This window comes from Kordiimonas lipolytica (assembly GCF_001550065.1).
The window spans coordinates 1-57,671 of record NZ_LRUB01000033.1 but is presented as its reverse complement, the minus strand read 5'-3'; the positions used below and the strand labels follow the sequence as shown (position 1 = coordinate 57,671).

51 protein-coding genes and 1 pseudogene are annotated in these 57,671 nt (G+C 54.8%); 27 read left to right on the top strand and 25 right to left on the bottom strand.

Annotated features, from left to right (window positions below; genetic code table 11):
• Positions 1–122 precede the first annotated feature (122 nt).
• Together KORM41_RS17475 and KORM41_RS17470 are read left to right on the top strand one after the other, a co-directional pair.
• Positions 123–605, top strand: coding sequence for a hypothetical protein (locus KORM41_RS17475; protein WP_068151303.1), 483 nt, complete (start codon positions 123–125; stop codon positions 603–605).
• Between the two features lie 109 nt (positions 606–714).
• A complete protein-coding gene (locus KORM41_RS17470) occupies positions 715–3,423 on the top strand; it encodes an MASE3 domain-containing protein (protein WP_068151301.1) in 2,709 nt (902 codons plus the stop codon).
• A gap of 74 nt (positions 3,424–3,497) precedes the next feature.
• Here KORM41_RS17470 and KORM41_RS17465 read toward each other — a convergent pair whose 3' ends face one another.
• The 5 genes from KORM41_RS17465 to KORM41_RS17445 all read right to left on the bottom strand — a co-directional run bounded on the left by KORM41_RS17465 (position 3,498) and on the right by KORM41_RS17445 (position 7,634).
• Positions 3,498–4,058, bottom strand: a complete 561-nt coding sequence (locus tag KORM41_RS17465) for a hypothetical protein (RefSeq protein WP_068151297.1) — start codon at positions 4,056–4,058, stop codon at positions 3,498–3,500.
• A gap of 14 nt (positions 4,059–4,072) precedes the next feature.
• Positions 4,073–5,206 carry a hypothetical protein gene (locus KORM41_RS17460; RefSeq protein ID WP_068151293.1) on the bottom strand — a complete coding sequence of 378 codons (1,134 nt, stop codon included), beginning with the start codon at positions 5,204–5,206 and terminating at the stop codon, positions 4,073–4,075.
• Entirely contained in the window at positions 5,196–6,206 is a 1,011-nt protein-coding gene (locus KORM41_RS17455; protein WP_068151290.1) for a hypothetical protein, read from the bottom strand. The genes KORM41_RS17460 and KORM41_RS17455 overlap by 11 nt, the downstream gene beginning before the upstream one ends.
• 5 nt (positions 6,207–6,211) lie before the next feature.
• Positions 6,212–6,910 carry a hypothetical protein gene (locus KORM41_RS17450; RefSeq protein ID WP_068151287.1) on the bottom strand — a complete coding sequence of 233 codons (699 nt, stop codon included), beginning with the start codon at positions 6,908–6,910 and terminating at the stop codon, positions 6,212–6,214.
• Between the two features lie 130 nt (positions 6,911–7,040).
• Complete coding sequence (locus KORM41_RS17445; RefSeq protein ID WP_068151283.1) at positions 7,041–7,634, bottom strand: TetR/AcrR family transcriptional regulator; 594 nt, start codon at positions 7,632–7,634, stop codon at positions 7,041–7,043.
• Between the two features lie 215 nt (positions 7,635–7,849).
• On the opposite strand from KORM41_RS17445, the gene KORM41_RS17440 reads away from it, so the two are divergent.
• The 4 genes from KORM41_RS17440 (at position 7,850) to KORM41_RS17425 (ending at position 11,048) form a co-directional block, all read left to right on the top strand.
• Positions 7,850–9,286 carry an alpha/beta hydrolase family protein gene (locus tag KORM41_RS17440; protein ID WP_068151280.1) on the top strand — a complete coding sequence of 479 codons (1,437 nt, stop codon included), beginning with the start codon at positions 7,850–7,852 and terminating at the stop codon, positions 9,284–9,286.
• A gap of 73 nt (positions 9,287–9,359) precedes the next feature.
• Positions 9,360–9,962, top strand: coding sequence for a class I SAM-dependent methyltransferase (locus tag KORM41_RS17435; RefSeq protein WP_068151277.1), 603 nt, complete (start codon positions 9,360–9,362; stop codon positions 9,960–9,962).
• On the top strand, positions 9,959–10,387 hold the full coding sequence (locus KORM41_RS17430; protein WP_068151275.1) for a nuclear transport factor 2 family protein: 429 nt from the start codon (positions 9,959–9,961) through the stop codon (positions 10,385–10,387). The genes KORM41_RS17435 and KORM41_RS17430 overlap by 4 nt, the downstream gene beginning before the upstream one ends.
• A gap of 52 nt (positions 10,388–10,439) precedes the next feature.
• The gene (locus KORM41_RS17425) at positions 10,440–11,048 is read left to right on the top strand and encodes a hypothetical protein (RefSeq protein ID WP_068151273.1); all 609 of its coding nucleotides are present in this window, start codon (positions 10,440–10,442) and stop codon (positions 11,046–11,048) included.
• Between the two features lie 29 nt (positions 11,049–11,077).
• Here the strand turns inward: KORM41_RS17425 and KORM41_RS17420 are convergent, their stop codons facing one another.
• The 17 genes from KORM41_RS17420 to KORM41_RS17340 all read right to left on the bottom strand — a co-directional run bounded on the left by KORM41_RS17420 (position 11,078) and on the right by KORM41_RS17340 (position 29,875).
• Positions 11,078–11,974 (bottom strand): amidohydrolase family protein, encoded by an 897-nt coding sequence (locus tag KORM41_RS17420; protein ID WP_068151270.1) that lies wholly within the window; start codon positions 11,972–11,974, stop codon positions 11,078–11,080.
• 2 nt (positions 11,975–11,976) lie between these two features.
• Entirely contained in the window at positions 11,977–12,999 is a 1,023-nt protein-coding gene (locus tag KORM41_RS17415; protein ID WP_068151267.1) for an amidohydrolase family protein, read from the bottom strand.
• A complete protein-coding gene (locus tag KORM41_RS17410) occupies positions 12,996–13,874 on the bottom strand; it encodes an NAD(P)-dependent oxidoreductase (protein ID WP_068151265.1) in 879 nt (292 codons plus the stop codon). Before KORM41_RS17410 ends, KORM41_RS17415 begins: the two co-directional genes overlap by 4 nt.
• A complete protein-coding gene (locus KORM41_RS17405) occupies positions 13,871–14,962 on the bottom strand; it encodes a 4-oxalomesaconate tautomerase (protein WP_068151262.1) in 1,092 nt (363 codons plus the stop codon). The genes KORM41_RS17410 and KORM41_RS17405 overlap by 4 nt, the downstream gene beginning before the upstream one ends.
• Positions 14,962–15,660 carry a 4-carboxy-4-hydroxy-2-oxoadipate aldolase/oxaloacetate decarboxylase gene (locus KORM41_RS17400; RefSeq protein ID WP_068151259.1) on the bottom strand — a complete coding sequence of 233 codons (699 nt, stop codon included), beginning with the start codon at positions 15,658–15,660 and terminating at the stop codon, positions 14,962–14,964. Before KORM41_RS17400 ends, KORM41_RS17405 begins: the two co-directional genes overlap by 1 nt.
• 37 nt (positions 15,661–15,697) lie before the next feature.
• Entirely contained in the window at positions 15,698–16,690 is a 993-nt protein-coding gene (locus KORM41_RS17395; RefSeq protein ID WP_068151257.1) for an aldo/keto reductase, read from the bottom strand.
• Positions 16,687–17,631 (bottom strand): Gfo/Idh/MocA family oxidoreductase, encoded by a 945-nt coding sequence (locus KORM41_RS17390; RefSeq protein ID WP_068151253.1) that lies wholly within the window; start codon positions 17,629–17,631, stop codon positions 16,687–16,689. The genes KORM41_RS17395 and KORM41_RS17390 overlap by 4 nt, the downstream gene beginning before the upstream one ends.
• On the bottom strand, positions 17,631–18,470 hold the full coding sequence (locus KORM41_RS17385) for a class III extradiol dioxygenase subunit beta (protein WP_068151251.1): 840 nt from the start codon (positions 18,468–18,470) through the stop codon (positions 17,631–17,633). The genes KORM41_RS17390 and KORM41_RS17385 overlap by 1 nt, the downstream gene beginning before the upstream one ends.
• The gene (gene ligA / locus KORM41_RS17380; protein ID WP_068151249.1) at positions 18,470–18,871 is read right to left on the bottom strand and encodes a protocatechuate 4,5-dioxygenase subunit alpha; all 402 of its coding nucleotides are present in this window, start codon (positions 18,869–18,871) and stop codon (positions 18,470–18,472) included. Before ligA ends, KORM41_RS17385 begins: the two co-directional genes overlap by 1 nt.
• Before the next feature lie 181 nt (positions 18,872–19,052).
• Complete coding sequence (locus KORM41_RS17375) at positions 19,053–20,198, bottom strand: LysR substrate-binding domain-containing protein (protein WP_082720030.1); 1,146 nt, start codon at positions 20,196–20,198, stop codon at positions 19,053–19,055.
• Positions 20,199–20,229: 31 nt separating this feature from the next.
• Positions 20,230–21,102, bottom strand: coding sequence for an amidohydrolase family protein (locus KORM41_RS17370; protein ID WP_068151422.1), 873 nt, complete (start codon positions 21,100–21,102; stop codon positions 20,230–20,232).
• Positions 21,103–21,127: 25 nt separating this feature from the next.
• Positions 21,128–22,591 (bottom strand): AMP-binding protein, encoded by a 1,464-nt coding sequence (locus KORM41_RS17365; RefSeq protein WP_068151242.1) that lies wholly within the window; start codon positions 22,589–22,591, stop codon positions 21,128–21,130.
• A gap of 12 nt (positions 22,592–22,603) precedes the next feature.
• Positions 22,604–23,443 (bottom strand): p-hydroxycinnamoyl CoA hydratase/lyase, encoded by an 840-nt coding sequence (locus KORM41_RS17360; protein WP_068151240.1) that lies wholly within the window; start codon positions 23,441–23,443, stop codon positions 22,604–22,606.
• Positions 23,444–23,491: 48 nt separating this feature from the next.
• A complete protein-coding gene (locus tag KORM41_RS17355; RefSeq protein WP_068151237.1) occupies positions 23,492–24,889 on the bottom strand; it encodes an aldehyde dehydrogenase in 1,398 nt (465 codons plus the stop codon).
• Positions 24,890–25,007: 118 nt separating this feature from the next.
• A complete protein-coding gene (locus KORM41_RS17350) occupies positions 25,008–27,335 on the bottom strand; it encodes a TonB-dependent receptor (RefSeq protein WP_068151233.1) in 2,328 nt (775 codons plus the stop codon).
• A gap of 160 nt (positions 27,336–27,495) precedes the next feature.
• Positions 27,496–28,518 carry an AraC family transcriptional regulator gene (locus KORM41_RS17345; protein ID WP_068151230.1) on the bottom strand — a complete coding sequence of 341 codons (1,023 nt, stop codon included), beginning with the start codon at positions 28,516–28,518 and terminating at the stop codon, positions 27,496–27,498.
• Between the two features lie 22 nt (positions 28,519–28,540).
• Entirely contained in the window at positions 28,541–29,875 is a 1,335-nt protein-coding gene (locus KORM41_RS17340) for an MFS transporter (protein WP_068151227.1), read from the bottom strand.
• Between the two features lie 185 nt (positions 29,876–30,060).
• On the opposite strand from KORM41_RS17340, the gene KORM41_RS17335 reads away from it, so the two are divergent.
• On the top strand, positions 30,061–30,483 hold the full coding sequence (locus KORM41_RS17335) for a MarR family winged helix-turn-helix transcriptional regulator (RefSeq protein WP_197421245.1): 423 nt from the start codon (positions 30,061–30,063) through the stop codon (positions 30,481–30,483).
• Positions 30,484–30,517: 34 nt separating this feature from the next.
• On the opposite strand, the gene KORM41_RS17330 is transcribed toward KORM41_RS17335, so the two are convergent.
• Together KORM41_RS17330 and ligM are read right to left on the bottom strand one after the other, a co-directional pair.
• Positions 30,518–31,384 (bottom strand): methylenetetrahydrofolate reductase, encoded by an 867-nt coding sequence (locus KORM41_RS17330; protein ID WP_068151222.1) that lies wholly within the window; start codon positions 31,382–31,384, stop codon positions 30,518–30,520.
• A gap of 25 nt (positions 31,385–31,409) precedes the next feature.
• Complete coding sequence (gene ligM / locus KORM41_RS17325; protein ID WP_068151219.1) at positions 31,410–32,807, bottom strand: vanillate/3-O-methylgallate O-demethylase; 1,398 nt, start codon at positions 32,805–32,807, stop codon at positions 31,410–31,412.
• Between the two features lie 226 nt (positions 32,808–33,033).
• Here ligM and purU point away from each other — a divergent pair, with 226 nt between their 5' ends.
• Positions 33,034–33,897 carry a formyltetrahydrofolate deformylase gene (gene purU / locus KORM41_RS17320; RefSeq protein ID WP_068151217.1) on the top strand — a complete coding sequence of 288 codons (864 nt, stop codon included), beginning with the start codon at positions 33,034–33,036 and terminating at the stop codon, positions 33,895–33,897.
• 29 nt (positions 33,898–33,926) lie between these two features.
• On the opposite strand, the gene KORM41_RS17315 is transcribed toward purU, so the two are convergent.
• On the bottom strand, positions 33,927–34,667 hold the full coding sequence (locus KORM41_RS17315; RefSeq protein WP_068151214.1) for a GntR family transcriptional regulator: 741 nt from the start codon (positions 34,665–34,667) through the stop codon (positions 33,927–33,929).
• Positions 34,668–34,807: 140 nt separating this feature from the next.
• Here KORM41_RS17315 and KORM41_RS17310 point away from each other — a divergent pair, with 140 nt between their 5' ends.
• From KORM41_RS17310 to KORM41_RS17215, 19 genes and pseudogenes are all read left to right on the top strand, one after another.
• The gene (locus KORM41_RS17310; protein ID WP_231727316.1) at positions 34,808–35,710 is read left to right on the top strand and encodes a helix-turn-helix domain-containing protein; all 903 of its coding nucleotides are present in this window, start codon (positions 34,808–34,810) and stop codon (positions 35,708–35,710) included.
• A 152-nt stretch (positions 35,711–35,862) separates the two neighbouring features.
• Positions 35,863–36,264: a protocatechuate 3,4-dioxygenase gene (locus KORM41_RS17305; protein WP_068151208.1), complete on the top strand. Its 402-nt coding sequence runs from the start codon at positions 35,863–35,865 to the stop codon at positions 36,262–36,264.
• Positions 36,257–37,105 (top strand): class III extradiol dioxygenase family protein, encoded by an 849-nt coding sequence (locus tag KORM41_RS17300; RefSeq protein ID WP_068151203.1) that lies wholly within the window; start codon positions 36,257–36,259, stop codon positions 37,103–37,105. Before KORM41_RS17305 ends, KORM41_RS17300 begins: the two co-directional genes overlap by 8 nt.
• Positions 37,106–37,157: 52 nt before the next feature.
• Complete coding sequence (gene pobA / locus KORM41_RS17295; RefSeq protein WP_068151199.1) at positions 37,158–38,327, top strand: 4-hydroxybenzoate 3-monooxygenase; 1,170 nt, start codon at positions 37,158–37,160, stop codon at positions 38,325–38,327.
• Between the two features lie 300 nt (positions 38,328–38,627).
• Positions 38,628–39,979 (top strand): IS3 family transposase gene (locus KORM41_RS17285; RefSeq protein WP_156432039.1). Its coding sequence is split into 2 segments (ribosomal slippage): positions 38,628–38,964 and positions 38,964–39,979, totalling 1,353 coding nucleotides; the frame shifts between segments, so codons are not numbered across the junction.
• 336 nt (positions 39,980–40,315) lie between these two features.
• Complete coding sequence (locus KORM41_RS17280; protein WP_068151193.1) at positions 40,316–40,789, top strand: hypothetical protein; 474 nt, start codon at positions 40,316–40,318, stop codon at positions 40,787–40,789.
• 19 nt (positions 40,790–40,808) lie between these two features.
• On the top strand, positions 40,809–43,571 hold the full coding sequence (gene mobF, locus KORM41_RS17275) for a MobF family relaxase (RefSeq protein ID WP_197421243.1): 2,763 nt from the start codon (positions 40,809–40,811) through the stop codon (positions 43,569–43,571).
• A 145-nt stretch (positions 43,572–43,716) separates the two neighbouring features.
• Positions 43,717–44,010: a hypothetical protein gene (locus KORM41_RS17270; RefSeq protein ID WP_068151186.1), complete on the top strand. Its 294-nt coding sequence runs from the start codon at positions 43,717–43,719 to the stop codon at positions 44,008–44,010.
• A gap of 146 nt (positions 44,011–44,156) precedes the next feature.
• Positions 44,157–45,425, top strand: coding sequence for a DNA (cytosine-5-)-methyltransferase (dcm, locus tag KORM41_RS17265; RefSeq protein ID WP_068151184.1), 1,269 nt, complete (start codon positions 44,157–44,159; stop codon positions 45,423–45,425).
• Positions 45,426–45,433: 8 nt separating this feature from the next.
• Positions 45,434–45,922 carry a very short patch repair endonuclease gene (locus KORM41_RS17260; RefSeq protein ID WP_068151181.1) on the top strand — a complete coding sequence of 163 codons (489 nt, stop codon included), beginning with the start codon at positions 45,434–45,436 and terminating at the stop codon, positions 45,920–45,922.
• Positions 45,903–47,231, top strand: coding sequence for an MvaI/BcnI family restriction endonuclease (locus KORM41_RS17255; protein WP_197421241.1), 1,329 nt, complete (start codon positions 45,903–45,905; stop codon positions 47,229–47,231). The genes KORM41_RS17260 and KORM41_RS17255 overlap by 20 nt, the downstream gene beginning before the upstream one ends.
• 173 nt (positions 47,232–47,404) lie before the next feature.
• On the top strand, positions 47,405–48,877 hold the full coding sequence (locus tag KORM41_RS17250; protein WP_068151175.1) for an ATP-binding protein: 1,473 nt from the start codon (positions 47,405–47,407) through the stop codon (positions 48,875–48,877).
• Complete coding sequence (locus tag KORM41_RS17245) at positions 48,870–51,611, top strand: Z1 domain-containing protein (RefSeq protein WP_068151172.1); 2,742 nt, start codon at positions 48,870–48,872, stop codon at positions 51,609–51,611. The genes KORM41_RS17250 and KORM41_RS17245 overlap by 8 nt, the downstream gene beginning before the upstream one ends.
• Complete coding sequence (locus KORM41_RS17240; protein ID WP_068151169.1) at positions 51,611–52,597, top strand: PD-(D/E)XK motif protein; 987 nt, start codon at positions 51,611–51,613, stop codon at positions 52,595–52,597. The genes KORM41_RS17245 and KORM41_RS17240 overlap by 1 nt, the downstream gene beginning before the upstream one ends.
• The gene (locus KORM41_RS17235) at positions 52,581–54,668 is read left to right on the top strand and encodes an AIPR family protein (protein ID WP_068151166.1); all 2,088 of its coding nucleotides are present in this window, start codon (positions 52,581–52,583) and stop codon (positions 54,666–54,668) included. The genes KORM41_RS17240 and KORM41_RS17235 overlap by 17 nt, the downstream gene beginning before the upstream one ends.
• Positions 54,669–54,825: 157 nt before the next feature.
• On the top strand, positions 54,826–55,230 hold the full coding sequence (gene tnpA / locus KORM41_RS17230; RefSeq protein WP_197421011.1) for an IS66-like element accessory protein TnpA: 405 nt from the start codon (positions 54,826–54,828) through the stop codon (positions 55,228–55,230).
• Positions 55,227–55,574: an IS66 family insertion sequence element accessory protein TnpB gene (gene tnpB / locus KORM41_RS17225; protein ID WP_068146674.1), complete on the top strand. Its 348-nt coding sequence runs from the start codon at positions 55,227–55,229 to the stop codon at positions 55,572–55,574. Before tnpA ends, tnpB begins: the two co-directional genes overlap by 4 nt.
• Positions 55,575–55,658: 84 nt before the next feature.
• Positions 55,659–57,244, top strand: a pseudogene (gene tnpC / locus KORM41_RS17220) (IS66 family transposase).
• Complete coding sequence (locus KORM41_RS17215; RefSeq protein WP_068146672.1) at positions 57,241–57,603, top strand: DUF3024 domain-containing protein; 363 nt, start codon at positions 57,241–57,243, stop codon at positions 57,601–57,603. Before tnpC ends, KORM41_RS17215 begins: the two are co-directional and overlap by 4 nt.
• The last annotated feature ends 68 nt before the right edge of the window (positions 57,604–57,671 follow it).

The window sequence follows — 57,671 nt, the reverse complement described above, 5'->3', positions numbered from 1 at the left end:
ATTTCGACACGAACTCCCCGAATTCCGCCATTTGTCCCTTTGGCACACTTCCTGCTGATAGGCGGGGCATAAGCACAAAAATGCCTGACAATGGGCACCTGGCCGGGCACAGGAGAGACACAATGAACATGCTGGCAAAATTCACCCTTGCGGATGAGGTGATGGAAACCCTTCTCAAGGACAGGCTGACGACAAGCGGGGAAAAGATTCTGGTGAAGCTGACCTACAGAAGCGGGGCCGAACAGGGCGAGACCGGCTATCTGGGATACCGCCCCAATTCGCGCCGCCTGTTCTGTTTCGTGCCGCACAAGGAACAGGCCACCAGCTTCCGCCGCCTTAGTTTCGACGGCGACACCGACTATCTGGAATGCGAGATAGCGGGCCAGCCGCACTATCTGGATTACCAGGCCGAAGGCGGTTCCATTTTCGCCAACCCCAACCGCTTGTGGTCTGTGGGCTGGCGGGTGGAAGACGACGCCCTTGTGGTCGCAAGCCCGGACAGCCAGCCCTTCGCCCTGTGCCCGGATTATGAGCCGGTGATGATGCCGGTTCTGTATGCGTCGCTTCGGCTGACGCCCTTCCGGGTATCGGTGGTGAAGCAGTGAGGCGCGGCGCCCCTCGATACCACTGGACGGTAAGCACGCTCAACGATAAGGTGAATGTTATTGTTCGGCGTATGATATAACCGTCAAATAAAGGTGGGGTATTTTCTTCGTGCTTTCATGGGCCGATTTTTACACAAATCTTCGCCATACCAAATTATGGCTGCCCCCTGTTGTTGCCGGTATTATATTAATACTGATCGCCCAGCACGATTACCTGACATTCCATACCGTTGCGGAACTGGGCGCCATCTTTGTGGCATTGGCGATCTGCGTGCTGTCCTGGGAAACCCAGTGGGTGGAAAGGAACCGGTTCCTGGCGCTCCTGGCTGCTGGCTATTTTTGGGTCGCCTTCCTCGATACCAACCACGCCTTCACCTTTGAAGGCATGAACCTTTATTTGACCGGCTCGGTCAATCTGTCGGTACAGTTCTGGCTGCTCGCGCGGTTTCTCGAAACCTTGATCCTGATCGTCACCCCGCACCTGATCGGCAGCAGCGTGCGCTCAAAAAGGCTCTTTTTCGGGTATGGCGCCATCGCCGCCCTTGGCACGGCGCTTATTCTTCTGGGCATCTTTCCCACCGGATATATCGACGGCCAGGGGCTGACCGCCTTCAAGGTCAACGCCGAATATATCATCATCGCGGGGCTGATTTTTGCCTCAGCCCAGCTGCATCTGGCTTCCTTCCGAATCCCGAAGGAAGAAGAGGTCCTGCTTGGCACCGCCATTTTCATGACCATCGCCGCCGAGCTTGCCTTCACGCTCTATGAGGGGCCGGACGACACGGCGAACCTCCTTGGGCATGTCTTCAAGATCTTCTCCTTCTGGCTGATCTTTCGGGCGGTTGTCATCCCGAACCTGCAGAAGCCCTATTTCCAGTTGGACCGGCAGCGTAAACGGGCGAATGAGCTTTTCGACAATGCCGAAATCTCGCTTTGGGACGAAGACCTCTCAGCCGTGCAGGCGGAACTGAAGCGCCTGCGCGAAAGTGGCGTGCGCGACCTGCGCTGCTATTTGCGCAAGAACCCGGAAAAAATCACGGAACTTGCGGGCATGGTCCGCGTGCTGCGCGTCAACAGGGCGACACTCCAGATGTTTGAAGCGGAAGACCAACGGCAGTTCATCAGCCGTGTCGACAAGGCATTCGGGCCGAACGCCATGGATGTTTTTGTGGATGAACTTGCCGCCATCTGGAAAAAGAAACCCTATTTCCGCGGCCAGGTGGACTATGTCACGGCAAAAGGCAAGGCGCTGACCTGCCTGATCTCCTTCCGAATTCCCCGCCGCGATGCAGCTTTCGCATCTGTCCCCGTCAGTATCATCGACATCACGGAAAAGCAGGCGCTGCAGCATCAGGTTGAGAACTTCTTCGACACCCCGATGCACATGAATGTCATTGCGTCTACAGTTGACGGCACCATCCTGAAAGTGAATGCGGCAGCCCAACGCATCCTGGGCTATGCGCCAAAGGAACTTGAAGGCAAGACATTCCTTGAACTGGTACATCCCGACGACATTGAGAAGACGCTGGCCGAGATGGATAGCCTCAACGAAAAAGGCGCGACGCTCAGCTTCGAGAACCGATATCGCCGCAAAACCGGCGAATACAGGCTGATCTCATGGTCCTCTGTTGCGCGCAACGAAGTCGCCTATGCCATCGCAACCGATGTCACAGAGCGCAAGCACGCAGAGGTGATCAATACTCAACTCGCGAGCATCCGGAACACCATCATGCGCTGCCAGGCCATCATGATGAAAAGCCAAGAACCCTCAGCAATGCTGCAGGATGTGGCGCGTGAGTTGGTCAGCGCGCTCGGATACCGCCTTGTGTGGTTCGCGAAGCCGCAGGACAGTGCAACCGCAAGCCCCCTTGAAATCACGACCTACGCCAGCGAAAACAACAGTATAGGGGAAAAAGACCTCACCCGCCTCGCCGCCGCGCGCACCAGCCCGGCGCAGACCGCGCTCAAGTCCGGCACCAAGGTTTTCACCAACAGCCATTCAGACGACCTATATTACCGGCAATGGCAGGAACTGGCGGGCTCGCTTGATCTTGAAAAAACTGTCTCCCTCCCGATTATGGAGGGTGGCAACCCGGTCGCGACGATGACCATTCATGCCAACCGCGATACCTTCCCGAACCCGCAGGAAATTGACCTGATGCAGGAACTGGCGACCAACATCGCGCTGGCGCTGAAGGCGGGCCGCATGACGCGAGAGATTGTGTCCGCCCACGAAGCACTCGGCAATGCAGCATTGGGCGCGATCAACGCCCTGGCCACCACGCTTGAAAAGCGCGACCCCTATACATCAGGCCACCAGGGCCGCGTGGCTCAGCTGGCGGAAGCCATCGGCCGCAAGCTGGGCTGGAATGAATTCAAACTGGAGGGCATGCGCCTTGGGGCCACTGTCCATGACATCGGCAAAATCTATGTACCGGCGGAAATATTGAACCGCCCCGGCAAGCTGACATCCGCCGAGTTCGGCATCATCAAATCCCACCCGGAGGTGGGCCACGACATCCTGAAGGACGTCGCTTTCCCTTGGCCTATCGCCGACATGGTCGTCCAGCACCATGAGCGGATCGACGGCACAGGCTACCCCAAAGGCCTCAAGGGTGATGAGATCATCCCGGAAGCCCAGGTGATCGCGGTGGCCGACGTGGTTGAGGCCATCACCGCACACCGGCCCTACCGCCCTGCCTTGGGCATCGAAGAAGGCCTGAAGGAGCTAAGGCGCGGGCGCGGCACTGCCTATGCACCAGAGGTGGTGGACGCCTGCATCGAAGTGATTGAAGAAGATCACTTCAACTGGAGCTGACGCCAAACGCCTGCCATTGCAACCTTATTCGGGAATGCGGCAAGCAGTCAGAAATTCGCGATCAAGCTCAGCCTCTAATTCCGCCAGCTGCTGACGTCCACGTTGAGCTTATGCTGGAAATAGGAATTGATCTGCGGATCCGGGCACTGGCCCGAATTATGCTCCATCACAGCATGTAGGAAACCAAAATGAAAGTTGGCCGAAAGCGCATCCGGGCTTGGCGCCGGCATCCGCAGCTTGAAGTTCTTTCGCTGGTTCGGGGCCAGTTTTGCATCCTGCCCATCATTCAGGATCAGGGTTGCTCCCTTGTATTCATTACCGAAATCATCATCCAGATGAACAGTGTCTTTGTCACCATTTACAAAAAAGCAGGTGTAGCGATCGGACTGGTTATGAACAACGAAGATCACCTCCAGCTGATCGCGCCGGATGGTCGCCCGACGTGCCGAAATGCTGCCGGGAAATTTCTCCGGGTCGCTAATCGTTCGGAGTTCATAAAACGCGCCACTGCTATCGTATTCAGCCCAACGAACGGGCAGCTCCCATTCCCAGCTGAGATCAATTCGTTTGTCCTGTGCCAATGCTGTTGAACTGGTGACCAGCAGGCCAATAACTGCGAGACCCTTAAGCAACATAACTCCCCCTATAGCTATTTTTCATAAACCATTACTGGCATTTTTACCCGAAGCTCACATTGCCTGCAAGTTTCGCCACGTGGTGTTTCAATATGGAAGGACACGCGAACGGCGCTGACATCCTGACCGTTCAGGGCCCCGGCCACCTGATCCAGCCTGATCCTTGTTTCGCCAAACCGCCAGTTCAGCTGATGACTGTTGTCGGCCTTGGGTGCATAATAGCTGTCGGCTGAAGCATACAGCCGTTTTATCAGCTTCCCACCTTCAGTCAGCAAATCGAACGTGTATCCGGCAAACTCCAGGTCACTGAAATAGGCCTCACCGCTCAGGTCGAAGCTGATGACCAGCCCTGAAAGCGTCGGCACTGCCACTGTCTGCGATATCTGTACATTCGCCTGCCCGTCACCACGGCCTGTAAACCGCAGCTTCAGGTGGTCAGCATCCCTGACAGCATCCCCCTTCCGCGAGGATGGCGTCGCAACAAGCCACCCATTCTCCCGCCCGATTTCATCAAACAGCAGATTGTTGGAGCCGCTGTCATTCCGGCCGGAAGAGCCATAGCCAAACCGTGTGGACAACATGGCATCGATATAGTCCTGGCGCAGCACTGCACCGGTGCCGTCTTCAAAGTCTATGTGCAGCAGCATCCCCGCAAGGTGATCGCCAACAACGAGACTGCTGCCACTAAGCCCCTGGAACAGTTCATCGCCGCCACTGGAGGGGCGCACGTAAATCCAGCGGTCATTGAATTCGATGATATTCATGAAGCGTCGGCGCAAGCCGCCGTCATTATTGCGGGAAAGCAATATGCCTTCTGACATTTTAGGCAGAAGTGGCGGCAGATACCGGCTGTCCGGCCAGTTTTCCGAACAGCGCGACGCCTTGCTGTCAATCATCGCCAGGCCAATGTCAGGCTCATACGTGGCCTGCAGAACTGCGGTCTGTTCCATTCGGCGCTGGTCCAAAACGCGCAACTGGGGCGCAAACCCAGCGACATGCTGAGGCGTGATCAGATAGCATTCCGCATTATAGCCACGCAAAACGCCCTGCCCCTGGCCATCACCCTCAACGGCCACAATCTGTTGCGCCTGCACCGCTATGCCGACCATGGACAACAACACAGCGAATATTAGAAAGCTAAGTCTCATCCGGCTCTGCCTGCTCCTTGATCGCTTCTGGTTTAGCCTTCGCCTCTTCTATGCGTTTGGGGCGCGGAGCCGACCGCGACGCAATTTTTGTTCGAGACCAATAAATCAGCAAACTGAGGAATATCGGCACCAATCCGGAATAGATTAAGGCAGATTTCTGGAAAAACTGGTCTTTCGAGACCCGGTCCCACAGCGTCGGTTGAATTTTATATCCGTCGGACCCCAGGCGGTCCACTTTAACCCACGCTGCATTGCCAAGGATTTGGGCAAGCATTGAACTGCCGTGACGAAATTCCAGAAAACCGATACTGGTGGCTGGATCATCTACGGCGTTCCAGAAAGAAATCACGTCGCCCGGATCTACTTCGGCCTCCACAGCGACGAAACGACCATCTGAAACGGCCTCCTCGGCCACCCCTTCAACACTTCCTTCCTGCAGAATATATTGATCCGCAGCCCCTTGAAGGTGAACGATATCTCCGACGGTCAGGACACCACCGATCGGCAGAAGCACCTTTGAGCCATCCGATTTAACGGAAAGCCTGAGCGAAAACCCATCCCTGATAAATTCAGACGTTCCTGTCTCGCCATCGCGGAAGGTTGCAATGGACGTGTCGGGTTCAGTGTTCGACGAACTCACGTCAATATAGACGAAGTCGCGCCCTGCATATTCAACCCGGACATAGGCGCCGCGCCCGATTGCCAGGGTACCGCTGAGCTGCCGAATATCGGGAGCCATTCCCCCATCCACCGAAGGATCGATTGTATATTCCTCAAGGCGCGCGTCTTTTATCGTCCATTCGGGCAAGGCTTCACCGGCAGCATCAATCGTGATTACTTCGGTTCTTGCCGTGACCGAAAAGCTGATATCCCACCCGATAGACAGGATAGCCAGTGAAATAATCACCGGTAGCGCGATCAAGACAAGCGGCAAAAGGAGCCGCTGAAATTTATTCTTTACGATGCGCTCTACATCGTCGCCAGAAAGCTCAAGCACCATACGCCCTATTCCTTCTGAATTTCTGAGGGAACATAAGGCAGACTCAAGCTGATCGGGGGCAGGAACTGTCCCCTCTTTCGTCGCAGGATCGTTGCATTTAACGGTTCCGCATGACCCAACGAAACCTGACACATACTATCAAACGCGAAATTCCTGGTTCCCTTGATGGGCACACAGTTGGTAACCGTGGGTTTCTCCCCATCAGCCCGAAGGAAAGTGGGGTACCTGCCTGAATTGACATACAGCCTGTATGCCGCAGCATCGCTTACAACTGCCCCCCAGCGGGACCAGAAATAGGACACTGCGTTCAGACAGCTATTGTCGCTGGGTGTGTAAACCCTGACGACCAATTGGCCGCCCGCATAGCCTTCCAACGAGGCCTTATGCTTGTCGCTGGTGGGCAGCTGGTACCACCCCTGCCGGTCGGTCGTGACAGAGTATTTTATGGAGGCGGTGTAGCGTCCCTCAAAAGACGTAATTTTCGCGCATACCAGGCCGTCCATTTTCGGCAAATAGGCAAACAGCATGTCGGTATCCAGAACGGAAGCCGACGTCTCCAGCATGGCTCCCGTTATGACCTCCCCGGCAACAGGAACTTCGTCGCGCAATCTTTCTGTCAGGTCCAGCACAGTCACACTTTCGGCTCGCGCACCGAAGCTTGCGACCAGTATCAACAGAAATGCTTTAAATGAATGCTGCTTCATCAAATGGTGACACGCCGTTTTCCCCGAATATCAACTCTAGGGGTAGTATCTTCCCGCATCAAGTCTATAAAGCCGTTACCGGTGTTGACCGTTCTCCCACACCTGAAGCCCAGGTACTCGCCGTGAAGCCTTACCCCCTTAACGTTTGGGCCAGTTCGTTAATCGCAACCGGTGCCTTCAGGAACGGCGTGAGGGCCATCAAGGCAGTCGCAGCGAAGTGCGACGCTTCCGCGTCAGACCAACCGCCCATGAGGACACGCCGGTTTATGTGCGCATTGATCGTAACGAAAAGCTCCGCCACATGATCCGCCCGTGCGCCAGAGACGACGAGCGGTTCGAGCCCTGCCGCCAGCACAGGCAACAGGTCTTCTGAAAACGCCTGGTCCAGAGCCGATAGATACGCCCTTTTCTCCTCCGTCGTCTTGAAGGCAGCCAACAGCCCTTCTTGCGCCCCCAAGTGAACCGACCCGTTGCGCAACAAGGCCACCAGAGGGTCTGCCTCGCCTTCGATGCTGCTGACAAGGTCTGAAACCTCTGCCTTCACCACAGCATCCAGTATGGCCGACTTGTTGGCGAAATGATGATAAAGCCCGCCGCGGGAGATACCGCAGGCGCTGCGGATATCCTCCATTTCGGTCTGGCCATAACCAAGGGTTTGGAAGAGGCTTTTTGCCTCCACCACGATGTTTGCTTTTCTGTCTTCCTTGGCGAGTCGAGTCCGCATAAGACGGTTATAACCGCCATGTGTCGGTTACTGCAAGCACAAAGCGGCGCCACCTAATACAATGAAAAATATTGCTTTTTTCAGGCATTCGGTGCTCCGCAACAAGCGGTGTGGCAAACGATTTGACATTACCGACATATGTCGGTAATGATGCGGCAAACAATAAATGGGAAGCAAAAATGCTCCCTCTACACACGACAGGAATGAGGAAACATATGTATAAAATGATGATGAACGCTGTAGCCGCGGTTCTTCTGCTATGGGCGGTAGTTCCGGCTGCGGCAATGCAGACGATGGATGACATTACCGGGGCCTGGCAGGGCGACATGCAGGTTCCTGATGGGCCGACATTCCGCATCGGGCTTGAAGTCTTCCGTAAAGCTGATGGCCAGATGGGCGCGAATGTCGCCAGCCTTGATCAAGGCGTGCGCTATATGTCTGTAAGCAGGCTGACATACCTGAACGGCAGGATCACTGTTGTCCTGGCTTCCGCAGACGTTTCAATATCTGGACTGCTTGAGGAAGACGGAAAATCCATTGCCGCTGTTTTCAATCAGGGAAATAGCCGCTTCGACCTCAGGCTGCGAAAAGTGGCGGCCCTGCAGGAAGCGCTCCGCCCCCAAACGCCCACCGCAGAAGTTGGCTATGCGTCTTCCGAGGTGCGCGTTGAAAACCAGGCCGACAATGTGTGGCTTGCTGGCACAGTGACAGTCCCAGCCAAAGCCGGACGCCATCCTGCTGTGCTGCTGATTTCTGGCTCCGGCCCCAATCAGCGCGATTCATATTTCTTTGGTCACCGCCCCTTCCTGGTGCTGGCGGACTATCTGTCCCGGCGCGGGTTCGTTGTTTTGCGCATGGATAAAAGGGGCGTGTTGAAATCTTCCGGCGATTACCAGAAGGCGGGCATTGACAATTTTCACCGGGATACGGCAGCCGCATTGGGTTTCCTGATGAACCAGCCATATGTGGCCAGGGAAAATATCCATCTCATCGGCCACAGCGAAGGCAGCATGGTTGCAGCCATGGTAGGCCGCACTTCACCGATTAAGTCCATCGTTTCGTTAGCCGGCCCCGGCTTGCCTGTGCGCGAGGTTCTGATCCAGCAAGACCAGAAAGTGGCGGCAATGAAGGGCGCGACGGAAGAGGAACTGGCTATCCTGCGCGACTTCAGCGAGCGGTTCTATGACACCGTCCTGGCGGTCAATGGTGCTGGCGCCAGGGCCACAGCCCTGCAAGCCCTGTATGAAAGCCTGTCTGCGCGAGCCGCTGAAACGGTCACCAAATGGGGCGGCAGCAAAGGCACGTTGAATGTGGGGTTTGCCTCAAACGATACATTCAGGGCTTTGTTGGAAACGAACCCGTTGGATTACTGGGCGGACGTGCGCGCCCCTGTACTGGTTCTGGGTGGCGGCAAGGATACACTGGTTCCTGCGAAACAGAACGTCATGGGCATAGCAAACGCCCTGAGGTCTCACTCTGTCGCCGTGGAGACAGCAATTTTTGCAGACGCGAACCACATGTTCCAGTCAGCAAACACAGGCCTGACAGAAGAATATGCTGCCCTGGATGAGACCATAAGGCCCGATGTGCTGTCGCGCATAGCCGAGTGGCTTTGCGAAAAGTCACCCTGCGGCGGGATGATAACGGAATAACCTTGTGGTTCTTGGCCCTATCGGACGAAAACTTTTCCCCCTGCTGCAGGATCACTCAGCAGACAGCCCCGCGATGGCTGCGGCCAGAAAGGAAAGCCTGCAACATGTGCATGGCGAGGTTCTGGAAATTGGTTTCGGCTGTGGACACAGTTTGGCGTATTACCCCGGTACCATCCGGAGCCTGACTGCGGTCGACAAAAGCGGTGAAATGCTGAAGAGGGCATCAAGGCGCATCACCGGAGCGGATATCAATGTCACGGTTTACTTTGCTGACGCGGCGCACATGCCCTTTGCGGACCAGAGTTACGACTGCGTTGTCTCCCATATGACGCTTTGTTCCCTCGCGGACATTGAGGGCGCGCTGCTGGAAGTACGGCGGGTTTTGAAGCTCGGTGGCACTTTTACGTTTCTGGAACACGGGCTGAGCCCGGAAAGCAGCATCCGCAAGTGGCAGAACAGGTGGAACCCCATTCAGAAGTTTATCAGCGACGGGTGCCACTGCAATCGAAGGATAGATGACCTGATCACCGCCGCAGGCATGCAGATTGAAACGTTGAAAACCTATCATATGGGGGATGCGCCAAGGGTGCTGGACTATATGTATCAAGGCACAGCCATTAAGGGAGCGGACACCATGGAACACCACACACAGACGGCCGAAAGGAAAGAAAAATGAGGGCATACGCAATACTTATCGCCATCGCTATGACGCACTTGGCTGGATGGAGCCCTGTTTGGGCAACCTCCGGCGATGAGGCCACGTTGAGACATTTAAAGACGGTACTTTGGCCTCAAGCCTACCGCACACAGGATACGGATCTGCTCGGCCAAATCCTTCATCCAACGTTTGAAATGATTGATAACGAGGGGCGGCGTTCTGACAGAAAAAGTGAAATTGAGTTCGTGTCAAAGCACGCTTGGACGCCAAGCAATTTCAGCTACACCATTGAGCGCCTGGAAATTTATGACGGCAAGTTTGCTGTGGTTGATGGGACAGGGGCCACCGACACCTACAAATATAAATCCAGCAACTATCTCATAAAGGAAAATGGGCACTGGAGAGCAATCGGGTCACATGTATCAGGGTACAAGGAAAAATGATGTCCTCACGTCAACGGGGCGTGGTTGCCCGAACAGCAAATAGGAAAAGCGTATGATCGGGAAAAAATTGAACGGTTCAGCCTTTGGCAGGGGGCGGTTGCGGGATATTGCCTTGCGTTATGTTTTCATGTTGTGCATCTCGGCTTACTTTGCCTCAGGTGCTGCGGTGGCGGGCGAGGAGAGCCCTGCCCCCTCATCAACTGACATCAAGGCAATTCTCGCCAGCATGGAAGGCACATGGCTTGGCACCGAACTTCTGAAAAACCCAGAGACGGGCGCATGGCGCATCGGCAACCCGATCAATCTGACCATCACGCGGGTCGGGGCGCTTTCAGACCATCATGATTACGGCGGCTTTGCTTTCACCCGGCATTATCAGGCGCCCTTCTGGGTGTTCATGATGAAGGACGAAAACGGCAAGGAAGTTGTTGGCACCAAAGAGGCGATCAACGAATTCTCTCCGCCGGACGCAAAAGGGCACTGGCGGTATGTGACCACCTATGTTTCCACGCCCCTTGAAGGCAAGGTGATGGAAAAGAAGGAAGTCGTGGAATTTTCCTTCGGCACATACCGAAAGCGCTACTTTTCAAGGCCGGTAGGGTCAACTGGCCCCTATGAACTGTATGGCGAGTTCATGGGCCGCCTGGTGGGCGGCGAATAACTCTCTGCGGTCCTTTTAAGGCTGGCCAGTCAGGCAGTGCCCCAGTAAAGCCGCATGGGGTTATCAACCAAAAGCTTATGGCGCTTTTCCTCGGTGTCCGCGATGTGGGGGATGATGTCGACCAAATGGCCGTCATCGACCATATGGGACTTGAGGTTCGGGTGCGGCCAGTCCGTGCCCCACAGAACCCTGTCCGGGAACAGGTCCACCACCTTTTTGGAGAAGGGGATCACGTCTGCGTATAGCGGCGGGCCACTTGCGAGCGTCAGCCGCTCGGGGCATGTCACTTTGCACCAGAAGTTCCCGTTATCACGCATCAGCTTCAGGAACAGCGCGAAATCAGGGCCGTCCACCGGCTTGGCTACATCCGGGCGGCCCATATGGTCCACCACCACATCGGTGGGCAGGGACGAGAAGAAATCATAATATTCTTCAAGGTCTGCGGCCTCGAAATAGATCACGATATGCCAGCCAAGGCGCTTGATGCGGTGCGCGATTTCCATGAGCGGCCCTGTGGGCGGCGTGTCCACCAGGCGTTTGACGAAATTGAACCGCACCCCGCGCACGCCTGCGGCGTGAAGCGCGCCCAGCTCCGCGTCTGTCACGTCCGGGCGCACTGTCGCCACACCACGCGCCATGCCGCCGGAATGCTCCAGCGCGTCCACAAGCGCGCGGTTGTCGGCACCGTGGCAGGTGGCCTGCACGATCACGTTGCGGGAAAACCCGAGAAAATCGCGAAGGTGCCAAAGCTGGTCCTTGGAGGCATCGCAGGGCGTATATTTGCGTTCCGGCGCGAAGGGAAACTGGTCGCCGGGGCCGAAGACATGGCAATGCGCGTCAACGGCGCCCGCCGGCGGCTGGTACGTGGGCTTGGTGGGGTTTGGGTGCCAATCCAGCCAGCCTTCGGTTTTGGTGTAGCCTGCCATGCTTATTTCCCGACAGACTTGAGGTAGGCATCCAGCCGCGGGTACACCCGGCGGGCATTGCCTTCAAACACCTTGTATTTGTCTGCGTCCGAAAGATCGAGCGCATCCACATAGCTGCGCGTGTCATCGAAATAGCGACCGGTTTGCGGGTCAATCCCCCTCACAGCACCAACCATTTCGGAACCGAAAAGAATATTGTCGATATCGATCACATCAAACAAAAGGTCGATGCCCGGCTGGTGATAAACGCATGTATCGAAATAGATGTTCTTCATCACATGGGTGTCCAGCGACGGCTTCTTCAGCATGTCCGCCAACCCACGATAGCGGCCCCAATGGTACGGCACCGCGCCGCCGCCGTGAGGGATGATGAACTTCAGCTCAGGGAAATCCTTGAACAGGTCTCCTTCCAGGAACTGCATGAAGGCGTTGGTATCTGCCGCGATATAGTATGACCCCGTGGCGTGGAAGGTGGGATTGCAGGACCCCGACACATGGATCATCGCGGGTACTTCCAGCTCCACCATCTTTTCATAGAAGGGGTACCAATAACGGTCCGTCAGTGGCGGGCTGTTCCAGTGCCCGCCGGAGGGGTCGGGGTTCAGGTTGCAGCCCACGAAACCAAGCTCGGTCACGCAGCGCTCAAGCTCCTTGATAGAATTATCCATGGTGCCGCCCGGCGTCTGCGGCAGCTGGCACACGCCGATGAAGGTATCAGGGTACAGGTCCATCACCCGTTTGATCAGGTTGTTGCACGCGACCGACCAGTCAAGGGACGTGTCGGCGTCCCCCACATGCGGTTCCATCCGCGATGCGCGCGGCGAAAAGATCGTCATATCGTGGCCGCGCTCGCGCAAAAGCCGCAACTGGTTGGCCTCGATGCCTTCGCGGATCTCATCGTCGCTCATCTCGGGCGCCGCGGGCTTCGCCAGGCTTGGGTCCTTCAACCGGGCCTTCTGCTGCTCCCGGTAATCCAGATGCGGCTGTGGGACAATGGTTTGATGGCCATGACAATCAATAATCATGAGACACCTTCTTTCTTGGATGAGATGGTTTCGAGGAGTTCGGCAAGCGCCATATCGGACGGGTCAACCTGAAGCGCTGCTGACCAGTCCTGCCGCTTCGCGATCGCGTCGCTCAGCAGCGGTTCCATGCCGGCGTCCGCCACGGTTTTGGCAACCTCGCGCATTTCTTCCGCCCGGCGTTTGCCGTGGATCAGAGCCCGCGACATCATGTAGCTGGAAAGCTGAGGCCAATCGAGGCCCGGGAACAGGTCGCCGAGCGACTTTATCACCGTGTCCTCCACGCCGTAATGATGCGCCGAGGCCAGTGCTTCTGTGACCAGGGCTTCAACGCCCTTCACGATCACGCTGCGGCACATCTTGGCCGCCGAAGCCTGGCCGTATGTGGCAGAGAAAAAGGTAATACCGGTGAAGCCAAGGCTGTGCGCCACGTCGGTGAACGCCAGCGCGTGATCGCCGCTCACCAGCATCGGTGCCTTTATGCGCTTTGGCCCGATGGGGGACATGATCGATGTCTCGACATAGCGCCCGCCTGCGTCGTTGACCGCCATGGCGGCCTCGACCTTGGTCTTGGGCGATGCGCTGTTCACATCCATGAACCAGGCGCCCTGCTTCATATACCCCACACAGCTGGCCGCGGCCTCGCCGGTCCGTTCCGCGGTTACGGCACTTATGACCAGATCAGCGTCCGCGACAGCGTCTGCAGCCGACCTGCAGCCAGTCACCGCCGGGTGGTCTGGCATGGCCTTGCTGGGTTTGCTGGCAGCATCCGGGAACTGGATATCATAGGTCGTGAGCGCCTTGTGGCCGAGCCCGACAAGGTCTTCAGCCAGTGTCTGGCCTACTTCCCCAAAACCGATCAGCGCGATCCTTGTCATGCCGCCCCTCCGAACAAGCTTGCGGGCACGAACACGTCCCCCTGCATCAGCTTCATGGCCGTGCGGATCAGCGCGGACTTGCGGGCTTCATAGCCGTCAGCAGTGGGTTCAACCACAACATCGACCGAGAAAAAGCCGGTCGGGTGCTCGATATCAAGCTGGCCGGAACCCGCTTTTGACTGATCGGCCAAGCCGTAAGCCACCGATCCTTCGATCATGGCGGCGGAGGCTACGCTGACGGCGCCCAGCACCCCGATGGCCTCATGAACCCGGTGCGGAATGAAAGTGCGGCTGTTCAGATACCCACCGGACGTGGGCACGGCCACCAACGACATTTTGGGCACAGTCTTCTGGGCCACATCGCCCAAATTCATATCCCGCCCCGCCTGCAGGCGTATGGCCTCAATCCGTTCCTTCAGGGCTGTATTGCCTTCAAGTTCCGCCGGGCTTTCATTGCCGGTCAGGCCGAAGTCTTCGGCGCGGAGCACAACAACCGGCATGCCGTTATCGACGCAGGTCACATCCACACCGTCATAGGTGTCAGTGACATTCCCGGTCGGCAAAAGCGCACCGCATGAAGACCCGGCAACATCCCTAAAATCAAGCGGAATGGGGGCCGCGGGTGTAGGCACGCCAGATATATAGCAATCGCCTTCATAGACTACCTGCCCATCGCGCGTCGGCACATAGGCCACTGCGATCGCGCCTGTGTTGGCCATTTTGATGGTGACCTTGGTCTCGCCCTCTTGCGCTGCAACAAGGCCATGTTCGATCGCCCAGGGGCCAACGCCCGCCAGCATATTCCCGCAGGTCTGGCTGTCGGACACTTCAGCCTTATCCACCACCACCTGCAGGAACAGATAGTCCACATCAATGCCGTCTTCGCTCGACGGACCAATGACGGCAACCTTGCTCGTAAGCGGGTGCGCCCCGCCAACACCATTGATCTGGCGTGGGTCCGGCGACCCCATGGCCGCCAGCAAGACCTGATCGCGCTGCGCAGAATCCGAAGGCAGCTCATCCCGGTGGATGAACAGTCCTTTCGAGGTCCCGCCCCGCATCAGTGTGGCCTTGAAGGATCGCAGCATCAGCCCTTCCAGCCTGCCTGATCAACGTAAACCAGGCCTTTTTCGGCCAGCCGCTCGCGCATGCTGTAGATATCCAGGCCCAGTTCACCCGCTGCCAGGCGTTTGCGCTTGGCTTCTTCATTGGCGATCCGGGCCTTGGCTTTTTCAAGAACAGCTTCGGCTTCATGGCGCGCGACAACGACAACGCCGTCATCATCGGCAATGACCAGATCGCCCGGGTTCACCAGTTGCCCGGCACACACCACCGGCACATTCACGCTGCCCAAAGTTTCCTTGACCGTGCCTTGTGAGAACACGCAGTTTGACCAAACGGGGAAGCCCATCTGGCGCAGGTCGCGTGTGTCGCGCACACCCGCGTCAATCACCAGGCCGCGCACGCCGCGCGCCATCAGCGACGTGGCCAACAGGTCACCAAAATAGCCAGCGTCAGACGGCGACGTTGGCGCCAGCACCAGGATATCGCCCGGCTGGCACTGCTCCACCGCCACATGGATCATCCAGTTGTCGCACGGTGGCGCGCTGATGGTCACCGCATTACCCGCGATGAAGCTGCCCGTCTGGATCGGGTTGATATTTGCGGCCAAAAGCCCCTTCCGGCCCTGCGCTTCATGCACGGTGGCGACGCCCAGGTCACTGTCCAGATACTGCTGGATGATGGCGTCTTCCACGCGTTTGATGTTCGTAACCACAACACTCATAGTCAGTCTCCTGAAGCCCCTGATCAGAAATCCCCTGTCAGAAATCTTCTGTATCGATGGTTGGCCGGATACCTTCCGGGTATCTGTGCCCTGCCACTGTTTCCTGATTGATCAATTGGTCGATCTGCTCGGCCACGGCAGCCGGAATTTGCCATTCCCACCGGGCGATGTTTTCTTTCATGTGGTTGATATTGGCCGTACCCGGGATCACATGCACATGCGACCCGCGCGACAGCACCCACGCCAGACAAAGCTGGGCTGATGTCACGCCCTGCTCTTCAGCGATCGCGTCAAAAGCCTTCGCCAGCTTGGCGTTCACCGGCCAGTTTTCCGCATTGAAGCGCGGCATGGATATCCGGATATCCTTGTCCGCAAACTTAGTTGGGTCATCAACACCGCCCGCCAGCACGCCGCGCGCAACCGGCGAATAGGCCACCAGCGCAACACCCAGCTTTTCGCAGGCCTTCAAGACACCCAGTTCCACATTCCGCGTCCAGGGGGAATATTCATTCTGAAGCGCCAGCATCGGGTGTTCTGCATGCGCCTTCGTCAGCGTGTCTACCGACACTTCACTGAGGCCATATCCGCCAATTTTCCCGGCGTCGATCGCATCCTTGAGCGCGCCAACAGACTCTTCAATCGGCACCTGGAAATCGCGCCGGTGAAGATAGTAAAGATCGATATGATCCGTCTTGAGGCTTTCAAGGCTGATATCAATCGCCTTCTTGATGCTTTCAGGTTTGCAATCGATATAGCGCTTCTTGCCGTCGATGATGATCCCCGTCTTGGACGCCAGGAAAAACTCGTCCCGCCGATGCGATACGGCCTTGCCAACCAGCTTTTCATTGCCGCCAAGGCCGTAAAGGCGGGCGGTATCAAAGTGATTGTAGCCCGCATCCAGCGCTTCATTGAGCAGGCGGATGGCCTGCTCCTCGGTTGGCGGTACACCGTAAGCATGGCTCACGTTCATGCAACCAAGGCCAACCGGATTCAGCGAATGCAAACCTATGGAACGAAACCCTGCTGTCATGACTGCAACTGCTTCTCAAGCTGGTCCAGCACCTGATAGCATGGCATGACTTTTTGAACCGATGAGTTCGGCTCACGCCCTTCACGGATCGCGGCAAAAAACTCGCGGTCCTGCAGCTCGATCCCGTTCATGGAAACATCCACTTTCGACACATCAATCGGCTTCTCATAACCGTCCACAAGGTCGTCATACCGCGCCATATAGGTGCCGTTATCGCAGATATAGCGGAAGAAGGTGCCAAGCGGCCCGTTGTTGTTGAACGACAGCGACAGCGTACAAATCTTGCCGGTTTCGGTCTTGAGCTGGATGGACATATCCATCGCGATACCAAGCTCAGGATGGTGCGGGCCTTCAATTGCGTTGGCCTGAACCACCTTTTCGCCGGTCTGATACTGGAACAGGTCAACCGTGTGCGCGGCATGGTGCCACAGCAGATGGTCGGTCCAGGAACGGGGCTCGCCCTTCGCATTCATGTTGGTGCGGCGGAAGAAATAGGTCTGCACATCCATCTGCTGGATCGAAAGCTCGCCAGCCTTGATGCGGTTATGAACCCACTGATGCGACGGGTTGAAGCGGCGCGTGTGGCCAACCATGCAGACAAGACCTGTCTCTTCAGCAAGCTTCAGCACAGCTTCGGCATCTTCACGGCTATCGGCCAGCGGGATTTCCACCTGCACATGCTTGCCCGCCTTCATGCACTGGATGGCTTGCGCCGCGTGCATCTGGGTTGGCGTGCACAGGATCGCCGCTTCCACGCCGGGAAGGTCCAGCGCTTCCTGCAGGTCTGTGGTTACAGTGGCGATACCGTGGGCATCGGCCACCTTTTGCGTGCTTCCTATCTCGCGCCCCACAAGGGCCACAACTTCCACACCATCGATATTCTTGATGCCATCCAGGTGCTTTTCACCGAAAGCACCGGCACCAGCAACAATTACCTTCATCACTCTTTCTCCAACACAATATGGCCAACGGCCGTATTTGATGCAGGCACATGATAATGCCGGTGCAGCTCGCGCACATTCTTGCCAAGCGCACCCCGCATGATCAGCCACATCACCATTTCAATACCTTCAGAGCCACTTTCCACCAGATATTCCTTATGGGCTAAATATCTGAGGCGTTCAGGGTCTGCCGTCAGGTCATCAAGGAAGGCCTGGTCGAACTCCGCATTGATCAGCCCGGCACGCGGCCCCTGCAGCTGGTGGCTCATGCCGCCCGTGCCCCAGATTTGCACATTCAGGTCTTCAGGGAAGCTTTCCACCGCGCGGGCGATCGCTTCGCCCAACACCCAACAGCGGTTACCAGTTGGTGGCGGGTAGGTCACTACATTCACCGCAAGCGGGATCACCTTCACGGGCCAGGCCTTCGGCTGATCATAGATCAGCGAAAGCGGCACTGTCAGCCCATGGTCTACATCCATCTGGTTGATGATGGTCATGTCCATCTCGTCCAGGATGCAGGACTGGGCGATATGCCATGCCAGGTCCGGGTGGCCTTCTACCTTGGGTACCGGGCGCGGGCCCCAGCCTTCGTCCGCCGGCTGGAATTCTTCCGCGCAGCCGATTGCAAAGGTGGGGATGATGTTCATGTCAAATGCGCTGGCGTGATCGTTGAACACCAGGATCACCACATCAGGCGCCTGTTCCTTCTGCCACTCACGCGTCCACCGGTAGCCGTCAAAGACCGGCTTCCAATAATCTTCTTCGGTTTTACCCAGATCAATCGCGGCACCAATCGCCGGAACATGGCTGGTTGCAATACCTGCTGTTAACTTCGCCATCAGTAACCACCTTTTTTCGATCTCAGGCCTTCTGGCGACCGGCCGCCCGCGAGCATCATCGCCTGATAGTCTTCAACTGAAACACCCGTCATCGTGCTGACCGCCTGCACAAAGCTTTTGCCGTCGCTAGAGAACAGCTTGGCCAGGAAATAGATATTGCCGCCAAGATCCAGCGCCCGGTTATAGTCGCGGTCCAGCACTGCCTGCTTCTGTTCCGCGGTCATCGGATAGTTATCCAGATAGGCTGCCTCATCCTTGCGGAAGGCTTCCCGATTTTCCTCTTTCATCAGGCTCATGCAGAACTGATTAAGCCAATACCCCTTGCGGGCGCGCGCTGCGGTAAAAACCCGGGTTCCGGGAATATCCTCCAGCTCCTCCAGGTACTCATGAATATCTGTCATTCTTTTCACCATTCATATGTCAGCAGGAAGAAAGTCCGACACAGCGGCGCTTGAGATACACCCGCCGCCGAAACACTCATGAAAATGAGGAAATGCCATACTTCCAATAGCTCGCCCCCATTCTAGAAATTCACACCATGAAGTCTAATTCGTTTTAAAAAATGATATAACTAAATTAGAATTATTGATTTACAGCTCCCCTCAGCAGATGAATGAAATCCGTTTGTATGGGCGACGGGAACCAATCGTCCCGCGTTGTAATGCCAATGGGCCTCTGCTCAGACAAGGCCGGCACGTCCAGAATAGATACCCAATCGAGCTCCAGTTCCGCCCGAAGCTGATCCTTTGATACCAGCGACAGGAAATCGCCCTCCAGCAACAGCTCGCGGATCGTCATGATAGACCCGCACTCGACGGGCGTCTGCGGCAGGTTCCCCTCTGAAAACAGCCCGGCCCACAGCTTTCTGATGGGCGTTCCGGCGCCGGCAACGATCCAGGGATACTTGGCATAATCCGCCTCTCGCAGGTTCTTTTTCCCTGCCAGCGGATGATTCTTGCGCGCCACAATCACCGGCTTGTCGTAAAACAGAAGCTCCTGTTCAACCGGACCCGCCTCCACTTCGGGCCTCAGGGCCCCCAGAAGGAAATCCAGATCACCATTGCACAGAGGGTCATAAAGCTCCGCGCGCGATCCTTCCATCACCGAGACGCGCACGTCTGGATGAATTTTGTGGAACGCACTGACGGCCGCAGGCAACAGTTTTGCCCTTGAGAGCGGCATGGCGCCCACCCGGATCAGGCCCGCCCAGCGCCCCTGATGCCCCTGCACCTCATAGAGGCCGGTCTCCAGTTCCGTTTTCGCAAGCTTGCAGCGATTATAGTATCGCTTGCCCTGCCCCGACAGGATGATGCGGTTCCCGACCTTCTTCACCAGGTTATAGCCAAGGATGGCAGACAGGTCGTTCACCGACCGATGGAGCGCTGAAGCAGCCAGCCCCGTTCGCACTTGGGCAAGCTTGTAGCTGCCGGCTTCGGAAAGCTCGATCAGGGCCCGCATGTGGGTGAGGGAAACCTTGTTGTTGGATATGAATGCCAGTGCCCGCTTCACCCGCCTAATCAGGATCGTCGCGCATTCAGTCGGCTGCATGCCATCAGACATGCGCACAAACAGTTTGCAGTTCAGCTTGCGCTCAATCCCCGCGATCGCCTTTGTGATCGCTGGCTGGGTCAGGTTGGCGGCATCAGCCGCCGCTGACACGCTCTGCACTTCGGCCACCCTGATCAGCGCCTGCAAATGCCTTAAATTCAATGTCCAGATAACTGACATGAACGATGTGGTACCCTCATTCGTCTGTTTGTCAGGCCTTCACCAGCCCAAGCAGTTTGGCGGCATTATCTTTCAAAATCCCCGGCATGACCTCATCCCGGAAGCCAACCTTCTTCGCTGCCTCGATCCAGGCATCGGGGCGGATCAGCGGAAAATCTGACCCGAACAGCATTTTATGGCTCAGCTGCGTGTTGGCGTAGCGGATGATCTGTTCCGGGAAATATTTCGGCGACCAGCCGCTGAGGTCAATATAGACATTCGCCTTATGAAGCGCCATCGACAGGCTCTCGTCCGTCCAGGGCCAGCTGGGATGCGCCAGAATGAAATCGATATCGGGGAAATCTGCGGCGATTTCATCAACCAGCATTGGTTGGCCGTATTTCAGCTTCACGCCGCCGCCGCCCCTGAGCCCCGTTCCCATGCCCGAATGGCCGGTATGGAAAATGGCGGGCAGGCCATATTCCGCGATCACTTCGTAAATCGGATAGGCAATACGGTCGCCTGGGTCACAATTCTGCATCGGCGGGTGGAACTTGAAGCCCTTCACGCCGTAGTTTTCGATCAGGTCACGGGCTTCCCGCGCGCCCATTTTGCCCTTGTGCGGGTCAATGGAGGCAAAGGGTATAACCACGTCAGAATTGGCGTTCGCAAGGTCTGCGATTTCCTCATTCCGTATGCGCTTCGCCCCAAGCCCGGCTTCGCAGTCCACCGTGAACAGGCAAAAGGCCATATTCTGCTTGCGGTAATAGTCGATTGTTTCCTGCATGGTCGGCCGCTGGCGCGGAGCCTTGAAATAGGCGGAGGCAGCATCGAAAAACTTGCCCATCACTGGGTCTTCGGGGTCCGTGCAGGATACCTCGGCATGAACATGGACATCGATTGCGACTGTTTTTTCGAGGTCAATCACGCTGGACACTCCACCTTATCCATTAGTCTGCAGCCATGCGCCGAAGCTCGTGCTTCAACACCTTGCCAACACCATTGCGCGGCAATTCCTTTATGGCAAGCATCCGTTTAGGCACCTTGTAGCGCGCGAGCTTGCCATCGAGGAATTTTTCGATGTCCGCAAGCGCCAGTTCACCTGCCTTCGGCACATAGAACAGGCACCCCACTTCGCCCCAGCGGTCATCCGGCACGCCGGCAACCGCAAGCTCTGCAATACCGGGGTATTTGATCAGCAAGGCTTCGACCTCGGCGGGGTACACATTTTCGCCACCCGAAATGAACATATCTTTCTTGCGGTCTGTCACCTTATAGAAGCCGTCAGCGTCCTGTGTCAGGATATCGCCGGTGCGGAACCAGCCGTCCGGCGTCAGCGTTGCCTCGAAATCGGCCTCACGGCGCCAGTAACCGCATGTGATGTTCGGCCCCTTGAGCTGCAACTCACCCGCTTCACCGGGTGCCACCAGGTTACCTTCAGCGTCCACCAATCTGGCCTGCAGGCGAGGCGTGCCGATGCCCACACATCCAGCCTTGCGGTCGATCAGATTCTTATCAAGCGGCATGCCGAAAACGGTGCCTGCTTCGCTCATGCCGTAGCCGTCAACGATCGGGATATCATCCTGCAGCCATTCCCTGATCTGCGCCTCCGGGTGCGGGGCACCGCCGGTGAAGATGGCTTTCATGTTGCGCAAACGGTCCGGGTCGAAATTCTCTGCCGCCCGCAGCGCCACCGCCATCTGCGGCACACAGAAATAATGGGTGATCTTGAGGTCAGGATCAGAAAGCTTATCCAGAGTCTTTTCCGGGATAAACCGGTCTGATACCACCACCGTTCCGCCCATCAGGAAAGCCGGGCGAACCGACGTGACCATGCCGATGATATGGAACATCGGGGATTCGCACAGGAAACTGCTGTCTGCGTCCACCTCACCCAGAAGCGAGAAATTGATCGCTGTCTCGGTGAGATTGTTTTCGCTCAGCATCACGCCTTTCGGCAGGCCGGTGGTGCCGGACGTATAGAGCATCAACGAAGGAAGATTCCCTGCCCCCACACATCCGGCACCCTGGGAAGCCTTTTCGCCTTTTTGTTCGAGCTGGCTAATGTCTTCCGCGTCCACGCCCAGTTCTTCGGCCAGCTCATCACCGAAAATGACACTGGGTTCGCAGTCTTCAATCAGGGCAGCGATTTCAGCTTCGGAAAGGCGCCAGTTCAAGGGAACAAACAGCGCCCCCAGGCGCGCGCAGGCAAGGTGCAGCGCAATGATGTCAGCGCAATTCTTTGACAGGCAGGCGACACGGTCGCCCTCTCCGACGCCTTTTGCAGCCAAGTAGCCGGTAACACCCGCAATGAAGCCATCGAACTGGGCATACGTCCATGACCGGTTTGAGACCAGATCATGGACAGCCAGCTTCTTGCCATGAAGCTGCGCGTGGAAACGCACATAGTCCATCAGGACGCTCCGTTACGAATGCTTCGATTTGTCATAAGCCCCAAGCCCGGGCTTATAGCTCTTGTCATCGATAAACTGCCGGATGCCTTCCTTGCGCCCGTCATTATCGAACGAATTGGCTGCTTCCTGCGCACGGATCAGGAAATCTTCCGCATTGTCGTAGGTCATTTCCATCACGCGGCGCACGGCATCCTTGGTTGCCTTCAGGGCCACCGGATTTTTCTCAAGCAGCACATTCGCCACTTCCGTAACCCGGCCCTTGAGCTTATCAAGCGGCACGGACTCGTTCACCAGGCCCCATTCCGCAGCCTTTTTGCCATCGATGTTTTCGCCCATCATGGCATGATACATGGCATTGCGCATATTCAGGAGGTTGGTCGCAACCTTGGTGGCCCCGCCACCCGGCAGGATACCCCAGTTGATTTCGCTCAGGCCGAACTGGGCCTCATCGGCGGCAAAGGCCAGGTCACAGGCGTGCAGTGGGCCATAGCCGCCACCAAAGCACCAGCCGTTCACCATCGCGATCGTTGGCTTCTGATACCAACGCAGGCGGCGCCACCAGCCGTATGCCTCGCTCTGGGATTTCCGTACCGCACCAAGGCCCTGTGCCTCGGTCTCGCGGAAATATTCCTTGAGGTCCATCCCCGCGGACCAGGCCGACCCTTCGCCGGTCAGCACCAGCACGCCAACCTCGTCGCTGAACTCAAGCTCATCGAGCACCCGCATCATCTGGCGATTGAGCTTCGGGCTCATGCAGTTGCGTTTCTCCGGGCGGTTAAACTTGACCCAGGCAATACCATTTTCAATGGTGTATGCGACTGTGTCTTCTTCCTTGCGCTCTGCTTCAGTCATTGTTCTTACTTTCCTTATTACTCGAATAAATTCAGGTCCAGACTTGGCCTAGATCGGATAGTGCCCGGGCTCAGAAGCCACAGTAATCCAGCGAAGTTCGGTAAAGCTGTCGATCCCGGCCTTGCCGCCAAACTTGCCGTAACCGGATGCCCCAACGCCACCGAACGGCATTTGCGCCTCATCCTGAACGGTTGGGCTGTTCACATGGCAGATACCAGATTTGATCTGGCGGGCCACCTTAAGGCCGCGCGCTGCATCGCGTGTGAAGACTGCGGCAGACAGGCCGTATTCGCTATCATTTGCGATGCGGATGGCGTCGGCCTCGTCTTTCGCGCGGATCATGGCCACCACCGGGCCGAAACTTTCGTCACGGTACAGCTTCATGTCAGATGCCACGCCGTCAACCAGGGTCGCTGGCATCAGAACGGAATCCGCCTTGCCGCCAGCCAAAAGCTTGGCGCCATGGCCCACAGCGTCATCAATAAGGGCATTCACCTTTGAAACGGTTTTCTGGTCCACAACGGCACCAAGCGGGGTATTGCCCTCGCGCGGGTCGCCGGTGGCCATGGATTTCACTTTCGCCGCCAGTTTTTCAGCGAAGGCATCGGCCACCGCGTCCACAACAATGATGCGTTCCGTGGACATGCAAATCTGCCCCTGGTTCATGAAGGCACCAAAGGCTGCGGCCTTTACTGCCTCATCAAGGTCAGCGTCCTCCAGCACCAGGAACGGCGCTTTGCCGCCCAGTTCCAAGAGGCAGGGCTTAAGGTGCTCGGCCGCGCGCTTGGCAATGATGCGCCCCACCTCGGTTGAGCCGGTGAAATTGATGCGTTTGACAGATGGATGGTCGATCAGGGCACCAACGACATCGCCCGCATCTTCCGGCGCGTTGGTCACAACATTGACCGTACCTTCAGGGAAGCCTGCCGCCTCAAGCGCTTCAATGATCAGCCCGTGTGTCCGGGGGCAGATTTCAGACGCTTTCAGAATAACCGAATTACCGCAGGCCAGCGCCGTGGCAACCGCCCGCACGCCCAGAATGATCGGCGCATTCCAGGGCGCAATGCCAAGGATCACACCAACCGGCTCGCGGACCGCCATGGCCAGGAAGCCCGGCTTGTCAGACGGGATAACCTCTCCGCCGATCTGGGTGGTAATCGAAGCCGCCTCACGCATCATGGATGTCGCAAGCATCAAGTTGAACATCGCCCAGCCCGCGGTCGCGCCAATCTCATTCATCATGGCTTCGACAAATTCATCCTGCTTGGACGAAAGCGCGGCTGCGGCGTCCAGAAGCACAGTACGGCGCGCATTGGGGCCCATTTTGGACCACTCAGCGAAACCTTTTTCCGCCGCTTCAACAACGGCGGGGATATCTGCTGGCTTCATGGCGGCAGCACTGCTGGCCACCTCACCTGTCAGCGGGTTGATACGGTCAAAATTCATTGGATTCTCCCTTGGCGCGCCCACCATCTTCGGAATTCAAACGCTTCACTCTAAACATTATCCACATTTTTTAAAATTGGGAGGCCCCGCAAGGCCTCCCACCTTCGGGAAAGGGACCCTAGAAATTCATTCCCACGGTGACACCGAAGGTCCTTGGCGCTGCCAGGAAGCCAGCGTTCGTCCGGGAAGAGTTCAGGATGAACGTACCCTGGTAGATGGTCTCGTTCGTCAGGTTTTTACCCCAGACATTGACCGACCACCGATCGTCAGGCGACGTGAACCGAAGGCTTGCGTCCATTGTGGTCACGCCTTCCTGGCTCAGGGCTTCATGGTTGAACTGGGAGAAATATACCCGGCCCTTGTGCGTCATGGACGCTGTGGCCTCTGCGAACCAATCGGAACCAGGCAGGTGCGTGTTCACTGCGAGACCGATGGTGCCTGCCCACTTAGGCGACTGGACCATGCGGTTGCCACCAAGCTGTTGCGACAGGTCAATACCCGCATCAATCAGCCCAAGCTGCTGGTAAACAGTGTCAAACGGGTCTGTAGTAACATAGTCATCGAATGTCGCATCGAGGAAGGTCGTGGAACCAAACACACGCACATTCTCTGTCGCCATGAAGTTGAACTCTGCCTCAAGACCTTTGATCTCCGCAGACGCTGCGTTTTCATAGACAAGCGTGAAGCCGCTGGTGCCGGCCGGAACACTGCGGCCTTGCTGCAAGTTGGTGAAGTCATAGTAGAACGCAGCGGCATTGAACTGCAGGCGACGATCAAGGAACAGGCCCTTCAGACCGACTTCATAAGCATCGACAATTTCCGGATCCAGCACTGGCGAGCGCTGGCCGGTCAGGAAGATGCCGCTTTTGAAGCCTTTGGAATAGCCAGCATACATCAGCACGTCGTCATTTGCCTTCCACTCAAGGCGAACGCTTGGCGTGAATTTGCTGAAGCTCTTCTCATCCGCGAATGTCAGAACCGGTGCACCCGGCGCCGTCCAGCGGTCTGTGTCACCCTGTTTCTTTTCGTGGCTATAGCGGCCACCGATGTTCAGGCTGAGCTTGTCTGAGATGTCATAGGCCACGTTGGCAAACAGCGCATAGGCATCTGTGTCACTGGTGCCGCGGAAATGGAAACAGAGAACGGAAGGATCTGCACCGATAATCTGGTCAGACACATTGTCGTCGAACCCGCAACCCGCGAGGCCTGGCACTGCATCCGCGACAAACTGTGGCACAATCGGAATATCCAAACGGTTATCCGAACTGATCTTCTCACTGTAGTAATAGGCACCAACCAGGCCGTGCAGGCGGTCTGTGTCGAAGTTCAGGCGCAATTCTTCACTGAACTGCTTGGTGTCGAAGCTTTCAGACCAGATGTAGAAATCATTTGCCGTCATGTCGAAGTCAGCCTGTGGCGTCTTCTCGAACGTCTGATAGTTGGTCAGCGACGTCAGCGTGAATGTGTCATTCAGGTCCACGTTCAGTTCAGCGGTGAAGCTGTCCTGGTTGCGCTTGTTCTGCAGGTTCACGTTGGAATTGATATCCCGTGGGTCTGTTGCCCGGATGCCGTCAGTTGGCTGTGGCTCAAGCGCAGGCAGCGGGGCTGGATCATAGGATGCCGCGCGGAATTTTGGGATATAGTTCCGGTCGTCTTCTTCATGGTGCTCTGCCGCGAGCCTGAGGGACGCGCCTTCGGAGATATTCCACAGGAGCTGACCACGGAAGGAGATCTGATCCGCATCGTCAATGTCGCTGCCGTCAGCGATGTTTTCGCCGTAACCGCCACGGTTAACGTAACGAACAGCAACACGGCCCATCAGGTTGTCGCTCAGCGACCCGCCAACTGCACCTTCAAACTTGATCAGGTCATAGTTACCGTACGTCAGGCGGGCATAGCCTTCTGTTTCTTCCGTTGGCTGGTTGGTAATCACGTTCACGGAACCACCAGTGGCGTTCCGGCCATAAAGCGTACCCTGCGGGCCGCGCAGTACCTCGATCCGAGCAATATCGAACAGCGCGCCAAACTGCGCCGAAGACTGGCCGATCACAGCACCGTCAATATGCATGGCCACAGATGGGTCACCGCCCGCGAACGGGTTATCGGTACCAACACCGCGAACCATTACTTGCGCAAAACCGAAGCTTTCGCCGATTTGCAGGCTGGGCGCCATATTCTGCAGGTCTTCAATATTGTTGAAGTTGGTGCGGTCCAGCTCGTCACTACCGATCGCCGTGATCGCAGCCGCGATATCCTGGCTGCTTTGCAAACGCTTCTGCGCGGTCACCATGATCTCTTCGATCGCAAATCCGCCAGCATCCGCTGCTTCACCAGCGTCCTGTGCGTAAGCAGCCGGCACACCAAAGCCTGCAGCAAGGATGGTTGTTGTCAATGCGGCCCGCCTGAAACGATTGGCCGCCCCCGTTAATTCAAAAGACTTAGTCATGATATTCCCTCCTCTGTCATCGGGCTTCCCCGAGACTTTCCCTTGATTAGTTCATGGAGCCAGTGCGCCTTCCCCGCGCATGGTTGAGAGATTATTCAATTATTGGAATGGATAGAATTGCACGTAGTGCCAGAAAACTTTGCAAAAAAAGCACATGCGATCACTCTTGCATTTCCTCAGTATTCGGTGCGCCGGCGGTCCGGCGATAGTCCCTGGGCGATACGCCAGTCCAGGCCTTGAAGGCGCGCGTGAACACCGCCGGGTCAGAAAACCCGACCGCTTCGGCCACGGCCGCCAGCGGCATGGTGCGTTTCGTCAGCAAATAGACAGCATGGTCGCACCGCACCAAATTCTTGAGCTTCTGGTATGATGTGCCCTCGTCACTGAGCTTTCGGATCAGCGTGCGCCTGGTCATGTGCAGGGTGTCAGCCACTTCATCAATAACGGGGAAGCTGTCCGGCAGCTTCTTCTTCAGCATGCGCTTCAGCTCAGAGGTGAGGCTGAAGTCGGTCTTGGGCTGGATGAAGAAGTCGTTTGGGCACCGTTTTATGAATCGCTTCAAGGCAGCCTTGTTTCGCAAAATTTCATGATCAAGGAACTTCCTGTGGAACGAAAAGCCCTGAAAATCTGCGCCGAAGTGATGTTCGCCCGGGAACAGATAAGCATATTCGGAAACATATTTGGGCGGCGCATAATCGAAATAAACAACGTTCAACACCACATTTTCAGAAATCAGCCATGATGCAAACCGGTGCCAGCCCATGAGGTTGATTTCGGCAAACAGGTGAGACTTATCGAGTTCGGGCGACACCATATGAAACTTGAGGATGGCCTGATCGCCCTCCTCCTTCAGTTCCATGCTGAAAGCGTCTGTTACCATGGCATAAAAGCGTATTCCCATCAGGAGCGCCTGCCTGAGGTTACGCTCGCCAATGGCAACAGTACCCATCATATGGAAAGAGCCCCGGGGAATGGTGCTTGCCGACAAGCCCATGGCTTCATCTTCAACGCCGTCCCATATCCCCTGAACGATCACCGCCAGCTTTTCGGTGTCCACCCGAACGCCCGGCGCGTTAATGGCCTCCGGGCTGATTCCGGCGCGCGACAGCAGCCCCTGAGCGTCCAGCCCCTTGCGGTCAGCCAGCCGGTAAAGTTCGCTCAGGAAAATATTGGCTGCAGTCATTGCCGCCTACCGTTTCTCCCCGTCAGGCCTTGCCGGTGTCGGCTGCCTGCTCTGCGGGTTTCAGCAGGTATATTACACCCGCAGCCAACAGTGCGCCAATCCCCATCACGATGGATACGGTCATAAGGCCATGGCCCGCGCTGAACAGAAGGCCCGCGATGACGGGCCCAAGCGCCGCACCGCCGCGCCCGATGCCAATCACGATGCCAGTACCACTGGCCCGAACTTCAGCCGGGAAGCTGCTGGCTATCAGGGCATAGAAGCCAACCACGCCCGCGTTGGTGAAGAAGCCGGTCATGGCCGCGACTGCAGACAGGGTTGGAATGCTTTCCTGCCCAAGCCCGAAGACACAGATCATCACAAACGACAGCACAAGCACGCCGATAAGCGACTTGCGCAGCCTTTCGCCGCTAGCAATCAGACCAAGAACAAGCGCCCCGGTTGCGCCGCCCACATTGGCCCAAACAAGAACTGAACCGGCGAGAGACGCCTCATACCCCATATCCACGACGATCTTGGGAATCCATTTCAGGATATAATAGAAGGTCATGATGTGGGTGAAATAGCCGATGATCAGCAAAAGCGTGAGGCGGCGGAACTTGTCCGTGAACAGCACCTTGTAGCTGTTGCTTTTCCCCTCTGGCAGAAGGGCGGGCAAGGCGGAAACGGCCTCGTGCCCCATTTTCTTCAGCGTCTTGTTGATCTTCTCAAGGGCCCCGGCCGGTTGTTTATGGCTGAGGTAGCCAATGGATTCCGGCAGAAGGAACCAGACAATCAGCAGGAAGGCGCCCGTTACAATGGCGCCAAATACAAAAATTGCACGCCAGTCAAACTGTTCCAGCAGCATTGTGGCGACGGACCCACCGGCAATTGCCCCCAGGGGATACCCCGCAGCCATCAGGATCACGGCAAGGTTCCGCCTCTTGGCATTGGAAAATTCGGCAACCATGGCGTTCGTGGAGGCCAGCATGCCGCCGATGCCCAGCCCTGTGGCAAAGCGGATCACCAGCAGCTCATTCACAGATGACGCCAGAGACGCCAGATACATACCGATGGTCATGAGCACGAGACACAAGAGGATCGTCGGGCGCCTGCCGAACCTGTCAGCCAAACCGCCCAGTGTGATCGAGCCGATCGCCATGCCGAACAGCTCCATCGCCAACACGACGCCGAGCTCAGCCCGGCTGATCGACCATTCGGCGGCAATCCCCGGCGACGCGAAGCTGATTGCAAGCACATCAAAGCCATCCAGCGCATTCAACAGAATGCAGATGGTCACCGCCATGATCTGAAAGCCATTCATTGGCGCCCGATCCAATATCTGGGCCGGATCCATAATTTTACCCGTGGTACTCATTCATTCCCTCCCTGCTGCATGGTGTGCCGCTGGTCCTGACCCGCTGAAAACTGCTTCCCACTTGTTCCCAAAGGTTTTCGTCCTGCCATGCAGGCGCGCTGACCAGGCAGCATATGCTTGCAACCAACATTGCTATATAATATAGCATTTGCCGAACCATATACCTATCCGCGGAAGAGAGTCCATTGGTATTTGACCCACTTCGAAAGTATCCCGGCTACGCCCTCAGGCGGGCATCAACCATGTCCATGTCTGACCTGTCTTCACGGCTTGCAGACCTGGATTTACGGATCAGCGACGCTACGGTCCTTCTGGTTATTGTGTCCAACCCCGGCGTCAGGCAAAGCGCTATCTGCAAAGCACTGGATATCGCCCGGGCAAATATCGCACCGCTGATTGCGCGCCTCGAAGAACGCACTCTCATCGTTCGTAAGCCCCTGGACGGGCGGTCTCACGGGCTTGAACTGACACCTGAGGGCGAGAAGCTCACCGCACAGGTCATGACAATTGTTGAAGAACACGAACGCAGCATTCTGGACAAAATACCGGAAAACCTGCGCGAGCCCTTCATGCTGGCGCTTGGGCACTTATGGTCGCCGGCAGACTAGACAGCCTGCCGGCTTCCGGGGGTTCACCCGCACGTTAGCAGGTTGCCATATCCTTGACGAAATTGATTGTGCCCGAAAAGGCAGCGAAGGTGAAAAAATGGATGCCCCAGATGTTCAGGCTGGGCTCTGCCGCCTGAGCTTCTGAAAGTGCTGTCAAAATTTTCTCCGGCGTTTCACCAGACGCGAGGTTCTTTGCAAGCTGCTGACGTTCCTTCAGCGCCCGCATCGATGCGCCAACGCCGCAGATCACCGCGTATTTAAGGAGCGTTGTCCGCTTCGCGGGGCCCGCAACACCAACGCGGATGCGTTCCTTGATGCCCATGGCCCGCAAGCGCCGGATGTGGCGCACAACAGGCTCCGGGTCAAAACAGACCTGGCTGATCAACACACACTCAAGGCCATGATCCCTAGCCGCCTGCACCTTATCCAGAAGCGCTTGATCCAGCACTTCATCGGCCACACGCGGATGTCCCTCAGGGTAGGTCCCAAGCGCGATCTTGGTGATGCCGTATTTTTCCAGAAGGCCGGAGTTGATGATCTGCAGGCTGCAGTCAAGGCTGCCAGCAGGCTTGTCGCGGTCACCGCCCAGAACAAGAGCGCGGTCCACGCCTGCCTCAGATGACAGGCGCTTTAGCAGATTTTCGAGCGCTTCAAGGCTTTCAATGTTGCGGGCCACGATATGCGGCACCGGCACCAGCCCGGCATCGGTCAGATGCTTGGCGGCCGATACCAGCCGGTCTGCGGTATCCGTGGGCAGGGACGCGATATAAACCCGCGACCCTGGATCCATCAGATCAGCTGCAGCATCGAGCGACTTGCGGTCTGGCGCTGTCACTTCGGCTGAATAATCCTTCAGCACCTGCGCAAGCGCCGTTTTGCTGCCATCTGCCTTGAACGTCATGACCCTAGCCCCTTGAGCATGCAGATCATGCATCACCGGTCCGCCAACCGGCCGCGTAAGTTTCGCGCGCGACCTTGGAATATGGCACAGGGCTGACAACCGCACGGATTTCAAGCTGCTTGTGCTTTTCAACCGTCGGCTTATTGGTGCCGCCATCTGGCTCGCCCCACAGGACCTTGACTTCCTGGCCGATCTCGACGCGCGGATCAACGGTCGCGAGCGACAGTACAGTACGCTCGTTTGCGCTATAGCCTGTGAACATGGACAGGCCAACATCATGTCCGCCATGGGTCACGGCGTCATAGTTGGAGGACGCATAGTTCGCGAGCGGCAGGTCGAAGAACTTATAGTTTTCTTCGCCCGTGAAGTAGGACGCGAACAGTTTCGCAACATCTTCACCGTTCCAGGCCAGGGTCACCTTGCGGCGCTGGCTGTCGCCATCCATTTTCTCAAGCGCTTCACGACCGATAAAGTCGTGGTCGAACTTGATGAACGGACCATAGCCCAGTTCAAACGGCGTCATGTAATAGTCTTCGATATTGTCGGACACGAAGCTGCCGCCGATGGAGCCCATGGCCTCATAGCTGTTGGCCGGGAGCCACTCGCGGTAGGCTTTCATCTTGTCGCCTGTGTAGATCGCAGGCAGCGGTGACGGGATCCAGCCTGATTCGAGCGTGTTGGTCGCATAAGTACGGGAGCCAACCAGCGTCAGGCCAAATTCACGGCCCGCTTCCATGATGGTGTCACGGATTTCCAGATATTCGTCATAAGGGCCCCAAATCTCCAGACCGGGAGCGCCTGCCATGCCGTGGCGAAGTGCGCTAACCTTGCGTCCGCCGATATTCATGGTGCCCATATGGAAGAACTTCAGCTCAGGCATTGGGCCGCCGTTCAGCTTTTCAATCACCTGCCAGGCGTTCGGGCCCTGAATCTGGAAGCGGTAGTTCTTGCGAACAACCGGGCGACCCATCGGCATGGATGGGGAGCGGTCATCATAAATGATCTCTACGTCATAACCGCCGGTTTCAGCATGGAACTGAATCCAGTTTGCCGAAGGCGCGCGGCCAACAAACACCAGATGGTTTTCTTCCAGGTGGAACAGGATGCCGTCGCCAATCACATGGCCGTCATAGCTGCAAGGCACGAACTGCTTCGCGCGGCCAACCGGAAAGTTATTGAAGGTGTTGATCGCAAGGTCGGATACAAGCTTCACCGCGTCCGGGCCGTTGATGAACAGGTCCACCATATGGTGGGACTGGTCAAAAAGCACTGCCTTGTCGCGCCAGGCGCGCTGTTCATCGCGCCAGTTCGAAAATTCGGTAGGAACTACCGGATAAACATAGGCACCAATCTGCGAATTGCGCAGCATATCAACTGTATTTCCAGCGCCCGCAAGCACCTGTTCCAAATTACTTTTACTCATCCGACTTTCCTCCTCATCTCTGGAATTGCATGCAAACTGGAAGACATTCGCGTTCGATCACGCGGCCAGCCCACACGCAAGCTACGCTACTGTCCTATATTGCATGCAATTATATGTCAATAACTATTTAAATCGGCATATTTTCTATTTTTTTGTTGATTTTGCATGCAATTTTGCCTTTCTCTGTGTCAGCGCTTATGATTATGCAAGCAAAAGGAGCCTCTCAATGAACCCGTTTTTTGTCCTGACACTCTCCTGCAAGAACCGCCCAGGGATCGTGGCGGATGTGTCCACGCTCCTTTTCCAGGCCGGCGCCAACATTCTGGAAGCCCAGCAATTTGACGATGAGGAAACAGGCCAGTTCTTCATGCGCGTTCAGTTCAACCTGCCTGAAGGCAAGAGCGACGATGTCGGGTCCATCCGGCAGGATATGGAAGGCGTGGCCGACAAGTTCGGCATGGACTGGCGCCTGAGCGACAGCCGGGAGCGGAAGAAAACCCTGATGCTGGTCTCCAAGTTCGACCACTGTTTGGGCGATCTGCTGTACCGCGTGCGCATTGGCGAACTGGATACGGATGTTGTGGGTGTCATTTCAAACCACCCGCAGGAGGCCCTGAACCTGACAACCATCGGCGACATACCCTATCACCATCTGCCGATCACAAAGGAAACCAAGCCGCAGCAGGAAGCACAGATCAAGGCGATCATCGAGGAAACAGGCGCGGAGCTGATTGTGCTGGCGCGCTATATGCAAATCCTGTCCGATGACTTCTCGCGCTATCTGGAAGGCCGCTGCATCAACATCCACCATAGCTTCCTGCCGGGCTTCAAGGGCGCCAAGCCTTATCACCAGGCGCATTCGCGCGGCGTGAAGATGATTGGTGCCACCGCCCACTTCGTGACCGCAGATCTGGATGAAGGCCCCATTATCGCGCAGGATGTCGAAGCCGTCAGCCACCGGGACAAACCAGATGACCTGGTGCGCAAAGGACGTGACGTGGAAAGGCGAACACTTGCCCGCGCGGTGCATTATTTCCTGACAGACAGGGTGCTGGTCAACGGTTCAAAAACTGTGGTGTTCGAGGACTAGCACCTCAAAATCAGCAACAGGTAGCGCCGCTAATCCTTGCCGCGGCGCACAAGCTGCGCGCCCGGGATTTTCGCGAACAGGTCTTCCTGCTTCATCGCGGACCTGAGGTTGGCGGCAGCAAGACGGGCGTGTTCCTGCCCCATGGCAAAGGCCCTTCCGCCGTCCCGCTGTTCTATCGCCTCAATAAGCGCTGCGTGCTGGTATTGGGCGTTCAAGAGGATGTCGAACTTGCGCTCGCGCTCCACCTGCACCTTCACAAAAGCGTTCGGCGAGGCAAACGGCAGCGCCGTAATCTGGGACAGGCTGCGTTCCAGCATCGGGCACTTGGCCAGCTTCAGCATCTCATCATGGAACTGTTCGTTCAGCTCCACATACTGTTCAAAAATTTCGTCTTCATCGCCCCCGTGGCGGACCACCTCTTCGATCCGGGCGTAAATCCTGCGCAGGGGGTCTGCCTCAGACTTGCTCCCCAGCCGTTCTGCAGCCATGCGGGCCGCAGTGCCTTCGAGCGTGCCCCTGATCTCAATCGCGTCGAAAATATCGTCGACGGAAAAGTCGCTGACCACAAACCCACCGCGCGACAGCGGCTTCAACAGGCCTTCATAGGCAAGTTGCCCCAGTGCAAGGCGCACGGGCGTGCGGGAAATCCCCAGAACATCCACCATCGCCAGCTCGGAAATACGCTCGCCGGGCTTGAAATGGCCAGAGATCACAAGCTCGCGCAAGCGCATGATGGCCTTTACCTGTTGGCGTGATCTGGACTGTTCCATGGTTTCTCTCTCCGGACTACTGAGGGACACCCTAATAGCATCTTCGCGCCATAGCAATCCTGCGCGCGCCCCTTTACCACCATGCTGCGGTATTGTACTTATAGATCAATGATTGCAACCTTGGGCCAATTCCAATGACCATGAATGTCAGCCAAATCCCCTGGTACAGCCTTTACGGCGAAACGCCGGACGCCGAAAGCGCGGACGACATTCATGTGGAATTCATTGAAGATAGAAGCCGGGAAGACGGCTGGCTGATCAAGCCGCATCGGCACACGCAGCTTTTCCAAATCATCTGTATTTTCAAGGGGAAAACTGTCGTTCATCTGGAAACTGACCAGCACACGACGGAAGGGATCACCATCATCACCATGCCAGTGGGCACGGTGCATGGGTTCGAATTCGGCCCCGGCAGCGAAGGGGTTGTGATTTCGATCAGGGAAAGCGCCCTGAGTGGCGGCGAATATGAAAAATCCTTGCACTTTTTGCGCCCGATCATAGAGACACCGATCATCACATCGCTTGATCAGGACAACACGAGTGTGGCGGACCTGAAGCTTTATATTCAGCAAATTCGCCAGGAATTCAAAGGTGCGGCTGGGGGGCGGTCCCAAAGCCTCAGGCTTCTCTTTAGCCTGCTTCTCCTGACCTTGCGGCGACACCTTGACACCCAGCATCTTGAAGCCGCCGGCTCCCATTCGGACACCCGTATCCTTGCCCGCTTCAAGCAGCTTGTTGATGAACACTATCAGGAACACTGGACGGTCACTGATTACGCCGAAAAGCTGAATACATCCAAGTCCACGCTGAACCGAATGTGCCGGGGCGGCATGCATTCAAGCGCAAAGGCGCTCATACAGGCCCGACTGATCAACGAAGCCAAGCGCCTCTTGATCTATACCCGCCAGCCCGCCGACCAGGTTGCCTACACCCTTGGCTTCAAAGACCCCGCCTATTTCTCCCGCGCTTTCAAGAAAGCCACGGGCATGGCACCCGGCCAGTACCGCGAATCCCATGACCGGGAAACATTCCAGAATCAATAAACTGGCCCCTTAGTACAAACATCACTGCCTTATTTGGCAAAAAACCAATCACTTTGGCCCAAAAGTACAAGATTGCGGGTCGATAGTGAATTTCATACCAGCCCCCCGCTCCCTTACACTTTCCGCTCATTGGAAATGCGGGAGAAGCCACCATGGCATGGGAAGAAAAGCCATATCACAAGATACCCGGCACCTATGTGTTCGACGGCAAACGGTCGGCGAACGCCTATGAGCTGAACAAAATGCTCTTTTCCTTCAACCGGGAGGAAAACCGCAAAGCCTATGAAGCAGACCCGGCAGCTTATGCTGACAAATACGGCCTGCCCGCCAACCAGAAAGACGCGCTCCTCAAGGGTGACTTCCTTGAACTGCTGCGCCAGGGCGGCAACATCTATTATATGGCCAAGCTTGCTGTTCCTGCCGGTTTCTCGGTTCAGGACGTTGGCGCCGCCTTCCACAACATCCCCACAGACGCCTTCAAGCAGCACCTCTTGGATCAAAGCGAAGGCTTTCAGGACAAGCTAGAGGAACGGGAAGGATACTGGCATGGCTAAGCTGATTGGCGGCATCACCACATCGCACATCCCCGCCATCGGCAACGCGATGGCAAACAAGCTGGAACAGGACCCATATTGGAAACGCTTTTTCGACGGCTATGAGCCGGTGAAAGAGTGGCTGGCTGAGAAGCAACCGGACATCGCCATTGTTGTGTATAATGACCACGGCCTGAACTTCTTCCTTGATAAAGTGCCCACGTTCGCACTGGGCTGCGCCAAAACATATGAGAATGCTGACGAAGGCTGGGGCCTGCCCTCATCCACCAACTTTGAAGGCGACGAGGAGTTTTCCTGGCACCTTGCCAACTCGCTGGTGGAACAGGAATTCGACATCACAACCTGCCAGGAAATGCTGGTGGACCACGGCCTTGTGGTACCCATGGGGCTGATGTGGCGGCACCTAGGCCATTGGCCCGTGAAGGTTATCCCGCTGGCCGTGAACACGGTTATTCAGCCGCTTCCGTCCGCCAAGCGCTGTCTTGACCTGGGGAGAGCGCTCGGCAAAGCCATTGCATCGTATCCTGAGGACAAAAAGGTTGTGATCATCGGCACGGGCGGCCTGTCGCACCAGCTGCAGGGCGAACGCGCGGGCATCATCGATGTGGATTATGACCTTGAGTGCATGGAGCACATCATCAGCGACCCGGATTGGCTGGCGCGGCAGAGCCACAGCGAAATCATTGAGAAAGCCGGTACCGAAGGCATTGAAGTGATCATGTGGCTGGTGATGCGCGGGGCGCTACCCGCCAAAGTAAATGCGCTGCACAAACATTATCACGCGCCCATTTCAAACACCGGCGCAGGCGTGCTGCTTCTGGAAAATCCGGACGCAGCCTGAAAAACCACCTGGAACAATCCAATACCGACCTAATACTGACAAAGGGAAGACCATGAAAACAGATGTAGCCATCATTGGCGCTGGGCCCGCAGGCTTGCTGCTTGGCCATTCGCTCCGAAAAGCCGGCATTAATGCCGTCGTCCTTGAACACCGGTCCGCCGAGCGCGTACTCTCCCGCATCCGGGCAGGCATTCTGGAACAGGTTTCTGTCTCACTGATGGATGAACTGGGCCTGGGCGAACGCATGCACGCAGAAGGCCTGCCGCACGACGGTTTCCTGCTGGCCGACGGCGAACGCAACATCCGGATCGATCTGAAGGGCCTTACCGGGCAATCGGTCATGGTCTACGGCCAGACAGAACTGACGAAAGACCTGATGGACGCCGCCCCAGAACGCGGCCTCGATATCATCTATGAAGCCGAAGGCGTCGAACTGCACGATGTGAACAGTGACAGCCCCTATGTCACTTACACCAAAGGCGGCAAGGAAGAGCGCCTGGACGCGCGCTTCATCGCCGGGTGTGACGGCTTCCACGGCCCGTCAAGGAAGGCCTTCCCGAAAGACTTCGGCGTGGAACACGAAAAAGTCTACCCCTTCGGCTGGCTTGGCATTCTGGCCGATGTGCCGCCCTGTAATGAAGAGCTGATCTACGCCAGCCACGAAAACGGCTTCGCGCTGGCCTCCATGCGGTCCAAGACCCGCAGCCGCTATTACATCCAGATTCCGCTGACCGAAACGCTGGAGGACTGGCCCGATGACAAGCTGTGGGACGAACTGGCCGTGCGGCTGGGGCCCGAAGCCGCTGCCAACATCACACGCGGCCCGGCGATTGAGAAGTCCATCGCGCCGCTGAGATCCTTCGTGTTTGATCAGCTCCGGTACGGCAGCCTTTTCCTGGCGGGCGACGCGGCCCACGTGGTGCCGCCAACTGGCGCCAAGGGCCTCAATCTGGCCTCATCGGATGTGGCCTACTTGTCTCGCGCCCTGATCCAGCATTTCAAGAACGGCGACGACAGCGGCATCGACAGCTATTCCGAAACCGCCCTCGCCCGCATCTGGAAATCAGAGCGCTTCTCATGGTCGCTGACCATGCTGATGCACCGCTTCCCGGACGCTGGCGGCTTTGACCGGCGCATGCAGGTGGCCGAATTGGACTATATCGCCCAATCGAAAGCGGCCCAGACAAGCATCGCAGAAAACTACATCGGGCTTCCCCTTTAGGCTTCCCCTATCCCTGAAAAGCCTAATGGCGGGGGAGGGTGAACACCGCCCTCCCCCACTTCCCAAACCCGAGAGCCCTGAAAAACAGCAGGCCGCTGAGCGCCACCAAAAGACCCAAGCGATAAGAATTTTCGATTCTTATCCGTAGAAAATCTTCACACCAACTCAAAAAAATCATACTTAATTGCAATTTACGCATATCCAGAAAACTCACCTGTTCCCCATCAGCGCCTATGAGACAGATTTGAGATATTGTTAAAGGAGGATTTTGGTCTCATCGTAATGACGTAAGGAATGAAGATGAGAGCAAAATCAGCAAGTTCAAAAAGCGGCGCCGAAAAGGCGGTCAAAGACATCCGCCGCGCCAACCGGCGCAAGTTCAACGCTGAAGAGAAGATCCGCATTGTGATCGAAGGCCTGCGCGGGGAGGGCAGCATCGCGGAGCTGTGCCGTCGGGAAGGTATCGCCCAAAGCCTCTATTATAGTTGGTCGAAAGAGTTCCTGGAGGCTGGCAAGAAGCGCCTTGCAGGCGACACTGAACGCGCGGCCACGACCGACGAGGTCAAAACCCTGAAGCGCGAGACACGCGACCTCAAGGAAGCGCTGGCGGAGCAGATGCTGGAGAACCGCCTGCTCAAAAAAAGCATGATCGGGGATGGGGAAGACCCCGCATGAGGTATGCGGGTGCTGAGAAGCGTGAGATCATCCGGTTAGTGGGCGAGAGCCACCTGCCGGTCAAGCAAACACTGGAGATGTTGGGCGTATCGCGCCCAACATTCTATCGCTGGCTGGACAAGCTGGAGACGGACGGCCCAGACGCGCTGGACGACAAGCCATCTGTGCCAGGCAAGGTCTGGAACCGCATACCAGAAAAGGTTCGGCAGCAAGTCACCGACATGGCGCTTGAACAGCCTGATCTGTCACCCCGCGAACTGGCAGTACGCTTCACTGACACGCAGAGATATTTTGTCTCTGAGGCTAGTGTATACCGCATGCTGAAAGAACAGGATTTGATCACCAGCCCCAACTGGGTGGTGATCCGGGCGGCTGATGAATTCCGGGACAAGACAACAGCACCCAATCAGATGTGGCAGACGGACTTTACATACCTGAAGGTCATTGGCTGGGGCTGGATGTATCTGTCCACCATCCTGGATGATTACAGCCGCCATGTGATCGCCTGGAAGCTGTGCACGACCATGAAGGCCGAGGATGTGAAAGACACGCTCAAGCTGGCCCTGAAGGCGTCAGGCTGTGACAGCGCGAAGGTCAGCCATAGACCGAGACTTCTCAGTGACAACGGTTCGTCTTATGTGGCGGAGGAATTGGCTCACTTCCTGGAAAGCCAGAAGATGAGCCATGTGCGCGGCGCACCCTATCATCCGCAGACGCAGGGAAAGATCGAACGCTGGCACCAGACGTTGAAGAACCGACTTCTGCTTGAGAACTACTATCTGCCAGGTGATCTCAAGCGGCAGATCGCCAGCTTCATCAAGCACTATAACCATCATAGGTATCATGAAAGCCTGAACAATCTGACGCCTGCCGATGTCTACTTCGGCAGGGGACAAGCCATTCTGGAGAAAAGGAGAAAAATCAAAGAAAACACCATCAGGCAAAGACGCTTGCTTCACCAGATGCAAGCTGCCTAAACTGAAACACAAACCTGAGACCAATCCTCCTGATCAATGGAGATAACCTGTCTCAAATGTTCTGACGACGGACACAAGTAATTTTTCGCACTGACCGCCGTTTTTTAAACCTTCTCGATCGCTCGGCTAAAGAAGCCGGGTTAAGTCGCAACAAATGGATACTTCAAGCTCTATCCATACAGGTCTATGGATCGAGAGGTGAGCGCATCGCGCAAGCGACGTTGCGTACATGTCAGACAACGCTGTTCTTGCTGGAAGCAACCTTGGGAAACAATGTCGCCCCCCAATTGCTGGAAGAAATCAAAATGGCATCCCGAAAGGTCGTGGAGAAGTATTATGACGCTTAATGTATTGCCCTTCATTCTCATTTGTCTCGCCTGTGCAATACCGCATGGGATAATTGCATTGCTGCAACAAGGAAAAATTGATGAGTTTCAAGCGATTGCAAATAAGTTTCAGAAGACACTCGCGGGCATTCAGTTGCTCGATAAACAGTTTACATCGGCAGCCGCGTTCGCTGACGATCTCGAAGGCATCAAAAGCTACATGGAGGCTCGCGACGGTCAAATTCACACCCTAATTGCAAGCACAAGAAAGCTGCACGACGAGTACAAAGCCGGACGCGGTGACCTTTCCCATTTTTTTGGCGAACTAGAGAAAGTTGTGACCGACCTAAAACACAGCTCTGAGGTAATCGACCACAACCTAGTCCAACTTCAACAAATCCTGCACACACACGACATTCAGCTGTCGCGACGCGGACACTTTTCATTTGGGAACTACGGTAGCTCCGATGAGTCAAAGGCTTGATCTGCAAAAGGGTATCCAAATGATCGGAAATATTCGAAAAATTCACGACGGCGAGGTGTTCGCTTACCTCGCCGAGGATAACTATTATGTCAATGACGACACAGTGAGGGACTCAGCTTGGTTCGGTGAATTAGCTCGAACAAGAAAGCTGATCGGACCAATAAACCAATCCTGCTTTGCAGACCAGGTGGCCCAAAATGCGACATCGGATGTCCGCGGCAAACCCGTACTAGGCTTTGACATTGTCTTTTCTGCCCCTAAGAGCACCAGCATTTTGGCGCTAGCGTTTGACCGCGACGAAATTAGGCATGCCCACCAGGAGGCCGTAAGGGCCGCTCTGGCTTATATCGAGCAGAATTGTCTTACGCACCGCATTTATGACAGGTCGGAAAAGCGCCAGACTTTGCAGCAATCATGCCGGGCGCTATTTGCTACATTCGAGCATCATGAAAATCGCGCTCTGGAACCACAGTTGCATACGCATTGCCTGTTGCTGCAGCAAACCGAAGACAGTTCGGGTCGCGTGCGGGCGCTAGAGACTCATAGACTTTTCCTGCACAAACTGGCGGCAGGGACATTGTACCAAAATGAGTTTGCCCGGCGCCTGCACGAGCTTGGCTACCAAACCCGATGGGACATGGGCAAAGGAACCTTTGAGATTGTGGGTGTCCCTCAAAATGTTACAGAAGAGTTTTCGACCCGCCGTGCTGAAATCCTAGAACAGCTCAAGGAGACGGGGAAAAGCTCGCACAGACGGGCCGACCTTGCCGCCCTGTTCACCCGAGCTGCAAAGCCGAAAAATATCGACCGGAAAGAACTAAAGCGAACTTGGCTAGTACGGGCCGAACAACATGGATTTTTACCTCATCACGCCTACGCTCTACGAGACATTGAACCGGTGAAAGCGTCGGTGTGTCCGAGAGCAATCATTGACCAGGCTGTGAGCCACCTTTCACAGATGGCCGCTGTCTTTGAAAAACGCCATTTGACGGTCGAGTGCCTGAAACGAGCTAGAGGCTACATTGCTGGCTCTCTCGTCCTAGACGCCATCGAACAGGCCATTGCAGAAGGCGCAATTCTGACGGCACCTGAGAACGGCGATTTCCTGACTACACCTGCCATGCAGGCACTGGAAGCATCCTTGCTCGACCATGAGAAAGACGGACGTAGCAAAATAGCTCCAGTTTATTCCGAGCTGGAAATCTCCCGGGCAGTGCGTGACGTGGCGTTGGATAGGGACCAACTGCAGGCCGTCGCACAGGTGCTCGCCTCATCGTCGCGGGTGGTCGGTATTCAGGGGTATGCGGGGACTGGCAAAACCACCTTGCTCTCGGCGGTACTGCGCCTTGCGGCACAGAAACGACAGCGCCTCATTGCCCTCGCGCCCTCAACACAGGCGGCAAAGCTTCTGCAAGCTGAGACCCAGATACCAGCGAACACGGTGCAATTCTTTCTGACCAAATATGGCAAGCTGGATGAAGGCACACCAGCATTAGAAAACGCGCGGGCGGCGTTTGCAGGATCGATCCTGCTTATCGATGAAGCCAGTATGCTATCGAGCAACCAGGTGGCGGACCTGTTTGAACTGCAGAAAAAGCTGCAGATCGCCCGCATCGTATTGGTTGGCGACAGGGAGCAATTGAATGCGGTCGAAGCAGGTCGCCCTTTTGAGTTGCTGCAAAGAGCTGGTATGGAATGCGCGAAGGTGCGAACCATCAGGCGCCAGAAAAATGAGGTCCTGAAAGGTGCGGTTATCGACACCATCAAGAAGGATATTGCTGCCGCGTTCCAGAAGCTCGGACCGGACATCGTGGAAAATGACGAACAAGACCTGTGTTACCTTGCTGCGCAAACATGGCTAAACCAGCCCCTGGATAAACGACAAAGATCGTTGATCCTGACACAAACTCGGGTTGAGCGGCATTTGGTGAACAGTATTGTCCGCGCCCACAAGCAATATATTGGCGAGCTTTCTGGTGACAGCGTCATGCTGCCGCATCTCACCTCCAAGAATATGTCAGTTAGCCAACTACGAGACGCCAACTTTTATGAAGCTGGGGACGTCGTGCTTTTCAACAAGCGATACGCCCGGCTTGGAGTGGATCGCGGCACCTATGCCAAGGTGCTGCAAGTCAATCAGCAGGACGGCAGTGTCCGGCTGCGGGTCGGGTACGACATCAAGACCTGGCGGCCTGACCTCGTCGCGGGCAACGCGAAGGGCGCCATTGATGTCTTCCAGCATGATCAAATCGAGTTGGCTCAGGGTGACGAAATCCGCTTCACACGGAACTTTCCCCGGCACGGCATCATGAACGGTACGCAATGCCAGGTGCTAGAGGTTGGCGATAAAACAGTTCGCCTGCGAAAGCAGAACGGCGAAATACTAGTCATGAACCGAGACCAAGCATCTATGCGCCACATAGACTATGCCTGGGCCTCGACCACCTATTCCGCCCAAGGTAAAACCGTGGATGAGGTGCATGTGGTAGCCAGCAGTCAGAAGGCCCATATGAACACGGCACAGTCGCTATACGTCCAGGTCAGTCGGGCGCGTTCCAGAGCTCATGTCTATACGGATAACCGCGAGGCACTCGAAATGCAGGTGATGAAAAGCCTGCAGCCAAAACCACGTCACGCTGTTGACTTGGCACCTCAATCCAGTTTCATGCAACAGATCACCGAGGCGGCCTTTGCCTTCTCGAACAAAATGAAGGCCCGGCGCTTACCAGCGAAAAGAAAGCCGCCACCGAAGCCTCAAAGCGGAATAAAAATGTCCATTTAGATCAAGTGGTTATCACTGTGATATCAGCCCACAAACAGACTCTAACCCACTGTTATCAAAAGGCTTTTTATCCTGCTACGCAGTAGCGTTGTGTGTATATGCGATTGCCTCGATCATCTAATATCAACAAAAGACAGGAACAAACATGCAATCAAAGCACTACCTCACAAAAGGACATCAGAGGTTCGCCAAACTACTCAGTTCTTGCCCGGAGCTTTTTGAGTTTTGGGATTTTTCGGAAGGTAGCATGAAGGCTGACGAGTTATCCGATGCAATAGGCTACATGTCACGAGGAGAACAGATTATGGCAAAATTTTTCGCTGCAGTTTGGTGGGGAAAAAACTCATGGAATTTTGACCTGATTGAGGCCGCAGGCTCTCTCGACCGCAGCAACAGAGAGATTGTCTCGAAGTGGCTGGCTGACCCGTTTTGGCCTTAAATGAGCATTTGAAATGCCCAGAAAAAAGAACATAATGTGAACAAATATGCCTTTACATAGAATTCACTGGGTACTATAAAACCCATAATGTCAAAATATGTCCCGCCGATAAACCTGGTGGCGGCAACACTTCAGGGGAGAGCCAAATGCAGGAGATGTCGTTTAAGGAATTGCGAGAGCATAACGCGATGTCGGTGGAAGAAGCGGCCCACCTGATGGGGGTAACTGTAAAGACCATCTATAGGTGGGAAAAGGGTGAAGTTGAACCCAAAGCTCATTGCTATGAGATTCTGCGTAACAAGCTGGCCTACAAACAGCAGTTCCGCAATCCCCACCCTGACTTCACATTCATCGATCTGTTTGCCGGGATCGGCGGTATTCGTCGCGGATTTGAAGCTGTTGGCGGTCAGTGTGTCTTTACAAGTGAATGGGATGATTATGCCCAAAGGACTTACCGCGCCAACTTCCATGACGACCATCACATTGTCGGTGATATTACCGAGGTAGACGAGGCAGACATCCCGGCCCACGATGTCCTTCTTGCCGGCTTCCCCTGCCAGCCTTTCAGCATTGCTGGCGTTTCCAAAAAGAATGCCCTTGGTCGCGCTCATGGATTTGAGGACGAAACCCAGGGCACCCTCTTTTTTGACGTATTGCGAATTATCAAACACCACCGTCCGGCTGCCTTCCTTCTGGAAAATGTGAAAAACCTGAAGTCTCACGACAAGGGCAATACATTCCGTGTCATCGAAGGTGCGTTGAAGGAAGCTGGATACGCGATCAGTACAAGAGTGATCGATGCGAAAGGCTACGTCCCTCAACACAGGGAACGCATCTTCATTGCTGGCTTCAGGGAAGATACAGGGTTCGACTTTGACAAACTCAAGTTTGCCGACCCCACCAAGGGCCCAAAGCTTGGTTCCATTCTTCACCATGAAGGCGAGGAACCAGAAGCGTCACATGATTATCTGCTCCGCGATGATCGGGAAAATGCAAACGCTGCCTCCTACGTGAATCCGAAATATACCCTGACAGACAAATTGTGGGCCTACCTGCAGGCATACAAGGAGAAGCACCAGGCAGCTGGTAATGGTTTTGGCTTTGGTCTGAATGGCCCGGATGACACTGCCCGCACCCTTTCTGCAAGGTATTACAAGGACGGAAGTGAAATCCTGATCGAGCAGGAGGGAAAGAACCCCCGCCGCCTTACACCTCGTGAGTGCGCCCGGCTTATGGGGTACGACAGCTCGCGAAAACCCGAAATGATCATCCCTGTCTCTGATACCAGAGCATACAAGCAATTCGGGAACAGTGTTGTAGTGCCGGTGATTGAGGCAATTGCAAAAGATATGTTGCCTCACATCCAACGAATACTTGCCAACACCAGCCACCCAAGTGAAGTCGCTGCGGAATAGATCGAAGAATGGCTGACATTGTATCCCGGGAAAAACGGAGCCAGATGATGTCGGGCATCCGGGGTACAAATACCAAACCTGAAATCCTGATCCGAAAAGCACTTCATGCCGAAGGGTTCCGCTTCCGCTTGCATGACACGCGCCTTCCCGGCAAGCCCGATCTGTTTCTTCCCAAGTACCGTGCCGTCATCATGGTCCAGGGATGCTTCTGGCATGGCCATGACTGCAACCTGTTCAAATGGCCAAAGACCAGAACAGATTTCTGGCAAAAAAAAATTGGTAGCAATCGGATGAGAGATACTCTTGTTCGCAAGGAACTAGACGACCTTGGGTGGCGAGTAGCCGAAATCTGGGAATGCGCGCTAAAGGGTCGAACGCGTCATCCGTTCGAAGAACTTATCGGTGCAGTTACTTCATGGTTGAAATCAGACAACCCCTATGCTTGTTTCACAGGGAACAACAGGGAAAGGGTTGGGAGTGGCATTGGAACTCACTGAGCTCACGCGGCTTGATGTCGTCGTCGGCCTGATGAAAGAACACGGGGTTAGAACGCTTGTCTTCAAGCGCCTCGCACCGAATGACAACTCCAAGAACCAGATCTATCTCGGCGGAAACTATTCTGCGCTTCAGCTTCTGCCATTTGGCAAGGTCTATGCTGACGAAAGCCGCAAGGACAGCAAGCGGGACCGCTTCAAAGCCGATCTGCCTTTTTTCTGGATGAATGCAAATGGCGGCCTTTTCCCTGCCCCCAGCGCACAGCTGATCCTGTATCCCAAATATCCCGAAGTCCGGATGTCCGGCTTCCTGAAAGGTGCCGAGTTTGCCCCCAAAGGCTATCTCACCAGCAGAGCTCCGGGACGGATCATGTTATTGGGCATTACTCGCGACCGGCGCATTATTGGCCATGTAGTCGGCGCTGACAATCCATTGTCTCGTGAGCTTGAAGTTTACGACAGTGACGGTGTTTTCAGCACTGTATTCCAGGAACAGACCGACGCAGACACTCGAACGCAACTACTCGACAAGCTGCGCGAAATTCATGAAATGGGCTGGGTAAATTCTTGCAAGCTGGACAGTACTGGAAACATCCAGCCCTACAAAGCCCAAAATGGCGGGGGATATACGCTGGAGGCCCTGCTCGGCGTTACCCCAAACGGAGACAACGAACCCGACTTCCTGGGCTGGGAAATCAAGCAGCATAAAGCCAGGCTTGATAACCCATTGTCTGGCGGTGCAATTACCCTCATGACGCCCGAGCCCACTGGTGGAATCTACAAGGAATCCGGAATAGTTCCATTCATCAGGCAGTTTGGCTACCCCGACAAAAGCGGCAAACCGGACCGGTTCAATTTTGGGGGCGTTCACAAGTTTGGTGAACGACAAGCATCCACAGGTCTTACACTGACCCTATCCGGCTATGACCCTGACACTAAGAAAATTTTCGATATCAACGGGGGGATTACACTCCAAGGTGACAGTGGGGAGAATGCCGCCATTTGGCATTTCAGCAGCCTTCTTGAGAAATGGAACCGAAAGCACGCGCAGGCAGCCTATATCCCGTCGGAGAAAGGTCCCGGCCAAATACCTCAATACCGATACGGCCACACCGTAGCTTTGGGCAGTGGTACTGATTTTGGAAAGTTCCTGTCCGCCATGGCCAAACAATCCATCTATTACGACCCCGGTATCAAGGTCGAAAACCTGACCACTACGCCGAAGGCCAAAAAGCGCAGCCAGTTCCGGATCAGACCTCCTTTCATCCCAGACCTTTATGAACGGGTGGAGACTATCAGTTTATGCCCTTAACGTCGTCAGAATACTTGAGGGCCTATGCATCTATTCAATTGGGGAGAAAATCATGGCACTTTCATTAATTGCAATCGATCGACTACCCAGCCCCAATTTCTTTGCGGGCACACCGCCACGGAAGCAACCGACACTTCTTGTCGTAAAATGCTGTCAAATCGTTGGAGCAAAGAATGCCCAAGGTTATTGAAAACCCGCCAAAAGCTAAGCCGCTTATGACCGGTGCTCGTTCCATTGGTAATTATGACTTGGCTGCAGCAATCTCTGACTTGATTGACAACTCAATAACGGCTGGAGCAGGAACGATCAAAATCCAATGCAGCTTTAATGAAGGCCACCCCATAGTCTCCGTAGAAGATGACGGCAACGGAATGTCCGAATCTGAGCTGATAGAGGCGATGCGGCCTGCTGCATTTGACCCAGAGGACAAAAGAAATGCCGACGACCTTGGCAGATTCGGCTGGGGCCTGAAATCGGCATCCCTATCTCAGGCACGAAAATTGACTGTATTAACCCGCAAAAACAACAAGGCCTGTGGAGCCACATGGGACTTAGATAAAATTGAAAACTGGGCAATGACAGTGTTTAATGATCAGGAAGCTTCGGAGGAACTTGAATCAAACAATTGTCAGCTTGCTAGAGGCAAATCTGGCACGCTAGTTCTTTGGGAAAAGTGCGACAGGCTTTCCGACAATGGCAAGATCACGCAGTCCGACTTCAATTTTCTCATTCGAGCAGCCGGAGAGAAGCTGTCCCTTGTTTTTCACCGCTATCTAGGCCTGAAGGATTCCGCACGCCTGAAAATCACTATTAATGGCCGAAAACTGTCGGCAAGCGACCCATTTTTCATTAGTCACCCAGCCACCCAACCCATGCCTACTGAAGTGATCGATTGGGGTGCCGAGGGCTCTATGAAAATTACTCCCTTCGTGATCCCACATTTCTCGAAGCTATCTAACGAGGAAATGGCCCAGGCTGAACGTGAAGAAGGCACACACAGAAACCAAGGGTTCTATGTTTATAGAAACAAGCGGCTCATTATAGATGGCACTTGGTTTGGTGTTTTTCGCCCTGGCGAACTTTCCGATCTAGTCCGAGTGCGAATTGATATTCCCAACACCATGGACATGCTTTGGAAAATCTCAATAGATAAAAACGATGCAAAGCTTCCGCTTGCACTGAAAAAGAGACTACGTGAGGTATTGCGCTCGGTCAGGACAAAATCAACACGAGTGTATCGCCATCGGGGCAGTCGGCTTTCTGATAGATCGGACCATCCAGTTTGGAAAAGGATACAGAAAAATGGGCGAGTGCGTTTTGAAATCGATCGCACTGGCCCCTTGGTTGGTACATTTATGGAATCGCTTTCGCCTGAAGAAGGGGTGAAATTCGAGAGTATTCTAGCGGTCATCGAACAAAGCGTTCCTGCAAGCCAGATGGCTGCAGGTTCCGAAAACCAAGATTTTCTTCAGATCGACCCTGATAGGTCCAGTGTCTCAACACTAGTTAATAGGCTCTTGCCTCTGGCCGTCGAACATTTCCGTGGCAAATCGGGAAATCTGATCGACCTTATTTGTGAAATAGACTTTTTTTCCGACAAACGGGAAATAGTAGTAGCGGCACTAAAGGAGTTGGATTGTGGATGATATTTTAGCAGATATCGCAACCGTTATTCAGAAAAATGTCTTTGACGGCAAGCTTGTCATTGCCCATCCCTCAGATATCAGGCGCGCAATCGACTCTAACCAGCTAGTAAAGATCACAAAGCTTGATGAAGACGCCCGCAAAAAACTGGAGCAACTACTTGGAAGTATGCTCGTGGTTGTACGCGAGAAAAGTTCTGAAATCACCAAGGACTCCGAGCCCTGGCTACATCTCAGGAAGGAAAGCATCAACTTCCAGTTCTGGGACAGGTTCAGATCATACCTACTCCACAAACATAGTTTTCCCCAGAATGTACTAAACCGACTGGACGAAGACACAGATAGGATTATTGACCTTTGCGGCGACCCTCTTACGCAAGGAGCCTGGCGGCGTAGCGGCTTGGTAATGGGGCATGTCCAGAGCGGCAAGACAACCAATTACTCAGGAGTTATAGCCAAAGGGCTGGATGCCGGTTACAGGATATTCATCCTTTTCGCCGGCATCACCAACTCTCTTCGATCACAAACTCAGGAAAGGATTGAAGAAGGCATCACAGGAAAATCCACAAGAACCGACAAGGCCATAGGCGTCGGACTGCTGAAAGAAATCGAGATTCACCCGACTTGCTGGACCAGCGTTGATGGAGACTTCAATAGCCAGACAGCTCAGGTTACCCAGAATCTCAGCGATGGTGGCGCACATGTCTTTATCCTCAAAAAAAATGTTCACACCATTGGACACCTTCTTAAATGGCTCAATAGATCGGTCGGAGGCGGCGTAATCTCGGCTCCAATGATGCTCATTGATGACGAAGCCGACAACGCATCTATCAACACATCAAAAGACAAAAACAAACTCACGGCTATTAACCGTGGAATCAGGAAGTTGTTAGAAAAGTTCGAAAAAGCTACTTACGTTGGATATACCGCTACGCCTTTCGCCAACATTTTCATAGATCATGAATCCGATGAGGAAATGCGCCATCAGGAAGCCCTGGGAGACGATCTGTTTCCCAGAAACTTCATCAAATCATTGGGGGCTCCAGAAAACTATGTTGGTGCGGCTAGGCTTTTTGGCGATGAAGACCCGTCTCGGGCCCTAAACCATACAGTGGTCGAGGTCGAGGACTACAAAGATATTTTACCTCTGAAACACAAAAGAGAAGAAACCAATCTAACCGAACTACCACCTTCACTGTACCACGCCATACGGATGTTCATCCTTTCCTGTACCATAAGGAAGAAAAAGGAACATTGGGACCGTCACATGACGATGATGATCAACGTCAGTCGGTTTAACGATGTTCAAACACAGGTTGAAAACTTAGTTACCGACTATATCGATGAGTTGAAAAACAGCTTGTTCACAAACGGCAATCAGGGTCAGAAAGCGCTCGAGGATCCGCATATACGAGATCTTCTAAATTCGTTCAACGGCGAGTTTAAATCTGACGACACTGGCTTCAGTCGTGTTGAAGACTGCAAAGAATTCTCTTTCATCGAAGACCTACTCCCGGAAATAGAGACAGTGCTGCGCGCTATCCGCCCACAAACAGTAAACATGAGAACCGGCCCCCTTGATTACAGCAAGGCGCCGGGGCAAAAAGTCATTGCCATTGGCGGCCTTGCACTATCTCGTGGCCTGACGCTAGAGGGGCTATCTGTCAGTTATATCCTTAGAAATGCGTCCGCATCAGATACGCTTATGCAAATGGCCAGATGGTTCGGGTATAGAATCGGGTATGAAGAGCTTACCCGGGTCTACCTCCCTGTAACCTCCCATAATCACTACAAGCACATTCATAATTCTATCGAAGAGCTGAGACATGAACTCGCATTGATGGAAAAACAGGGCAGAACTCCACTAGAGTTTGGGCTAAAAGTGCGCAACAGCCCCACAGGCATCCTGATAACTGCAGCCAACAAGTCTAGGGACGCAAGTAACCTGATGTTCTCTCGCAGCTTTGAGAATAAGCATGTCCAAGCCTATCTCCTTCAATCCAATGAAGCTGTAAGAAAACACAATTGGGATCTGTCAGCGAGGCTCCTAAGCGATATCTCCCGACCACAGGAAACTTTAAGTGGACCAGGTGCATTCGCTCGCTGGAACTGCGACGTTTCCATAGTCCTAGATTATTTGAATGAGTTCAAAATACCAGATTCACATTTTGACCTTGGGAAATATCGAAGGGCAACTTCGCTAGTCCATGATTACATATTCGACAGAGCTGGGGATGAACTAAAGGACTGGGACGTAATCTTGCCAATGTCAGGAAACTACCCTCATGCGGAAATTGATCTTTCACCCCACCTTATTGGCGTTAAACCTAGGATTCGCCATCAATGCCGAGGCATCAGGAGTCAACCGGGAGAGTTTAAACTAACAGGCAAAAATATGGCTGCGAACCCGAGAGATATATTCCTGGGCCTTCCAAAACAGGACGGCATCGAAGGGGAAATATTCGCCACAAGGGAAAAGCCTCTTTTGCTTATACACATGCTACATTGCATGCAGAAAGCAGACAGTCTGCATGAGTCAGAATCTCATACTGGTCTGAGTGCGGACGGCGACCTTCATTTTACGTTCAGTATTGTATTCCCCGGAACCAACGTAGCTTGCAGACCCGTTAGCTACCTCGCCAACAAGGTTTGGATCCGGATGTTAGAAGACGCCGAAATCGAGGATGATGATATTGATGATGACTATGACGCAATGATGGCAGAGGGGGCAGGCTAATGAGTGACCAATGGGACCTAATAAACACTCCAGAAGAAAACGGCACGTCCCTAACGCGGGTATTAGAAGGATCACACAACCATAAATTCTGGAGAGGTAAAAACCAGGATGGCAACCTTTTAATGCAGTATGAAGGACAGTTTGACGCTGATCAGATCGATATACCCCATAGCACGCAGGCAATTAAGGTAAGTGCAAGCTGCCTGGACAACCAGACGAGCGTTATCGAATTTACGCTAACAGAAACTGAGGAACGAGAGTTGTTTCGGGTTCTCTGCCGCAACCTCATCGAATGCGTCAAAGACATTAGTGGCCAACCTGACCTCAACATTGCCCGGCGAATTCTTATGAGATACCGCCGCTGGCAGGACCTTCTTCACAAAGCGAAAACCGACACTTTAAGCGAACAGGCCCAACTGGGATTGTTTGGAGAGCTATTTTTCCTGAGGCACTACGCCATGGAGTATCTCAATACTGTTGACGCGGTATCCGCGTGGAGAGGACCTCTCGGGGAAGAACAGGATTTCAGTGTTTTGGGCAAACTTATAGAAGTAAAAACCCAGAAAAATTCCAGCGATCGCAAAGTTCAAATATCTAGTGCCGAGCAGCTCGATATCTGTTCGGGCCCTATTTTTCTTTTCCATCAAACCTTTGCGCTAACCGGCACAGAAGGAACATCTCTTAACGAATTGATTGAAACAATCATCCAATCCGTTGGCGCGGAAAACATCACATGCCAGGACGAACTCCACCACAGATTACTGGAAGCAGGTTATGCCTATTCCGCTGAATACGATCAAAGAAAATACATTCCCTGCAAAACAACGTTCTATGATGTATCTGAACACTTTCCGGCTATCAGAGCTTCATTACTTACAGCTGGTGTTTCTGACGTAAAATATAGAATTTCACTGAATACCTGCACGGGCTTCCTAATGGACAAACAGGTTTTTCTAGAGGAAGTTTTCAATGTACCAAGCACTTGAAGAACAGTATCTGGAACTGAAAAACACTGTTCAGATCAACGCATATGCGGATGCTGAGTTCGTTTCTACAGCTTTTACAGAGTATTTGGGTGAAATTGCTGCAAATGCCGGAGATACGCCAGATCTCAACAGCACTAGTATAAGGCACAACGGCAGCCTGCCATACAGAGTTGATGGATTCGAACTGAACAAGAATAACAGAGAGCTTGTCCTTGCCATTACCCACTATGTGCAGTCGGAAGAAATCCAGACAATTAATGCAGCGGAATCCGACCGCCTCTTTCGTCACTGCATTCAGTTCTTTCGCAATAGTCTGTCGCCAACATTTATTGATTCTCTCGAAGAATCCAGTGATGACTTCTACCTCGCAGACCTTATACGAACTAACCTTCCTTTTATCAAAAGAGTGCGCATAGTTCTCTTTACCAACGCAGTCTCGTCTAGACGAAAAGAGATCGAAACCGAGCTTCTGGGCGATATTCCTGTCACGAAAAACCTATTTGACCTTGTGCGGTATGTGAGGGTTCTCGATTCCGGATCTGCAACTGAACCTATCACAATAGATCTGACAGACTTTTCATCTAATGGCCTCGCAGCCTTGAAAACCCCAGGGAGTACAGAGGACTATGAATCTTACCTGTGCGTAATGCCGGGGGAGCTATTGGCAAAGATCTATGAGACTTATGGCACAAAACTACTAGAGCAGAATGTCAGGGTATTTTTGCAGGCAAGAACTAAGGTCAACAAGGGCATCCTGGAAACTATTAGCAAAAAACCTGAAATGTTTTTTGCTTACAATAATGGCCTCACTGCAACCGCCTCCGAGGTCAACATAGTAAACGATGGGAAGAACGGCTTACTAATCAGGTCTCTTACCAATCTTCAGATCGTAAATGGTGGTCAGACAACTGCTTCAATATTATACGCGCAAGACTTAAACAAAGCTGACCTTAGTAAGGTTTCCGTGCAACTCAAGCTGTCAGTAATTCCACCAGAGAAAATCGAGGAAATTGTTCCCAACATATCCCGCTTTTCCAACACGCAGAACAAGGTGAGTGAAGCCGACTTCCATAGTAGCCATCCCTTCCATTCCTTTATGGACAGGCTTTCTAAAAGGATCATCACACCACAGGTGGAGGCGGGGCGGCCAAGTTCTAAGTGGTTTTACGAAAGGGCTAGAGGTCAGTTCCGCAATGCCCAACTGTATATGTCACAGTCTGAACGCAACCGCTTTCTCTCTGAATTTCCAAAGGAGCAGGTCCTGCTCAAAACCGATATCGCCAAGTATGAACTGTCCTTTGCCTGCACTCCTGATGTAGTCAGCAGAGGAGCTCAGAAGTGTTTCATGGAATATATGAAGCATGTACAGAAGGAATGGGAAAAAAATCAAAATAGCTTCAACGAGTTGTTTTTTAAGGAACTTATCGCACGAGCAATTGTTTTTCGTTCCGTCGACAACATAGTAGCCAATGCGGATTGGTACAAAGCTGACCGCGGCAATAAAGCACAGACAGTGACTTACACAGTGTCATACCTTGTCCATTATGTTGAACAGCAAAGACGCAATTTCGACTTACTGAAAATTTGGCAATCGCAAGAGCTTCCAGACAGACTTGTATCTGTATTCGAGAAGACTGCCCAAATGGTCAAGCAACACATTCAGAACACTCCCCCGGATGTAGCCATGGTAAGCGAATACTGTAAACGTTCAGACTGTTGGCAGACCCTTAAAAGAAATACGCCTGACTTTCCAATGCATCTGAACGAATACACCATTACAATTGAAGATGCCTCGGAACAGGCCAGAGATGCGAAAAGAACAGAAATTATTGACGCTGACATAGAGCTCGAAAAGCTCCTTCTTCAGCTGGCGCCAATAGCCGAGAATATCAGGTCTGATGCAACAAGGTTGCGCCTGCTTACACCGACCACTTCCCGGGTTCTGGATAAAATGGGTAGTTACAAATTCAGTTTTTCAAAATCAGAAAAGATATCAATAAAGGATCTCTTAGCAGAACTGGAGAAATACGAAATCAAATACGTCGCCCCTAAGCCTGATGGGAAGGGATGAATTGATTAGCCCCTAGATTCGTGAAAATAGCCACAAGCTATATCACCATGGATAACAATTGACGCATAAAATGTAAGCGGTGATTTTCCCCCACGTTCCGTATGAGTTCATGATCTGCCACAAGGTGCAGGGAGTGATTTTGTCCATGGGAGGCCATATGGAGCTACAGCGTGAGAGTGATGTCGTTTCGCAGATTGTCATGACGCCGAAGGGTCAGCGGCGATGGCCTGATGAGGTGAAGGCGCGGATTGTAGCGGAGACGTTGAGGGCGGGCGCGACGGTAGATGGTGTTGCTCGGCGGTATGACCTTCGTCCCAACCATCTGTCGACCTGGCGACGCCTGGCGCGACAGGGCAAGCTGGTGCTGCCGGAGGATGACGAGGTCGGCTTCTTTGCTCCTGTCTGTGTGGAGGACGATGCGCCGTCCCGGTCGGGGTCTGCGCCCATCCTGGCTGGCACGGTCGATGTCATCTCGGGCGGTGTTACGGTACGGCTTGACGGTGCAACGCCAGCGGCGCGGATTGCCGAGATCGCCAAGGCGCTCGGAGCTCTTGGGGCATGATCTTCCCATCCAATCGGGTGCGTATCCTGGTAGCGACGAAGCCGGTGGACTTCCGCAAGGGCCACGACGGATTGGCGTCGCTGGTCCAGTCTGAGCTCAGGAAGGATCCTTTCACGGGCACGGTGTTTGTGTTCAGGGCGAAGCGGGCCGACCGGTTGAAGCTTCTCTATTGGGACGGCAGCGGTCTGGTGCTGGCCTACAAGCGGCTGGAAGAGCACAGCTTCACCTGGCCCGAGGTGCACGAGGGCATGATGACGCTGAGCCATGCCCAGTTTGAGGCTTTGTTCGCCGGTCTCGACTGGCGGCGGGTGACGCCGCTCCGGGCGAGGACACCGAAGGTCTGACAAAGTCTCTGGATAGCTGCGGCAGAGTGACTCAGGGAAACAATAATCCTGCCGCTCGGGCCGCTGTTTTGCTATGGTCTGATCATGTTCAAAGAGACCGACCTTCCCGATGATACCGAAGCCCTGAAGGCGATGATTATCGCCCAGGCAGCAGAGCTTGCCGCGAAGGAAGCTGTGATCATCCAGAAGGAAGGCGTGATCTCCGCCAAGGAGGATTGCATCACCCGGCTTGAGGCGCTGGTGAAGGCGTTCCGGGCAGCCATGTTCGGGCGGCGTTCCGAGAAGCTCGATCCGGATCAATATGACCTGGCGCTTGAGGATATCGAGGTTGGGATTGTCGCCATCGCCACCGAAGACAAGACCGCCGCCCAGGCTGTGGAGAAGGTTCGCCAGCCGAAGAGTGAGCGCGCCAGTCTGCCGCAGCACCTTCCACGTATTGATGAGGTCATCGAACCCGAGAGCACTCTCTGTGCCTGTGGCTGCCACATGCATGCGATTGGCGAGGATGTGTCGGAACGGCTGGATATCATCCCGGCCCAGTTCCGGGTGATCGTCACCCGCCGCCCCCGCTATGCTTGCCGGACGTGTGAGGATGGTATCGTCCAGGCGCCTGCGCCAGGCCGCCTGATCCCAGGGGGCTTACCGACGGAAGCCACAGTGGCCCAGGTTCTGATCTCCAAATACGCCGATCATCTCCCGCTCTATCGCCAGAGCCAGATTTATGCCCGGCAGGGCATCAAGCTCGACCGGTCGACACTCGCTGGCTGGGTCGGGCGGGCAGCGTTTGAGCTCAGGCCCGTGTATGACTGCCTGCTCAATCAGCTCAAGCGATCATCGAAACTCTTCATGGACGAGACGCCGGTGCCCGTCCTGGACCCCGGGCGGCGCAAGACCAAAACCGGCTATCTATGGGCGCTGGCGCGCGACGACCGGCCATGGAATGGCGAGGGTCCACCCGGGGTGGCCTTTCTTATGCACCGGGCAGAAGTGGCCAGCATGGTGAGGATATGCTCTCAGGCTTCAGGGGGACACTGCAAGTGGACGGGTATGCTGGCTATAACCGCCTTGCTAGACGGGCGGAGGCGCCGCTCAACCTCGCCTATTGCTGGGCTCATGCCCGCCGCAAGCTGATGGATGTGGCAAAGAACAATGTTGCCCCGATCGCTGAAGAGGGCCTGAAGCGCATCGCCGTCCTCTACCGAATTGAGGCCGACATCCGGGGCCAGAGTGCTGACGTGCGCCTCGCGGTCAGACAAGAGCGTGCCGCACCGCTGATGGACGCCTTCAAGATATGGCTTGACCAAAGCCAGGCGCGGGTGCTGGGCAAATCCCCGCTCGGACAGGCACTGGGCTATATCACCAAGCACTGGGACGGGCTGAGCCTGTATCTGACAGACGGGCGCGTTGAGATCGATAACAACACCGTCGAACGCACGATCCGGCCAATTGCCCTGAACCGGAAGAATGCCCTCTTCGCCGGTCATGATGTCGGCGCCCAGAACTGGGCTGTCATCGCGTCACTGATTGAGACCTGCAAACTTAATGCCGTCGATCCCCAGGCTTGGCTCACTCAGACATTCTCGGCTATCGTCACCGGCCACAGGCAGGCCGACATCGAAGGTCTGCTGCCCTGGAACAGGAAAGTTGCGACAACAGAGGGTGCCCCATGACATTGTCAGCCAATGAAAAGGCCACTATTACCGCGACATGCCAGACCTTTATCGACACCGTCCTAAAGCTGCGCTTCCTGCCGGTCGTCAATCAGACACCCTTCAATTACCCCGTCGATATCCAGGGGAAATGGCATGGCAGCAAGTATCGCTTCCTGCAACGCTACCGGTCGGGCTTTCCTGAGAACCTCGGTGAGGAGTTCGATGCACCCTTCGTTCGCATCGACTGGATCGGCCAAAACAGGTTCGATGTCCAATGGCATCGCCATACCGGCCAATGGTTCCCTGTCCACCAGGGCTTATCGCTCAAAGCCGCCCTCAAGGCCATTGAAACCAACGAGTTCCTCCACCCGGTGTGAACACAATAGCCCGATTGAGAGCAGCGTCACTGGCTCCCATATAGACGTGGGGGAAAATCACCGCTTAC

Coding starts and splice junctions, on each gene's coding strand:
- KORM41_RS17475 (WP_068151303.1), top strand. CDS start 123: ATGAACATGCTGGCAAAATTCACCCTTGCGGATGAGGTGATGGAAACC.
- KORM41_RS17465 (WP_068151297.1), bottom strand. CDS start 4,058: ATGTTGCTTAAGGGTCTCGCAGTTATTGGCCTGCTGGTCACCAGTTCA.
- KORM41_RS17460 (WP_068151293.1), bottom strand. CDS start 5,206: ATGAGACTTAGCTTTCTAATATTCGCTGTGTTGTTGTCCATGGTCGGC.
- KORM41_RS17455 (WP_068151290.1), bottom strand. CDS start 6,206: ATGGTGCTTGAGCTTTCTGGCGACGATGTAGAGCGCATCGTAAAGAAT.
- KORM41_RS17450 (WP_068151287.1), bottom strand. CDS start 6,910: ATGAAGCAGCATTCATTTAAAGCATTTCTGTTGATACTGGTCGCAAGC.
- KORM41_RS17445 (WP_068151283.1), bottom strand. CDS start 7,634: ATGCGGACTCGACTCGCCAAGGAAGACAGAAAAGCAAACATCGTGGTG.
- KORM41_RS17440 (WP_068151280.1), top strand. CDS start 7,850: ATGTATAAAATGATGATGAACGCTGTAGCCGCGGTTCTTCTGCTATGG.
- KORM41_RS17435 (WP_068151277.1), top strand. CDS start 9,360: ATGGCTGCGGCCAGAAAGGAAAGCCTGCAACATGTGCATGGCGAGGTT.
- KORM41_RS17430 (WP_068151275.1), top strand. CDS start 9,959: ATGAGGGCATACGCAATACTTATCGCCATCGCTATGACGCACTTGGCT.
- KORM41_RS17425 (WP_068151273.1), top strand. CDS start 10,440: ATGATCGGGAAAAAATTGAACGGTTCAGCCTTTGGCAGGGGGCGGTTG.
- KORM41_RS17420 (WP_068151270.1), bottom strand. CDS start 11,974: ATGGCAGGCTACACCAAAACCGAAGGCTGGCTGGATTGGCACCCAAAC.
- KORM41_RS17415 (WP_068151267.1), bottom strand. CDS start 12,999: ATGATTATTGATTGTCATGGCCATCAAACCATTGTCCCACAGCCGCAT.
- KORM41_RS17410 (WP_068151265.1), bottom strand. CDS start 13,874: ATGACAAGGATCGCGCTGATCGGTTTTGGGGAAGTAGGCCAGACACTG.
- KORM41_RS17405 (WP_068151262.1), bottom strand. CDS start 14,962: ATGCTGCGATCCTTCAAGGCCACACTGATGCGGGGCGGGACCTCGAAA.
- KORM41_RS17400 (WP_068151259.1), bottom strand. CDS start 15,660: ATGAGTGTTGTGGTTACGAACATCAAACGCGTGGAAGACGCCATCATC.
- KORM41_RS17395 (WP_068151257.1), bottom strand. CDS start 16,690: ATGACAGCAGGGTTTCGTTCCATAGGTTTGCATTCGCTGAATCCGGTT.
- KORM41_RS17390 (WP_068151253.1), bottom strand. CDS start 17,631: ATGAAGGTAATTGTTGCTGGTGCCGGTGCTTTCGGTGAAAAGCACCTG.
- KORM41_RS17385 (WP_068151251.1), bottom strand. CDS start 18,470: ATGGCGAAGTTAACAGCAGGTATTGCAACCAGCCATGTTCCGGCGATT.
- ligA (WP_068151249.1), bottom strand. CDS start 18,871: ATGACAGATATTCATGAGTACCTGGAGGAGCTGGAGGATATTCCCGGA.
- KORM41_RS17375 (WP_082720030.1), bottom strand. CDS start 20,198: ATGTCAGTTATCTGGACATTGAATTTAAGGCATTTGCAGGCGCTGATC.
- KORM41_RS17365 (WP_068151242.1), bottom strand. CDS start 22,591: ATGGACTATGTGCGTTTCCACGCGCAGCTTCATGGCAAGAAGCTGGCT.
- KORM41_RS17360 (WP_068151240.1), bottom strand. CDS start 23,443: ATGACTGAAGCAGAGCGCAAGGAAGAAGACACAGTCGCATACACCATT.
- KORM41_RS17355 (WP_068151237.1), bottom strand. CDS start 24,889: ATGAATTTTGACCGTATCAACCCGCTGACAGGTGAGGTGGCCAGCAGT.
- KORM41_RS17350 (WP_068151233.1), bottom strand. CDS start 27,335: ATGACTAAGTCTTTTGAATTAACGGGGGCGGCCAATCGTTTCAGGCGG.
- KORM41_RS17345 (WP_068151230.1), bottom strand. CDS start 28,518: ATGACTGCAGCCAATATTTTCCTGAGCGAACTTTACCGGCTGGCTGAC.
- KORM41_RS17340 (WP_068151227.1), bottom strand. CDS start 29,875: ATGAGTACCACGGGTAAAATTATGGATCCGGCCCAGATATTGGATCGG.
- KORM41_RS17330 (WP_068151222.1), bottom strand. CDS start 31,384: ATGACGTTCAAGGCAGATGGCAGCAAAACGGCGCTTGCGCAGGTGCTG.
- ligM (WP_068151219.1), bottom strand. CDS start 32,807: ATGAGTAAAAGTAATTTGGAACAGGTGCTTGCGGGCGCTGGAAATACA.
- purU (WP_068151217.1), top strand. CDS start 33,034: ATGAACCCGTTTTTTGTCCTGACACTCTCCTGCAAGAACCGCCCAGGG.
- KORM41_RS17315 (WP_068151214.1), bottom strand. CDS start 34,667: ATGGAACAGTCCAGATCACGCCAACAGGTAAAGGCCATCATGCGCTTG.
- KORM41_RS17310 (WP_231727316.1), top strand. CDS start 34,808: ATGAATGTCAGCCAAATCCCCTGGTACAGCCTTTACGGCGAAACGCCG.
- KORM41_RS17305 (WP_068151208.1), top strand. CDS start 35,863: ATGGCATGGGAAGAAAAGCCATATCACAAGATACCCGGCACCTATGTG.
- KORM41_RS17300 (WP_068151203.1), top strand. CDS start 36,257: ATGGCTAAGCTGATTGGCGGCATCACCACATCGCACATCCCCGCCATC.
- pobA (WP_068151199.1), top strand. CDS start 37,158: ATGAAAACAGATGTAGCCATCATTGGCGCTGGGCCCGCAGGCTTGCTG.
- KORM41_RS17280 (WP_068151193.1), top strand. CDS start 40,316: ATGACGCTTAATGTATTGCCCTTCATTCTCATTTGTCTCGCCTGTGCA.
- mobF (WP_197421243.1), top strand. CDS start 40,809: ATGATCGGAAATATTCGAAAAATTCACGACGGCGAGGTGTTCGCTTAC.
- KORM41_RS17270 (WP_068151186.1), top strand. CDS start 43,717: ATGCAATCAAAGCACTACCTCACAAAAGGACATCAGAGGTTCGCCAAA.
- dcm (WP_068151184.1), top strand. CDS start 44,157: ATGCAGGAGATGTCGTTTAAGGAATTGCGAGAGCATAACGCGATGTCG.
- KORM41_RS17260 (WP_068151181.1), top strand. CDS start 45,434: ATGGCTGACATTGTATCCCGGGAAAAACGGAGCCAGATGATGTCGGGC.
- KORM41_RS17250 (WP_068151175.1), top strand. CDS start 47,405: ATGCCCAAGGTTATTGAAAACCCGCCAAAAGCTAAGCCGCTTATGACC.
- KORM41_RS17240 (WP_068151169.1), top strand. CDS start 51,611: ATGAGTGACCAATGGGACCTAATAAACACTCCAGAAGAAAACGGCACG.
- KORM41_RS17235 (WP_068151166.1), top strand. CDS start 52,581: ATGTACCAAGCACTTGAAGAACAGTATCTGGAACTGAAAAACACTGTT.
- tnpA (WP_197421011.1), top strand. CDS start 54,826: ATGGAGCTACAGCGTGAGAGTGATGTCGTTTCGCAGATTGTCATGACG.
- tnpB (WP_068146674.1), top strand. CDS start 55,227: ATGATCTTCCCATCCAATCGGGTGCGTATCCTGGTAGCGACGAAGCCG.
- KORM41_RS17215 (WP_068146672.1), top strand. CDS start 57,241: ATGACATTGTCAGCCAATGAAAAGGCCACTATTACCGCGACATGCCAG.